This is a genomic window from Burkholderia sp. NFPP32 (assembly GCF_900119325.1).
GTDB lineage: Bacteria > Pseudomonadota > Gammaproteobacteria > Burkholderiales > Burkholderiaceae > Burkholderia > Burkholderia pyrrocinia_C.
The window spans coordinates 227,393-282,889 of the sequence record NZ_FPJP01000006.1 but is presented as its reverse complement, the minus strand read 5'-3'; the positions used below and the strand labels follow the sequence as shown (position 1 = coordinate 282,889).

Annotated in this window: 56 protein-coding genes and 1 pseudogene (1 of these 57 running past the window's edge); 28 read left to right on the top strand and 29 right to left on the bottom strand. The window is 66.1% G+C overall.

The window, feature by feature from the left end; translation table 11 throughout:
• Positions 1-47: 47 nt before the first annotated feature.
• The 3 genes and pseudogenes from BT264_RS15220 to BT264_RS15210 all read right to left on the bottom strand — a co-directional run.
• Positions 48-320, bottom strand: a complete 273-nt coding sequence (locus tag BT264_RS15220) for a hypothetical protein (protein WP_072437753.1) — start codon at positions 318-320, stop codon at positions 48-50.
• A 598-nt stretch (positions 321-918) separates the two neighbouring features.
• Positions 919-1,686 (bottom strand): YitT family protein, encoded by a 768-nt coding sequence (locus BT264_RS15215; protein ID WP_256260634.1) that lies wholly within the window; start codon positions 1,684-1,686, stop codon positions 919-921.
• Between the two features lie 22 nt (positions 1,687-1,708).
• Positions 1,709-1,900: pseudogene (locus BT264_RS15210) on the bottom strand (aminotransferase class IV); the annotation flags it as partial.
• 191 nt (positions 1,901-2,091) lie between these two features.
• On the opposite strand from BT264_RS15210, the gene BT264_RS15205 reads away from it, so the two are divergent.
• Positions 2,092-3,240: a porin gene (locus BT264_RS15205; protein WP_072437754.1), complete on the top strand. Its 1,149-nt coding sequence runs from the start codon at positions 2,092-2,094 to the stop codon at positions 3,238-3,240.
• A gap of 91 nt (positions 3,241-3,331) precedes the next feature.
• Here BT264_RS15205 and rfbB read toward each other — a convergent pair whose 3' ends face one another.
• Genes rfbB through BT264_RS15155 form a run of 10 tightly spaced genes read right to left on the bottom strand, consistent with a single transcriptional unit; the run spans position 3,332 to position 12,477 of the window.
• Complete coding sequence (rfbB, locus tag BT264_RS15200; RefSeq protein ID WP_072437755.1) at positions 3,332-4,336, bottom strand: dTDP-glucose 4,6-dehydratase; 1,005 nt, start codon at positions 4,334-4,336, stop codon at positions 3,332-3,334.
• Positions 4,333-5,217 (bottom strand): dTDP-4-dehydrorhamnose reductase, encoded by an 885-nt coding sequence (gene rfbD, locus BT264_RS15195; RefSeq protein ID WP_072437756.1) that lies wholly within the window; start codon positions 5,215-5,217, stop codon positions 4,333-4,335. The genes rfbB and rfbD overlap by 4 nt, the downstream gene beginning before the upstream one ends.
• The gene (gene rfbC, locus BT264_RS15190) at positions 5,214-5,786 is read right to left on the bottom strand and encodes a dTDP-4-dehydrorhamnose 3,5-epimerase (protein WP_072437757.1); all 573 of its coding nucleotides are present in this window, start codon (positions 5,784-5,786) and stop codon (positions 5,214-5,216) included. Before rfbC ends, rfbD begins: the two co-directional genes overlap by 4 nt.
• Positions 5,783-6,679 (bottom strand): glucose-1-phosphate thymidylyltransferase RfbA, encoded by an 897-nt coding sequence (rfbA, locus tag BT264_RS15185; RefSeq protein ID WP_072437758.1) that lies wholly within the window; start codon positions 6,677-6,679, stop codon positions 5,783-5,785. The genes rfbC and rfbA overlap by 4 nt, the downstream gene beginning before the upstream one ends.
• A 41-nt stretch (positions 6,680-6,720) precedes the next feature.
• Entirely contained in the window at positions 6,721-8,100 is a 1,380-nt protein-coding gene (locus BT264_RS15180; RefSeq protein ID WP_072437759.1) for an MFS transporter, read from the bottom strand.
• Positions 8,097-8,816, bottom strand: a complete 720-nt coding sequence (locus BT264_RS15175) for an ABC transporter ATP-binding protein (RefSeq protein WP_072437760.1) — start codon at positions 8,814-8,816, stop codon at positions 8,097-8,099. The genes BT264_RS15180 and BT264_RS15175 overlap by 4 nt, the downstream gene beginning before the upstream one ends.
• Positions 8,813-9,595: an ABC transporter ATP-binding protein gene (locus BT264_RS15170; protein WP_072437761.1), complete on the bottom strand. Its 783-nt coding sequence runs from the start codon at positions 9,593-9,595 to the stop codon at positions 8,813-8,815. Before BT264_RS15170 ends, BT264_RS15175 begins: the two co-directional genes overlap by 4 nt.
• Positions 9,592-10,479, bottom strand: a complete 888-nt coding sequence (locus BT264_RS15165; RefSeq protein ID WP_072437762.1) for a branched-chain amino acid ABC transporter permease — start codon at positions 10,477-10,479, stop codon at positions 9,592-9,594. Before BT264_RS15165 ends, BT264_RS15170 begins: the two co-directional genes overlap by 4 nt.
• Entirely contained in the window at positions 10,472-11,365 is an 894-nt protein-coding gene (locus BT264_RS15160) for a branched-chain amino acid ABC transporter permease (protein ID WP_072437763.1), read from the bottom strand. The genes BT264_RS15165 and BT264_RS15160 overlap by 8 nt, the downstream gene beginning before the upstream one ends.
• A 17-nt stretch (positions 11,366-11,382) precedes the next feature.
• The gene (locus BT264_RS15155) at positions 11,383-12,477 is read right to left on the bottom strand and encodes an ABC transporter substrate-binding protein (RefSeq protein ID WP_072437764.1); all 1,095 of its coding nucleotides are present in this window, start codon (positions 12,475-12,477) and stop codon (positions 11,383-11,385) included.
• A gap of 306 nt (positions 12,478-12,783) precedes the next feature.
• On the opposite strand from BT264_RS15155, the gene BT264_RS15150 reads away from it, so the two are divergent.
• The 10 genes from BT264_RS15150 (at position 12,784) to BT264_RS15105 (ending at position 21,223) form a co-directional block, all read left to right on the top strand.
• Entirely contained in the window at positions 12,784-13,131 is a 348-nt protein-coding gene (locus tag BT264_RS15150; RefSeq protein ID WP_034184553.1) for a RidA family protein, read from the top strand.
• Between the two features lie 12 nt (positions 13,132-13,143).
• Complete coding sequence (locus BT264_RS15145) at positions 13,144-14,388, top strand: D-amino acid dehydrogenase (protein WP_072437765.1); 1,245 nt, start codon at positions 13,144-13,146, stop codon at positions 14,386-14,388.
• Positions 14,385-15,176, top strand: a complete 792-nt coding sequence (locus BT264_RS15140; RefSeq protein WP_081938620.1) for a maleate cis-trans isomerase family protein — start codon at positions 14,385-14,387, stop codon at positions 15,174-15,176. The genes BT264_RS15145 and BT264_RS15140 overlap by 4 nt, the downstream gene beginning before the upstream one ends.
• 79 nt (positions 15,177-15,255) lie before the next feature.
• Positions 15,256-15,960, top strand: coding sequence for a GntR family transcriptional regulator (locus BT264_RS15135; RefSeq protein ID WP_072437766.1), 705 nt, complete (start codon positions 15,256-15,258; stop codon positions 15,958-15,960).
• 122 nt (positions 15,961-16,082) lie between these two features.
• Positions 16,083-16,967 (top strand): glycosyltransferase family 2 protein, encoded by an 885-nt coding sequence (locus BT264_RS15130; protein ID WP_072437767.1) that lies wholly within the window; start codon positions 16,083-16,085, stop codon positions 16,965-16,967.
• Positions 16,968-17,037: 70 nt separating this feature from the next.
• On the top strand, positions 17,038-17,973 hold the full coding sequence (locus tag BT264_RS15125) for a dihydrodipicolinate synthase family protein (RefSeq protein WP_072437768.1): 936 nt from the start codon (positions 17,038-17,040) through the stop codon (positions 17,971-17,973).
• A gap of 41 nt (positions 17,974-18,014) precedes the next feature.
• Entirely contained in the window at positions 18,015-19,193 is a 1,179-nt protein-coding gene (gene rhmD, locus BT264_RS15120; protein ID WP_006756437.1) for an L-rhamnonate dehydratase, read from the top strand.
• Between the two features lie 9 nt (positions 19,194-19,202).
• Complete coding sequence (locus BT264_RS15115; RefSeq protein WP_072437769.1) at positions 19,203-19,988, top strand: L-rhamnose 1-dehydrogenase Lra1; 786 nt, start codon at positions 19,203-19,205, stop codon at positions 19,986-19,988.
• Positions 19,989-19,999: 11 nt separating this feature from the next.
• Positions 20,000-20,314, top strand: a complete 315-nt coding sequence (gene rhaM, locus BT264_RS15110; protein WP_072437770.1) for an L-rhamnose mutarotase — start codon at positions 20,000-20,002, stop codon at positions 20,312-20,314.
• A gap of 15 nt (positions 20,315-20,329) precedes the next feature.
• Positions 20,330-21,223: an amidohydrolase family protein gene (locus BT264_RS15105; RefSeq protein WP_072437771.1), complete on the top strand. Its 894-nt coding sequence runs from the start codon at positions 20,330-20,332 to the stop codon at positions 21,221-21,223.
• 45 nt (positions 21,224-21,268) lie between these two features.
• Here BT264_RS15105 and BT264_RS15100 read toward each other — a convergent pair whose 3' ends face one another.
• The 4 genes from BT264_RS15100 to BT264_RS15085 form a co-directional block, all read right to left on the bottom strand.
• On the bottom strand, positions 21,269-21,976 hold the full coding sequence (locus BT264_RS15100; protein WP_072437772.1) for a DUF3142 domain-containing protein: 708 nt from the start codon (positions 21,974-21,976) through the stop codon (positions 21,269-21,271).
• 7 nt (positions 21,977-21,983) lie between these two features.
• Positions 21,984-24,155: a PA5441 family protein gene (locus BT264_RS15095; protein WP_072437773.1), complete on the bottom strand. Its 2,172-nt coding sequence runs from the start codon at positions 24,153-24,155 to the stop codon at positions 21,984-21,986.
• Between the two features lie 349 nt (positions 24,156-24,504).
• Positions 24,505-25,917, bottom strand: coding sequence for a 3-deoxy-D-arabino-heptulosonate 7-phosphate synthase (locus BT264_RS15090; RefSeq protein ID WP_072437774.1), 1,413 nt, complete (start codon positions 25,915-25,917; stop codon positions 24,505-24,507).
• 99 nt (positions 25,918-26,016) lie between these two features.
• Positions 26,017-26,778: a 2-keto-4-pentenoate hydratase gene (locus BT264_RS15085; RefSeq protein ID WP_072437775.1), complete on the bottom strand. Its 762-nt coding sequence runs from the start codon at positions 26,776-26,778 to the stop codon at positions 26,017-26,019.
• 426 nt (positions 26,779-27,204) lie between these two features.
• Between BT264_RS15085 and BT264_RS15080 the strand changes: the two genes are divergently transcribed.
• Together BT264_RS15080 and BT264_RS15075 are read left to right on the top strand one after the other, a co-directional pair.
• On the top strand, positions 27,205-27,681 hold the full coding sequence (locus tag BT264_RS15080; RefSeq protein WP_072437776.1) for a universal stress protein: 477 nt from the start codon (positions 27,205-27,207) through the stop codon (positions 27,679-27,681).
• A 15-nt stretch (positions 27,682-27,696) separates the two neighbouring features.
• The gene (locus BT264_RS15075; protein WP_034184541.1) at positions 27,697-27,888 is read left to right on the top strand and encodes a DUF2964 family protein; all 192 of its coding nucleotides are present in this window, start codon (positions 27,697-27,699) and stop codon (positions 27,886-27,888) included.
• 133 nt (positions 27,889-28,021) lie between these two features.
• Here the strand turns inward: BT264_RS15075 and BT264_RS15070 are convergent, their stop codons facing one another.
• On the bottom strand, positions 28,022-29,215 hold the full coding sequence (locus BT264_RS15070) for a tetratricopeptide repeat protein (protein WP_256260633.1): 1,194 nt from the start codon (positions 29,213-29,215) through the stop codon (positions 28,022-28,024).
• A 363-nt stretch (positions 29,216-29,578) separates the two neighbouring features.
• Here BT264_RS15070 and BT264_RS15065 point away from each other — a divergent pair, with 363 nt between their 5' ends.
• From BT264_RS15065 to BT264_RS15055, 3 genes are all read left to right on the top strand, one after another.
• Positions 29,579-31,300, top strand: coding sequence for a site-specific integrase (locus tag BT264_RS15065; protein WP_072437984.1), 1,722 nt, complete (start codon positions 29,579-29,581; stop codon positions 31,298-31,300).
• A 168-nt stretch (positions 31,301-31,468) separates the two neighbouring features.
• Positions 31,469-31,792, top strand: coding sequence for a TfoX/Sxy family protein (locus tag BT264_RS15060; protein WP_072437778.1), 324 nt, complete (start codon positions 31,469-31,471; stop codon positions 31,790-31,792).
• A 94-nt stretch (positions 31,793-31,886) separates the two neighbouring features.
• Positions 31,887-32,807: a hypothetical protein gene (locus BT264_RS15055; protein ID WP_072437779.1), complete on the top strand. Its 921-nt coding sequence runs from the start codon at positions 31,887-31,889 to the stop codon at positions 32,805-32,807.
• A 25-nt stretch (positions 32,808-32,832) separates the two neighbouring features.
• On the opposite strand, the gene BT264_RS15050 is transcribed toward BT264_RS15055, so the two are convergent.
• Positions 32,833-33,984 carry a branched-chain amino acid ABC transporter substrate-binding protein gene (locus BT264_RS15050; RefSeq protein ID WP_072437780.1) on the bottom strand — a complete coding sequence of 384 codons (1,152 nt, stop codon included), beginning with the start codon at positions 33,982-33,984 and terminating at the stop codon, positions 32,833-32,835.
• Positions 33,985-34,024: 40 nt separating this feature from the next.
• Entirely contained in the window at positions 34,025-35,254 is a 1,230-nt protein-coding gene (locus BT264_RS15045) for an NAD(P)/FAD-dependent oxidoreductase (RefSeq protein WP_072437781.1), read from the bottom strand.
• Positions 35,255-35,485: 231 nt separating this feature from the next.
• Here BT264_RS15045 and BT264_RS15040 point away from each other — a divergent pair, with 231 nt between their 5' ends.
• Positions 35,486-36,898 (top strand): aminotransferase-like domain-containing protein, encoded by a 1,413-nt coding sequence (locus tag BT264_RS15040; RefSeq protein WP_072437782.1) that lies wholly within the window; start codon positions 35,486-35,488, stop codon positions 36,896-36,898.
• Between the two features lie 10 nt (positions 36,899-36,908).
• On the opposite strand, the gene BT264_RS15035 is transcribed toward BT264_RS15040, so the two are convergent.
• Positions 36,909-39,083: a DUF4132 domain-containing protein gene (locus tag BT264_RS15035; RefSeq protein WP_072437783.1), complete on the bottom strand. Its 2,175-nt coding sequence runs from the start codon at positions 39,081-39,083 to the stop codon at positions 36,909-36,911.
• Positions 39,076-39,390 carry a helix-turn-helix domain-containing protein gene (locus BT264_RS15030; RefSeq protein WP_072437784.1) on the bottom strand — a complete coding sequence of 105 codons (315 nt, stop codon included), beginning with the start codon at positions 39,388-39,390 and terminating at the stop codon, positions 39,076-39,078. Before BT264_RS15030 ends, BT264_RS15035 begins: the two co-directional genes overlap by 8 nt.
• A gap of 447 nt (positions 39,391-39,837) precedes the next feature.
• On the opposite strand from BT264_RS15030, the gene BT264_RS15025 reads away from it, so the two are divergent.
• The 3 genes from BT264_RS15025 to BT264_RS39910 all read left to right on the top strand — a co-directional run bounded on the left by BT264_RS15025 (position 39,838) and on the right by BT264_RS39910 (position 43,275).
• A complete protein-coding gene (locus BT264_RS15025) occupies positions 39,838-41,223 on the top strand; it encodes an aminotransferase-like domain-containing protein (RefSeq protein WP_072467041.1) in 1,386 nt (461 codons plus the stop codon).
• An 882-nt stretch (positions 41,224-42,105) separates the two neighbouring features.
• Entirely contained in the window at positions 42,106-42,609 is a 504-nt protein-coding gene (locus BT264_RS15020) for a hypothetical protein (protein ID WP_072437785.1), read from the top strand.
• 261 nt (positions 42,610-42,870) lie between these two features.
• Entirely contained in the window at positions 42,871-43,275 is a 405-nt protein-coding gene (locus tag BT264_RS39910) for a hypothetical protein (protein WP_239483132.1), read from the top strand.
• 401 nt (positions 43,276-43,676) lie between these two features.
• Here BT264_RS39910 and BT264_RS15010 read toward each other — a convergent pair whose 3' ends face one another.
• Entirely contained in the window at positions 43,677-44,288 is a 612-nt protein-coding gene (locus BT264_RS15010) for a TetR/AcrR family transcriptional regulator (protein ID WP_072437787.1), read from the bottom strand.
• 95 nt (positions 44,289-44,383) lie between these two features.
• Here BT264_RS15010 and BT264_RS15005 point away from each other — a divergent pair, with 95 nt between their 5' ends.
• The 3 genes from BT264_RS15005 to BT264_RS14995 all read left to right on the top strand — a co-directional run bounded on the left by BT264_RS15005 (position 44,384) and on the right by BT264_RS14995 (position 47,135).
• Positions 44,384-45,304 (top strand): alpha/beta hydrolase, encoded by a 921-nt coding sequence (locus tag BT264_RS15005; protein WP_072437788.1) that lies wholly within the window; start codon positions 44,384-44,386, stop codon positions 45,302-45,304.
• Complete coding sequence (locus BT264_RS15000) at positions 45,291-46,160, top strand: SDR family NAD(P)-dependent oxidoreductase (RefSeq protein WP_072437789.1); 870 nt, start codon at positions 45,291-45,293, stop codon at positions 46,158-46,160. Before BT264_RS15005 ends, BT264_RS15000 begins: the two co-directional genes overlap by 14 nt.
• Before the next feature lie 117 nt (positions 46,161-46,277).
• Positions 46,278-47,135, top strand: coding sequence for an SDR family NAD(P)-dependent oxidoreductase (locus tag BT264_RS14995; protein ID WP_072437790.1), 858 nt, complete (start codon positions 46,278-46,280; stop codon positions 47,133-47,135).
• A gap of 399 nt (positions 47,136-47,534) precedes the next feature.
• On the opposite strand, the gene BT264_RS14990 is transcribed toward BT264_RS14995, so the two are convergent.
• Both BT264_RS14990 and BT264_RS38170 read right to left on the bottom strand, forming a co-directional pair.
• Complete coding sequence (locus BT264_RS14990) at positions 47,535-48,557, bottom strand: extracellular catalytic domain type 2 short-chain-length polyhydroxyalkanoate depolymerase (RefSeq protein WP_072437791.1); 1,023 nt, start codon at positions 48,555-48,557, stop codon at positions 47,535-47,537.
• 231 nt (positions 48,558-48,788) lie between these two features.
• Positions 48,789-48,998 (bottom strand): hypothetical protein, encoded by a 210-nt coding sequence (locus tag BT264_RS38170; protein WP_143155704.1) that lies wholly within the window; start codon positions 48,996-48,998, stop codon positions 48,789-48,791.
• A 323-nt stretch (positions 48,999-49,321) separates the two neighbouring features.
• On the opposite strand from BT264_RS38170, the gene BT264_RS38165 reads away from it, so the two are divergent.
• Entirely contained in the window at positions 49,322-49,720 is a 399-nt protein-coding gene (locus BT264_RS38165) for a hypothetical protein (protein ID WP_143155705.1), read from the top strand.
• Complete coding sequence (locus tag BT264_RS14985) at positions 49,717-49,944, top strand: hypothetical protein (protein ID WP_072437792.1); 228 nt, start codon at positions 49,717-49,719, stop codon at positions 49,942-49,944. Before BT264_RS38165 ends, BT264_RS14985 begins: the two co-directional genes overlap by 4 nt.
• A 277-nt stretch (positions 49,945-50,221) precedes the next feature.
• Here the strand turns inward: BT264_RS14985 and BT264_RS14980 are convergent, their stop codons facing one another.
• The gene (locus BT264_RS14980; protein WP_072437793.1) at positions 50,222-51,235 is read right to left on the bottom strand and encodes a LysR family transcriptional regulator; all 1,014 of its coding nucleotides are present in this window, start codon (positions 51,233-51,235) and stop codon (positions 50,222-50,224) included.
• A gap of 105 nt (positions 51,236-51,340) precedes the next feature.
• On the opposite strand from BT264_RS14980, the gene BT264_RS14975 reads away from it, so the two are divergent.
• From BT264_RS14975 to BT264_RS14965, 3 genes are read left to right on the top strand one after another with little or no spacing between them, the layout of a single operon-like run.
• Positions 51,341-52,075: an SDR family NAD(P)-dependent oxidoreductase gene (locus tag BT264_RS14975; protein ID WP_072437986.1), complete on the top strand. Its 735-nt coding sequence runs from the start codon at positions 51,341-51,343 to the stop codon at positions 52,073-52,075.
• A gap of 12 nt (positions 52,076-52,087) precedes the next feature.
• A complete protein-coding gene (locus BT264_RS14970) occupies positions 52,088-52,855 on the top strand; it encodes an SDR family NAD(P)-dependent oxidoreductase (protein WP_072437794.1) in 768 nt (255 codons plus the stop codon).
• 28 nt (positions 52,856-52,883) lie between these two features.
• Positions 52,884-53,483 carry an NADPH-dependent F420 reductase gene (locus BT264_RS14965; protein WP_072437795.1) on the top strand — a complete coding sequence of 200 codons (600 nt, stop codon included), beginning with the start codon at positions 52,884-52,886 and terminating at the stop codon, positions 53,481-53,483.
• A 248-nt stretch (positions 53,484-53,731) separates the two neighbouring features.
• Here the strand turns inward: BT264_RS14965 and moaD are convergent, their stop codons facing one another.
• The 3 genes in view from moaD to moaA are tightly spaced (at most 58 nt apart) and all read right to left on the bottom strand, a layout consistent with a single transcriptional unit that may run on beyond the window.
• A complete protein-coding gene (gene moaD / locus BT264_RS14960) occupies positions 53,732-53,989 on the bottom strand; it encodes a molybdopterin converting factor subunit 1 (protein ID WP_047904135.1) in 258 nt (85 codons plus the stop codon).
• A gap of 58 nt (positions 53,990-54,047) precedes the next feature.
• A complete protein-coding gene (locus BT264_RS14955; RefSeq protein WP_072437796.1) occupies positions 54,048-54,620 on the bottom strand; it encodes a molybdenum cofactor biosynthesis protein MoaE in 573 nt (190 codons plus the stop codon).
• Between the two features lie 46 nt (positions 54,621-54,666).
• Positions 54,667-55,497, bottom strand: partial view of a GTP 3',8-cyclase MoaA gene (gene moaA, locus BT264_RS14950; RefSeq protein WP_072437797.1) — the 3' portion only. The gene runs 294 nt beyond the window's last position; only the last 831 of its 1,125 coding nucleotides appear in the window; the start codon falls outside the window, past its right edge — the gene reads right to left on this strand; it ends in the stop codon at positions 54,667-54,669.

Below are 55,497 nucleotides of genomic sequence, written 5' to 3'. Positions count from 1 at the left end.
TCCAGCCCCCGGCGCCGAATGTCAGAAATTTCCGGATTATTTAAAGTTTATCGAATGGCAAAGCGGGTGGCCGGAGAACCATTCGCGCAATTATTGCCGTAGATAAACATGTTCCTGTTTTCCGAGTATGCTGAGTAAATCAACGGATAAACTTCCTTGGCACTGAATGAATAGGCGCCGTCGCCAATGGTTACCAGCAGGTTGCCGGTCGTGTCGGTTTCGATCTTGTCGATCTTGCCGGCCTTGCAAAGTGCCTGTGCGGAAGCGTACGAGGAGGCGAACATCAGGGCTGAGAAAAGCACGGTCGCAATCTTGTTCATGTTTTTTCCTAGGATAGTAATGAGTGGAGTAACGCGGTTTGGTGCCGCATGGCCATGCCCGGAACTAAATGCCTGTTTTTCCGGATCGCTGATTCTCGAATGTCGAGAAGTCCGCGATGGCCTGGTCAAGAAAAAACTCGTGAGAATTAGTTTTAAAAATAATATTTCGCACCTCCTTTGCCTCATCGATTTGGAATCAAAATGCTGCGGCGCGGAACACAGGCTATTGATTGGATTCGATGGATTCCAATCGAATTAATTTATCGGCTTCTTGATTCGATAATTTTTTGAATTAACTCTGTTTTCGTAAATTTTCGGTGAGGCTGTTTTTATTTATTGATTGGTGTTGGAATTTGAATAATCGGCGATGAATATTGATTCGATGGTTGATGGTGTCGTGAGCGGGCAGGCGAGGCGCACGGGATCGACGCCGGAAATGTCGACGGTCAAGTGGAGCGGTGCGGGCCGGACCGGACTTCATGTCTTGCCGTGCACCGGAGACTTGCGTTCGATATGTTCAACGGCTGTCCCGTGCTTCCGTCGGCATGAGGCTGCCAATACCGGCTGGACGAGATGTGCCGGTATGTCGACCGGGCGCTCAGGGCGCGGTACCGGTATAGCGGCCCGGGCGATGCCATGCGACGACCATCGCGCTCATGGCGACGGCGCTGATCGCCGACCAGCCGACGCGATCGGCCTGAATGACCAGCGTGGACGTCAGCAGGATCATCGCGTCGATACACACTTGCGTAATACCGGCGTTGATGCCTCGCACGCGCTGCAGCCACAACGTGACGACACCGGTGCCGCCGACGCCCGCGCCGTGCCGCGCGAGCGCAAGAATGCCCATGCCGCACAGCGTGCCGCCCACCAATGCCGCGAACAGCGGGTTCACGAAGGCAATTTTCAGGGTCCGGGGCATCGCCGCGAGGGCGAACGTGATGCCGCAGCTCGCGATCGTCGATTTGATTGCGAAACGTGGCCCCATCACGAAGTGCGCGAAGATGAAGAATGGCAGGTTGACCAGCGTGAAGATCGTCCCCACCGATAATGGACAGAGGTACGAGACGAGCAGCGCAATGCCGGCGATCCCGCCGGTGACCAGTCCGGCCGCCTTGAGCAGGACGAGCCCGATAACCACAAAGGCCATGCCGACCATCATCCCGTAGATGTCTTCGAGCACGGAGTGCGGCGTTGCGCTTGTGTCGTGTGTCGGGATGGCGCCGGATACGGCGCCTGATTCGTGCTTCATGATGTCTGCAGCCACATCGGGACGGCGGATCGAATCCTCCCAGGTCGATCGCGCCGCGGGTTCCTGGTACGTGCCGATGTCTCCTGGCGGCGCGCCGTCAGGCAGCTTACCCACGCAAAATTATTTGGGCAAATAGCTCGAATGCGTAAGGCAACTCGTCGACGGCGATACCTTCACGCGTCGCCAGTTCGATAATCGACGCGCGCGTGACGCCCGGCAGGATCGCGCCCGACAGCGGCGGCGCGCGCAGCGAGCCGTCGTCCGGAACGAAGAACACGTTCATGCCACCTGGTTCCTCGATCCACTTGTGTCGCGCGGCGTCGGGAAACTGCTATCCGTTTTCCGTACCTCCAAACAGCCCCCGTTCCGAAGAGCACCTTTCCACGGCAGGGGACTAACAGCAGAAAAACGGCTCATTACACTGCGCCCGTTGCATCGCCGAGAGATCTCGACGCGGCACGCATACGCAGCGCACAAGCGTTGCGACCGGCAAACGAAAGACTTTGGGGGGAAATCGTCATGAACAAGCGTTGGGGGATCATCGCGCCCGCCGCCATGCTTGCTGCCGCCGCGCATGCACAAAGCAGCGTGACACTGTATGGCAAGATCGAGGACGGCATCAACTACACGAGCAATGCACGCGGCCACGGAACCGTGCAACTGCAGAGCGGCTACGATTACGGTAGTCGCTGGGGTATCAAGGGCACCGAGGACCTCGGCGGAGGCTACCAGGCGATTTTCACCCTCGAGAGCGGCTTCGACGTCAACAACGGAAAAATGAGCCAGGGTGGCCGGGAGTTCGGCCGCCAGGCCTTCGTCGGTATCGCGTCGGATCGTTACGGCACCGTGACGTTCGGCCGTCAGTACGATCCGAGCGTCGACGTTTTCTCGCCGCTCACCGCTAACGGCAACTGGACCGGCTATCTGTTCTCGCATCCGTACGACAACGACAACACGGACTACTCGTTCCGCGTGAACAACTCGGTCAAGTACGTGTCGCCCGTGTGGCACGGGATTACCGCGGAGGCAATGTATGGACTCAGCAACCAGGCGGGCGGCTTCGCGAACAACCGTCTGTATGGCGCCGCGCTGCAATATCAGCAGGGCGGGCTAACGGTCGGCGCGTCATATTTGAAGATCAACAACGCCCGCAATGCCGATTCGACCGGCGCGATTACCGGCGACAACACGTTCGACGCGTCGTCACAGCAGAACATCGGTATCGGCGTGAATTACGCGTTCTCGAATGCCCTCGTCGGGTTCACGTATTCGCACGTCGACGTCTACGATCCGACGTCGAACGCGTATTTCACCGGTACGACGCAGCCGGCGGGCGGTGCGTGGAAATCGTGGAAATTCGACAACTTCGAGGTGAACGGGCTCTATCACTTCACGCCCGCGTTCTATATCGGTGCTGCATACACGTACACGCAGGCTCGTGTCGCTTCGACGGTCGGCGCGTTCAATCCGAAGTGGCATCAACTGAGCACGAAGTTCAATTACGACATGTCGAAGCGGACGTCGGTGTTCGTGGAAGGCGTCTACCAGCACGCGATGAACGCGCACACCGGAACCGACTTCGACTACGCATACGTTCCGGGCGCCGCCGATATCTCGTCGGGCCCGAACCAGTATGTCGTGCGGGTCGCGCTGCTGCATCACTTCTGAGACCGGCGCCGTTCGCGGATGCCGCACACCGTGCGACGGCCCCGATCCGCATGACGGACGCGATGGGCAATGTCGAGTGACGTCAGGATGCCTACAGATACCAGTCGAGCGTCTTCAGGATGCCCGTCTCGAAGGTTTCCGCCGGCTTCCATCGAAGTTCGCGCTCGAGCTTGCCTGCGTCGATCGCATAGCGGCGATCGTGACCGGGGCGATCGGCGACGAAGTGCTTGAGGCGCGCGTGCGGCGCGCCCTGCGGCCGGCGCACGTCCAGCAGCGAGCAGATCAGGTCGACGATGTCGGCGTTGCGCCACTCGTTGCATCCTCCGACGTTGTACGTCTCGCCGACCGTGCCGTGCCGGATCACGGCATCGATCGCCCGGCAGTGATCGTCGACGTATAACCAGTCGCGGACGTTTGCGCCGTCGCCGTAGAGCGGAATGGGTACGTCGTTGACGCAGCTGCGGATCACCGTCGGGATGAACTTCTCGGCGTGCTGGCGCGGGCCGTAGTTGTTCGAGCAGTTGGTCGTCGTGACCGGCAGCCCGTACGTGTGGAAGTACGCGCGCACGAGATGGTCGGAGCCGGCTTTGCTGGCGGAATACGGCGAATTCGGCGCGTACGGCGTGGTTTCGGAGAACGGTGGATCGTCCGGCGCGAGCGATCCGTACACCTCGTCGGTGCCGATGTGATGGAAGCGGCGCTGCGCGTGCGCGTCGGCGTCCCGCCCCGTCATCCAGACCGTGCGCGCCGCGTCGAGGAGGGTCCAGGTGCCGACGACGTTCGCGCGGACGAATTCGCCCGGGCCGGTGATCGAGCGGTCGACGTGGCTCTCGGCGGCAAAGTGGACGATCGTGTCGATCGCATGGTCGCGCAGCAGGCTCTCGACGAGCGGCCGGTCGCAGATGTCGCCGAGCACGAACCGGTGGCGGCCGCTGTCTTCCGAGCCCGCGAGATGGTCGAGGCTGCCGGCGTAGGTGAGCAGGTCGAGATTGATGATCCGGACCTGCGGATCCGTCGCGAGCAGGTAGTGGACAAAGTTGGCGCCGATAAACCCGGCGCCGCCCGTGACGAGGACATGTTTCGGTCGATGGCTCATGAGGTTCGTTTCCAGGTATCGAGCACGTCGGCGAGCGCCGGGATCCAGCAGGGCGCCTCGATGCCGAAATGCTCGCGAATGCGGGTGCAGTCGAGTGCGGAGTTCGCCGGCCGCGGCGCCGGCAGCGGATAGGCGGCCGTGCGGATCGGGCGCACGAGCGGGATGCGATCGATGAGGCCGGCGCGCCGTGCCTGCCCGAAGATCGTCTCGGCGAAGCCGTGCCAGGTCGTGACGGGCGTGCCGCACAGGTGGTAGGTGCCCCAGCGCGTCGTGGCACCCGCGCGGTGGCGATCCGCGATCGCAAGCAGCGCGTCGGCGACCGCGCCGGCGTGCGTCGGGCCGCCGTACTGGTCGGCGACGACCGCGAGTTCGTCGCGCTCGCGGCCGACCCGCAGCATCGTGCGCACGAAATTGCCGCCGTGCGCGCCGAACACCCACGCGATCCGGAGGATCAGGTGCGCATCCGGCAGCCGCTGGCGGACCGCTTCCTCGCCTGCCCATTTGGTGTGCCCGTAGACACCGAGCGGCGCGACGCCCGCCGCTTCGTCGTACGCGCCTTGCGCGCGGCCGTCGAACACGTAGTCGGTCGACAGGTGCAGCAACGGGATGCCGGCCGCGGCGCACGCATCGGCGAGCGTCGCGGGGCCCGCGCAATTGGCGTGCCATGCGGCGTCGGGTTCGGTTTCCGCGCGATCGACGGCCGTCCACGCGGCCGCATTGATCACGAGCGTCGCGCGGTGCGTGGCGAGCGCATCGCGGACCGCTCGCGGATCGGCGATGTCGAGCTGCGCGCGGGATAGCCCGATCGCCGCTCGCGCACCCGCGCGCAGCAGGAGTTCACGACCGACCTGGCCGAGCGCGCCGGTCACGACGATCGTCATCGCAGGGCTCCGTGAAGGTCGGGCGACGCCTGCGCACGGTCGCGCAGGCGCGGCTGTCGGCGATCCTTGTCGGACAGCTCGAACGGCACGTCGAGCGCGGGCCATTCGATGCCGATGTCGGGGTCGTCCCACAGCACGCCCGCGTCCGACGACGGGTCGTAGTACGCGGTGCACTTGTACGCGAAGTCGGCCTCGTCGGACAGCACGCAGAAGCCGTGCGCGAAGCCCGGCGGAATCCACAGCTGGCGATGCGACACGTCGTCGAGCACGGTGCCGAACCAGTGCCCGAGATGCGGCGAACCGGGCCGGATGTCGACCGCGACGTCGTACACGGCGCCGCGCGACACACGCACGAGCTTGCCCTGCGGATGCCGGAACTGGTAGTGCAGGCCGCGCAGCACGCCGCGCCGGGAGCGCGAGTGGTTGTCCTGCACGAAGCCCGCGTCGACGCCCGCGTCGCGCAGCCAGGACTCGCGATAGCTTTCGACGAAAAAGCCGCGCGCGTCGCCGAAGCTCGCCGGTTCGATCAGCAGCACACCCGGCAGCGTCGTCTCGATGACGGACGTCATGCGGCGACCTCCTTGTTCAGTACGTCGAGCAGGTAGCGGCCATACCCGCTTTTCGACAGCGCATGCGCGAGCGCTTCGAGCCGTTGCGAGTCGATCCAGCCGAGCCGGTACGCGATCTCCTCGGGGCACGCGATCTGCAGCCCCTGGCGTGCCTGCATCACCTGGATGAAATTCGCCGCATCGAGCAGCGACTCGTGCGTGCCGGTGTCGAGCCACGCGTAGCCGCGGCCGAGGATCTCGACGTTCAGCTTGCCGTTCTCCAGATAGGCGCGGTTCAGGTCCGTGATCTCCAGCTCGCCGCGCGCGGACGGGCGCACCTCCTTCGCGAGCGAGACGACGTCGTTGTCGTAGAAGTAGAGACCCGTCACCGCGTAGTGCGATTTCGGTTCGCGAGGCTTCTCTTCGAGATCGATCGCCCGCCCGTGCTCGTCGAACGATACGACGCCGTAGCGCTCCGGGTCGCGCACGTAATAGCCGAACACCGTTGCGCCCGTCGTGCGCGCGGCGACGCGCTGCAGCAGCGACGACAGCGCCGGACCGTGATAGATGTTGTCGCCGAGCACGAGCGTCGCCGCGTCGTGCCCGATGAACGACGCGCCGATCACGAACGCCTGCGCGAGCCCGTCCGGGCTCGGCTGCACCGCGTACGAGAAATTCATGCCCCATTGTTCGCCGTCGCCGAGCAGTTGCCGGAACGCATCGAGATCGCGCGGCGTCGAGATGATCAGGACGTCGCGGATGCCGGCCAGCATGATCGTGCTGAGCGGGTAGTAGATCATCGGCTTGTCGTACACCGGCATCAGCTGCTTCGATACCGAATGCGTGAGCGGATGGAGCCGGGTGCCGGATCCGCCCGCCAGAATCAGTCCCTTACGGCCAGTCGCTGTGTGCATGATGTCCTCGCTGTGATGAAGAAGGGCGGCCCGCGTGCGCGTCAGCCCGGGTCGATGCGCCGGAACACGATCGCGAAGCCGGCCAGGTAGACGGCCGCGATCACCGCGAAACCGGCGGCGGTCGCGCGGTCCGGGTCGGCGATCGCGTGCAGCACGACCGACGCGATCGCGACGCCGACCAGCGAGCCGACCTGCCGGCTCGCGTTCAGCGATGCGGCGGCGAGATTCGCGTCCGCGGGGCCGGCCGACTGCATGACGACGAGATTCATCGCGGGGATTGCCTGGCCCGCGCCGAAGTTCGCGATGCCGACCGCGATCGCGAGCGCCGTGTAGGGCATCGCCTCGATGCCGATCAGCGCGGTGCTGCCGAGCGTGGCGAGCGCGAGGCCCGCGAGCAGCGTGCCGCGCGGGCCGAGCCGCGCGCTCACGCGGGCGGACGCGAGATTGCCGATGCCGAACATCGCCATCAGCGGAAACAGCTCGAAGCCGGCGCGCAGCGCGCTCGCGCCGCGCGTCTGCTGCAGGTAAAGGCTCAGCAGGAAGATTTCCGCGAGGATGCCGAAATTGATCGCGAGCCCGAGCAGGCCGCCCGCGACGAAGCGCGGGTTGCGCAGCAGCGCGGGCGACAGGATCCGGTGGCGGGCGCGACGTTCGCGCCACACGAATGCGGTGCCGGCAGCGAGCGTCGCGGCCGCGCCGGCGACGATGGCGGGCGAGCGCCAGCCGGCGCCCGGCCCCTCGATCAGCGTATAGCTGAGCGCCGCGAGCGCGAGCACGCCGAGCAGATGGCCGAACGTGTTCAGCGGGCCGGGATGGCGCGGCGAATGCCCGACGTGACGGCGCGTGAGCCACAGTCCGGCGAGACCGACGGGCAGGTTGACCCAGAAGATTCCGCGCCAGCCGATCGCGTCGACGAGCACGCCGCCGACGCACGGCCCGATCGCCATCGCCGCCGATACCAGTGCGCCCCAGATGCCGATCATCCGCGTGCGCAGCGGCCCGGCCGGAAACGCCAGCGTGAGCAGGCTGAGCGAGCTCGGCATGAAGAGCGCGGCACCGACGCCCTGCAGCAGCCGCGCGGCGACCAGCATGCCGCTCGTCTGCGCGGCCGCGCACAGCACCGACGCGGCGACGAACAGCGCGAGCCCGGCGACATAGATCGTACGCGGCCCGTAACGGTTCGCGAGCGCGCCGCCGAACAGCAGCAGCGCGGCGAAGCTGAGCGTATAGGCATCGACCACCCAGACGAGTGCCGTCAGCGACATGTCGAGACTCGCCTGCATCGCCTTCAGCGCGACGTTCACGATGGTCACGTCGAGCATCGCCATCACGAAGCCGCAGGCGAGCGCGATCATCACGCGCGCGGGCTGGGTGGCGGTCGCGCCGCTCGCGCCGGCAGCGGGGGCGGCGTTCGTGCTCATGCCGCGCGCCCGCCGAGATAGAGACGCCGCATCTCGTCGCTGTCGAGCAGTTCGGCCGACGTGCCCGTCAGCGCAACGCGGCCCATCGTCAGCACCACGCCGCGATCGGCGATGCGCAGCGCCTCGAGCGCGTTCTGTTCGACCATCAGCACTGCGATGTGCTCGGTGTCGCGCATCCTGACGATCGCGTCGAACACCTCGTCGACCATCTTCGGCGACAGGCCGGCCGACGGCTCGTCGAGCAGCAGCAGCACCGGGCGCGGCATCAGCGCGCGTGCGAGCGATACGATCTGCCGCTCGCCGCCCGACAGTGCGCCCGCGGGCGACCGGTAGCGGCGCCGCAGCACCGGGTATTGCTCGCACAGCTCCTCGATCCGCGCTTCGCGCGGGAACGCGGACATCGCGTGGCCGCCGAGCATCAGGTTCTCGCGAACCGTCAGCGCGCCGAACACGTTGTCGGTCTGCGGAACGAAGCCGATGTCGTACTCGCGGATCTTGCGGTATACCGGCACGCGTGCGATGTCGCGGCCGTGCATCGTGACCGCGCCGGCGCGCGGCAGCACGAAGCCGGCGATGGCCTTGAGGAGCGTCGACTTGCCGCAGCCGTTCGGGCCGAGGATCGTGACGATGTCGACCGGCCCGACGGATAGCGATACCCCGTGCAGGATGTCGATGTCGGGTGTGTAGCCGGCGATCAGATCGCGGACGTCGATCATGACACCCCCAGCGGACGGCGCGCATGCGCGCGGCCCAGGTAGGCATCGAGCACGCGCCGGTTGCTCTCGAGTTCGGCGGGACGGCAGTCGGCGATCGCGGCGCCGCGATCGAGCACGATGCAGCGGTCGCACAGCTCGCGGATGAAGTGCATGTCGTGCTCGATCACGACGAGCGTGACGCCCTGTCCGCAGATGCGGCGCAGTTCGGCGACCAGCTCGCCGCGCAGGTTGGGGTGGACGCCCGCGGTCGGTTCGTCGAGCAGCAGCAGCTTCGGCTCGGTCATCATCGCGCACGCGATGCCGAGCAGTTTCTTCTGGCCGCCCGAAATTGCCGCGGCGCCGAGCTGCGCGACGTGCGCGAGCTTCAGCTCTTCGAGCAGCGCGGTAGCGCGTGCGCGGGTTTCGGCTTCCAGCGCGCGCGTCGCACGACTGCGCAGCAACGCGGCGACAGGCCCGTGACGGGCCGACGACGCGGCCATCGCCAGCTCCAGCACCGACATGCGCGCGGGCATCGACGGCAACTGGAACGTCCGGCGGATGCCGAGCCGCGCGATCCGGTGCGGCGCAAGCGTGTCGATGCGGCGCCCGGCGAAGCGGATCGCACCGGCCGCGACGGGAGCGAAGCCCGTGATCGCATTGAGCGCCGTGCTCTTGCCCGAGCCGTTCGGACCGAGCAGCCCGACGATCTCGCCGTCGCCGACGGACAGCGTGAGGCCGGACAGCACGGTGTTGTCGCCGTAGCGTATCGTGACGCCTTCAAGATCGAGCAGGGCGCTCATGGGTGAACCTCCAGTCGTTCCGGCACAAGGCCGCGCGGGCGCCACAGTACGCATGCGAGCAGCATCAGGCCGACGAGGCCGAGGCGCACCGCGCCCGCGAGATCGCTGTCGACGCCGAGCCAGTCCTTCAGGAACGGCGCGACCGCGTAGACCACTTGCACGATGAGTGCGCCGGCCAGCACGCCCGCGTGGCTGCCGAGCCCGCCGACCATGACGATGGTCCACAGCGCGAAGGTTTCGGATGCCACCATCGTGTCCGGGCCGACGTAGCTGATGTACCAGGTGAGGAGCGCGCCCGCGAACGCCGCGGGCAGCGCCCCCGCGACGCTCGCCCGGGTCTTCAGCGCGACCGGGTCGTAGCCGAAGCAGACGGCGAGCGCGGGCTCTTCGCGCATCACCTTCAGCGCGCGGCCGAAGCGGCCGGTGGTCAGCAGCCGGCATGCGGCGTATGCGACGGCGAGGCCGCCGGCCGCGACGGCGAGGAACGCCAGGTCGGCCCACGGCGCGCGTAGCCCGGGAAAGAGCGGCGCGATGCCGCCGATGCCTTGCGCGCCACCCGTCAGCCAGCCTTCGTTCAGCGCGAACGTGCGCAGGATCTCGGCGATCGCGAGCGTCGCGATGCCCCAGTAGTCGGCCGACAGATGGCGGCCGAGCCGCGCGATCGCGACGGCCAGCACGCTCGCCGCGCCGGCCGCGAGCGCGAGCGCGGCCGGCAGCGGCCAGCCGAGCTGCGACGCGATGCCGGCGGCGTAGGCGCCGAGCCCCGCGAACGCGACGAAGCCGAAATTGACGAGCCCCGCGTAACCGGCCTGCAGGTTCAGGCCGAGTGCCATCGTCGCGTACAGGCACGCGACGGTCAGCAGATGGACGATGAAACTAGACACGACGCACCTCCCTGTCGAAGATCCCGTATGGCCGGAACACGAGTACGGCGAGCAGGATCGCGAACGACACGGCGCCGACGTATTCGACCGGAAAGAACGCGAGCGGCCGGCCGACCAGCCCGCCGAAGTCGACGTCGAGCGCGGTCGTTTCGGCGAACGCGATCAGGAGCGCGCCGGCCGCCGCGCCGAGCGGATTGCCGAGGCCGCCGAGGATGGCGGCGGAAAACACCGGGATCAGCAGCCCGTAGCCGAGGTTGACGTGCACGCTTTCGGTCGCGCCGAGCATCGTTCCGCCGAGCGCCGCGAGCACGCCGCTTGCGAACGTGATCACGTTGGTCACGCGCTGCGCGTCGATGCCCGTTGCGAGCGCGAGCGCGCGATTCGACGCGAGCGCGCGCATCGCGCGGCCGAGGCGGGTGCGGTACAGCAGCAGCGCGAACACGGCGAGCGCGACGGCGCCGCACGCGATCGAGCCCGCCTGCGCGGACGACATCGCGACGCCGCCGACCATCAGCGGCGGACGCACCGCCTGCGCATACTGCAGCGGCCGCGAGCCGGCGGCACCGAGCATCAGCGCGACGGCGAGCAGCGACACGGCGAGCGAACCGATCATCGCGACCGCGCTGCCCGAGCGCAGCAGCCGCGTGAACACGAACAGGTTCAGCAGCGTCGCGGCAAGGCCGACCAGAACGCACGACACGGCGGTCGCGAGCGCGAACGGCAGGCCCGCGCGCTCGAACCCGAGGGTCGCGAACGCACCGATCATCGCGTACTGGACGTGCGCGATGTTCGGGAAGCGAATCAGCGAATACAGCGTCGACAGGCCGACCGACACGAGCAGCAGGTCGGACGTGCGCATCAGGACATCGATCAGGAATTGCAGCATCGCGTTGCTCCCGGCGGCTAGCGCGCGACGACGGATTGCCGGTACACGACCTTCTCGTACGGCTGCACCGTGCGCTGGCCGTCGGCGTCGAAGGCGATCGTGCCGGTCACGCCCGTATACGGCCGGCTGGCCGCGAGCGCCGCGCGCACCTTCGCCGGATCGGCCGATTGGGCGCGATTGATCGCGGCGGCGGACAGCATCGTCGCGTCGTACGCGTAGCTGCCGAACGCCGAGCGCGGCGCCTCGTGGTAGGCGGCTCGATAGTCGGCCGCGTACGCGTCGGCACTTGTGCCGAGCGCCGCGACCTCCAGGCCGATTTGCCCCTGCGCGATCTGGGCGGGCGTGTCGCTCGTGCACATCGTCAGGTAGATCCCGTACCACGGCCGCTGGTTGAGGCGCATCTCGAACGCCTGCCGGTTCAGCGTCGCGGCTTCCTGTCCGTACGCGCTGTACACGTAGCCGTCGGGCTGCGCGCGCGATGCCTGCTCCAGCTCGCGCCGGTAGGTCGACTGGCCCTCGGTGTAGAGCACCGTCGACACGATCGTGCCGCCGAGCGCCTCGAAGCGCTTCCTGAACTCGGCCGCGATGCCCTGGCCGTAGCCGTTGTTCGGCGCGATCAGCGCGACGCGCCGCAGTTTGCGGTCGTACACATCCTGCGCGGCGAAGCGCGCGGACAGGTCGTCGAGCCCGATTGCGCTGAACGAGCCCGCGCCGATCTTGCGGACCTGCTGGCTCGACGAACCGATGTTGATGTGCACGTCGCCCTGACGCACGAGGAACTGCCCGACCGGAATCGTCACCGACGAAGAGAATTCGCCGAGCACGAGCGGCACGCGCTCGACTGTCGCCAGCTTGCGCGCGGCGTCGAGCGCCGTGTTCGCCGTGCCGCCCGAATCCTCGATCTGCACCTGCAGCTTCTGCCCGAGCACGCCGCCTTGCGCGTTGATCTTCGCGACCGCGAGCTCGATCCCGCGCCGCTGGTCCTCGCCGATCGACGCGCTTGCGCCAGTCAGCGGCAACACGGCGCCGACGCTGACGTCGGCGCGCGCAGGAAATGTCGCCCACGCGCCGAGCGCGACGCAGATCCCGAGACTCCAGCAACCCAGCTTCATTTTTGTTCTCCTGAATGCGTGTTGAATTGCGTTTGAAATACAGAAGTGTCGACAGAATCACAGAACAAAAATCGTTGGCAAACACTTTTTGAACGGATGTGGCGAAGTCCGTCAAATGCACCGATGTGCGTAAGAAAATGCCTTGTTTTAAAGCGTTAAATGCACAAAATAAGCGACGGTAAACACCAGCGTCGGGCATCTGCGCCAGACTGGCGCGGCGTCGAATATTTTTGAAAAAAGTGTATACATTTGTGAATATGGATGCTTAGAATTCAACCCACTCGACACGGAAACGGAGGCGGTGCGATGGAGATCAAGCGATATGGCGCAGGCGAACGGATGAGCCAGCTCGTGGTTGCGGGCGGCTTCGCGTTCATTGCCGGACAGGTTGCCGACGACACCGCACTCGACGTCGCCGGCCAGACCCGCCAGATCCTCGACAAGATCGACCGGCTGCTCGACGGCGCGGGGCTCGACAAGCGCCGGATCGTGTCCGCGAACATCTGGCTTGCCGATCACCGGAGCTTTGCCGACATGAACCGGATCTGGGACGCATGGGTGCCGCAGGGCGACGCGCCGGCGCGCGCATGCGTCGAGTCGGCGCTCGCGTTTCCCGAGTACACGGTTGAAATCGCGGCGATCGCCGCGTTCTAGCGGAGGCGAGCGATGAGGACGGTCGTGCTCGGAGGCGGCATCGTCGGCGTGACGACCGCATACTTTCTCGCGAAGGCGGGCGACGAGGTGGTGGTGGTCGACCGGCGCGACGGCGTCGCGCTCGAGACGAGCTTCGCGAACGCGGGGCTGATCGCGCCCGGGCATTCCTATACGTGGGCGTCGCCGCGCGCGCCGAAGATCCTGCTCAAGTCGCTGTTCTCGGACGGGCAGGCGCTGCGCCTCAAGTGGTCGCCGGACTGGCGGATGTGGGCGTGGTGCCGCCAGTTCCTGCAGAACTGCACGGCGGAGCGGTCGCGCCGGAACACGTCGATCAAGGTGCGGCTGTGCCGCTACGCGCAGCAGCAGCTTCAGTCCGCGACCCGCGACGAGGGGCTCGCGTACGACCGGATCAGCGGCGGGCTGCTGTACCTGTACCGGGATCCCGCGTCGTTCGAGCGCGGCGTCGCGAACATGCGGATCCTGTCCGACAACGGCCTGCCGCTCGAGACGCTCGACCCGCGCGCGGTGATCGAGCGCGAGCCCGCGCTCGCCGGCGCGGCGGGCGAGATCGCGGGCGCGATTTACTGCCCGTCCGACGAGAGCGGCGACGCGCATCTGTTTACCCGCGCGCTCGCCGAGCGCTGCCGCGCGCTCGGTGTCGAGTTCCGCTTCGGCGCGACGATCGACGGCATGCGCGCGAACGCGGACGCGGTGGACTACGTGCAGACGTCGCAGGGCCGCGTGAGCGGCGACCGCTACGTGCTCGCGCTCGGCGCATACTCGCCGTTCGTCGCGCGCCGGCTCGGCTACCGGTTGCCGATCTATCCGGTGAAAGGCTATTCGGTCACGCTGCCGATCGACGCGCGCCACGAGCCGCCGACGCTCGGCGGCGTCGAGGAAAACCAGCTCGTCGCGTGGGCAAGGTTCGGCGAGCGGCTGCGCCTGACCGCGACGGCCGAATTCGGCGGTTACGACACGACCCACACGCCGGCTGACTTCGCGCACATGCTGGCGACCGCGAAGGCGCTGTTTCCGAACGGCGCCGACTATACGAAACCGTCGTACTGGGCCGGATTGCGGCCGATGACGCCGGAAGGCACGCCGATCATCGGCGCGACCCGGCATCGCAACCTGTTTCTCAACACCGGGCACGGCCACATGGGCTGGACGATGTCGTGCGGTACCGCGAAGATCGTTGCCGACCTGATCCACGGCCGGCAGCCCGACATCGACATTACCGGGATGACACTCCAGTGAGCGAACTTCTTTCGACCCCTGTGCAGCACGGCGCCGGTTCGTACGCGCGCTTCGGCTTCTCGCTCGATGCGGGCATCGCGCGCCGCGCGGCGATCGGGCTCGTCGTGCTCGCGACCGACCATACGATCGAATACGAATGGCGGCGCGTGCTCGCGCTCGACGGCGTCGCGTTCTACGAGAGCCGGATCGCGAACTCCGCCGACATCACCGCGGAGACGCTCGCGCGGATGGACGGCGGGATCGCGGCGGCCGTCGAGCTGATTCGCCCCGGCGAGCGGCTCGACGTGGTTGCGTTCGGCTGCACGTCCGCGTCGATGGTGCTCGGCGAGGAGCGCGTGTTCGAGCGGATCCGCGAGGCGCGGCCGGGCGTCGCGTGCACGACGCCGATCACCGCGGCGCGGGTCGCGCTCGGCGCGCTGGGTGCGCGCGGCGTCGCGCTCCTCACGCCGTACGAGCGTTCGATCAACGAAGCGATGGCGGCCTACCTGCGCGCGCGCGGCGTCGACGTCGTGCGTGCGGGCTCGTTCGAGCACCGCGACGACAACGAGGTGGCGCGAATCGACCGCGCATCCATCGAGCGCGCGGTGCTCGCGCTGGCCGCCGATCCGGCGGTGGACGCAGTGTTCGTGTCGTGCACGAGCCTTCGGCTCGTCGACGCGCTCGCGGAGATCGAGGCGCGCGCCGGCAAGCCGGTGTTGTCGAGCAATCACGCGCTCGCGTGGCATGCGCTGCGGCTCGCCGGCGTCGACGATCCGGTGCCGGGCTTCGGACGCCTGCTGATGCAATGACGGTAGCAGCACGAGAGGCGTCCGCAGGCCGGTCCATGGCCGATAATGACGGTCGCCGACAGACGAAGGAGGAGGCAAGATGGCAGCGAATTCCGTGCTTGGCGGCCGCGAGGCGCTGGCGCCCAGGCGCGCGGGCCTCACGGTCAACGAGATTTACGAGCAGCTGAAGCAGATGGCCGTGGTGTATACGATCCGGCCGGGCGAGCGGGTCAACGAGCTCGAACTGGCGGAACGGTTCGACGTCAGCCGCACGCCGATCCGGGAGGCGCTGAACCGGCTCGTCGCAGAGAACCTGCTGGTCTTCGTGCCGAATCGCGGATTCTTCATCCGCCAACTGGAAGGGAAAGACGTGTTCGATCTCTTTGAGCTGAGGCGTTCGATCGAGTCGACCGCGGTGATGCTCGCGTGCGAGCGGGCGTCCGACAACGACATCAAGACACTGCGCCGCTTCTGGCGCCAGGTGATGAAGAGCGCGCCGCGGATGCCGTCGTCGGAGCTCGTCCTGAAGGACGAACTGTTTCATCTGGAGCTTGCCGCGCTGTCGGGCAATGCGGAGATCGGGCGCGTACTGCAGGGAATCAACGCGCGGATTCACTACGTGCGATGGGTCGACGTCGACCAGCGGCGCGACGCGGCCTTCACCGAGCATCTGGAGATCCTCGACGCGCTCGCCGCGCGGGACACCGAACGATGCGTCGCGTTGACCGACACGCACATCCGCTGGCGGATGGAGGAAATCACGCGCGTCGTGGCGGCGAGCGTCGTGAAGCTGTACGCAAAATAACGGGCGGTCCGCGGCGCACGCGCGCCCGGCGAGACCGCGCCGACGAGACGCAAGGCAAAGGAGGACGGGCCGCCCGCCTGCCGGTGCGGCGCATCGCCACGCTTTCGTTACGAGGTGCCGTCATGAAACATGGCACGCTGGTCACGCTGTACAAGCCGTCCGCGGCGCAGATCGACCATCTGCTGGGCCTGCCCGCGCACTGTCCGGCCGTCGTCGCGGTCGACAACTCGCCCGTCGTCGATCGCGAACTGCACGCGCGGCTCGCCGCGCACGGCGTCGACGTGGTCGCGAACCACAATCGCGGCGGGATCGCCGGCGCGTTCAACGCCGGTGTGGAATTTCTCATTCGCCGCGGCTGCGACGTATTCTTCATCTTCGATCAGGATTCGACCGTGCCCGCCGATTACTTCGAGCGGATGCTCACGGGGTGCGCGACGGTCGGCGATACGCGCTTCCTGGTCGGGCCGCGCATCTTCAACCGGAACTTCCGGCGCAACCTGCCGCTCTTCACCGTGCGCCGCTGGTCTGCACGGATCACGCCGATCGGCGACGGCGCGCGCGGCTTGCTGCCGTGCTCGGTGATCATCTCGTCCGGCACCGCGATCTCGCTCGACGCGTATCGCGCGCTCGGCCGGTTTCGCGAGGATTTCTTCATCGATCATGTCGACGCCGAGTACTGCATGCGCGCGCAGGCGAACGGCGTGCCGGTGTGCGTGAATGCGGACGTGTCGCTGCCGCACGAACTCGGCAGTCCGTCGGCCCGGCAGCACTGGCCGCGCGTCGAGATCTTCGATCAGAGCGCGCTGCGTCATTACTACGCCGCCCGCAACTGCATCCTGGTCGCACGCGACTACTGGCGCCGCTATCCGGCCATGCTGCTGATCAACCTGATCACGCTGAAGCACGTCGCGTTCATCCTGCTGCATGCGCGCGACAAGCGAACCAAGCTGCACGCGATTCTGTGCGGCGTGACGGACGGGCTGCGCGGCCGGTACGGCCGGGTCTGACCGACTCGCGACGACGTGCGGAATCGCGTTTCATCATTTTTGCAATCCTAAATGAAGTGAGGCCGACAAGATGATTCATGACACGCAGGCAGCTCGCCGCTATACGGGCGCGTTTTCCGTCGCGCCGACCATTTTCACCGAATCGGGCGAACTGGACCTGGAAGGGCAGATGCGTTGCGTCGACTTCATCATCGACGCGGGCGCGGACGGGCTGTGCATCCTCGCGAACTACTCGGAGCAGTTCTCGCTGTCCGACGACGAGCGCGAGCGGCTCACCGGGATGATCCTCGAGCATGTCGCAGGGCGGGTGCCCGTGATCGTGACGACGACCCATTTCAATCCGGTGATCTGCGCGGCACGCAGCCGGGCCGCACAGGCGGCCGGCGCGGCGATGGTGATGATCATGCCGCCGTATCACGGCGCGACGATTCGCTGCGGCGAGGCGGCGATCGGCGCGTTCTTCTCGGAGGTCTCCGATGCGATCGACATCCCGATCATGTATCAGGACGCGCCGATGAGCGGCACGCAGGTATCGGCGGCGTTCCTCGCGCGGCTCGCGCGCACGATTCCGAACCTGCGTTATTTCAAGATCGAGGTGCCGCAGTCGGCGGCGAAGCTGCGCGAGCTGATCGCGCTCGGCGGCGACGCGATCGAGGGGCCGTGGGACGGCGAGGAGGCGATCACGCTGCTCGCCGATCTCGACGCGGGCGCAACGGGCAGCATCCTCGGCGGCGGCTACCCGGACGGGCTGCAGCCGATTCTGGCCGCTTATCGCGCGGGCCGGCGCGACGAGGCGGTGGCCGGCTACGAGAAGTGGCTGCCGCTGATCAACTATGAAAACCGGCAGGCCGGGCTGCTCGCCTGCAAGGCGCTGATGAAGGAGGGCGGCGTGATCGCGTCGGACGCGCCACGGCGCCCGCTGATGCCGCTGCACCCGGAGACGCGCTCGGGCCTCGTCGAGATCGCGCGGCGGCTCGACGCGCTCGTGCTGCGCTGGGCGCGCTGACACGCGCGCATTTTTCTTCTTTCCGATCGAGGAACGTCCCGATGAGCATGCCCACGATACGACACATCCGCGCGCTGACGGTACGCGGCGGCGGCGCCGACTACCACGACCAGGGCGCTGACCACTGGATCGACGATCACATCGCGACGCCGATGGCGCGTTACCCCGAATACCGGCAGAGCCGGCAGTCGTTCGGCATCAACGTGCTCGGCACGCTCGTGATCGAGATCGAGGCGAGCGACGGCACGGTCGGTTTCGCGGTGACGACGGGCGGCGAGATCGGCGCGTTCGTCGTCGAGCGCCATCTGGCGCGCTTCATCGAAGGGCAGCGCGTGACCGACATCGAGAAGATGTGGGATCAGATGTTCTACGCGACGCTCTATTACGGGCGCAAGGGCGTGGTGCTGAACGCGATCTCCGGCGTCGATCTCGCGTTGTGGGACCTGCTCGGCAAGGTGCGCGGCGAGCCGGTGCACCAGTTGCTCGGCGGCAAGGTGCGCGACGAACTGCAGTTCTATGCGACGGGGGCGCGGCCGGATCTCGCGAAGGAAATGGGGTTCATCGGCGGCAAGCTGCCGCTGCATCATGGCCCGGCGGAGGGCGACGAGGGCTTGCGTCGCAACCTCGATGCGCTGGCGACGATGCGCGATCGCGTCGGCGCGGATTTCTGGCTGATGCTCGACTGCTGGATGAGCCTCGACGTGCGCTACGCCACCCGGCTCGCGCACGAGGCGCGCGCTTACGGGCTCAAGTGGATCGAGGAGTGCCTGCCGCCCGACGACTACTGGGGCTACGCGCAGTTGCGCCGCGCGGCGCCGCCCGATCTGCTCGTGACGACGGGCGAGCACGAGGCGACCCGCTGGGGCTTCCGGATGCTGCTCGAGATGGGCTGCTGCGACATCATCCAGCCTGATGTCGGCTGGTGCGGCGGCCTGACCGAACTCGTCCGCATTTCGGCGCTCGCCGACGCGCACGGCGTGCTGGTGGTGCCGCACGGTTCGTCGGTCTACAGCTATCACTTCGTGACGACGCGGCACAACAGCCCGTTCGCGGAATTCCTGATGATGGCGCCGCAGGCGGATCGCGTCGTGCCGATGTTCGATCCGCTGCTGCTCGACGAACCGGTGCCGACGGGCGGGCGGATGAAGGTGCCGGATACGCCCGGCTTCGGCGTGCGGCTCAATCCGGCCGTGCGCACCGAACGGCCCTACACGCACTGAGCCGCCGCGATGAAACTGCTCGAGAACAAGGTCGTGATCGTCACCGGCGGCTCGCGCGGCATCGGCCGGGCGATCGCGCTCGCGTGCGCGCGGCATGGCGCTGACGTGGTCGTCAATTACTGGGCCAACCCGTTGCTGCCGGCGCAGTCGGATCACGCGCTCGACGCGCTGGTCGACGAGATCGGCGCGACCGGCCGGCGCGCGCTCGCCGTGCCGGGCGACATCGCGCGGCCGGACACCGCGGACGAACTGGTCGAGCGGGCCGTCGACGCGTTCGGCCGGATCGACGTGCTGGCGAGCAATGCGGGGATCTGTCCGTTCCACGCGTTCCTCGATTTGCCCGCCGACCTGCTGCGACGCACGATGGAGGTCAACCTGCACGGCGCGTTCCACGTGACCCAGGCGGTCGCGCGCCGAATGGCCGCGCAGGGCGACGGCGGCGCGATCGTCGCGACGAGTTCGATCAGCGCGCTCGTCGGCGGCGGCATGCAGACGCACTACACGCCGACGAAGGCCGGCGTGCACGCGCTGATGCAGTCGTGCGCGGTCGCACTCGGCCCGCACCGGATCCGCTGCAATTCCGTGCTGCCGGGCACGATCCGCACCGAGATCAACGAAGCGGATCTCGCGGCGCCCGGCAAGGCCGAGTACTTCGAGCAGCGCATTCCGCTCGGCCGCCTCGGCGAACCCGACGACGTCGCGGACTGCGTGGTGTTCCTTGCGTCGGACCTGGCGCGCTACGTCAACGGCGCGGCACTTCTCGTCGACGGCGGCCTCTACGTGAACCTGCAATGACGGGGGCGGACATGGAAACGATCGCTTTCCGGATGCGGCTGCATCCCGGGCAGAAGGACGAGTACCGGCGGCGCCACGATGCGATCTGGCCGGAGCTGGCCGACGCGCTGCGCGCGGCCGGCATGGCCGATTACTGGATCTTTCTCGACGACGAGACGGATTGCCTGTTCGCCGTCTTGAAACGCCCGGCCGGGCACCGGATGGCCGAACTCGCGCAGGCCGACGTGATGCGCCGGTGGTGGGCGTACATGGCCGACCTGATGGCGACGGACGGGGACGGGCGGCCGCTCGAAAAACATCTGGAACCGATGTTCCATCTGGCGTGATCGCGGGGAGGCGCAATGCAGGTCGTCGATCCACATGTGCATTTCTGGGATGCCGATGCGTTGAGCTACGGCTGGCTCGACCGCGCGCAACCGGCGTTTTCCGGGCCGGTGGCGGCGCTGCCGCGCGCATACGGTCCGGCCGACCTGCGCGCGGACGCGGGCGGGATCGACATCCTGAAAGTCGTGCACGTCGAAGCGATCCATGACGCGTGGACCACGCCGAGCGAGGTCGAATGGCTGCAGGCGCTGGCCGACACGCCGGCGAGCGGCGGCATGCCCGAGGGCATTGTTGCGGGCGTCGACCTGTCGCGTGCCGACGCGCCTGCGAGGCTCGAGGCGGCCGCCGCCTGCGCGAACGTGCGCGGCATCCGCCAGGTACTGAACCGCCACGCGAACCCCTGGTACAACTACGTCGATCGCGACTATCTCGACGATCCGGGCTGGCGCGACCATTTCGGGTGGCTCGCACGGCTCGGGCTGTCGTTCGACCTGCAGCTCTATCCGTCCCAGGTCGGGGCCGCGCTGACGCTGGTCGACGCGCATCCGGACACGGTCTTCATCGTCAATCACGCGAGCATGTTCGTCGACCGCGACAGCGTGCACGGCTACCGCGCGTGGCGCACCGGGCTGCACGGGCTCGCCCGGCGCGAGAACGTCATGCTCAAGCTGAGCGGGCTTGCGATGTTCGATCACCGGTGGACGACCGAGAGCTTCCGGCCATATGTGCTCGAGGGGATCGACGCATTCGGCGCCGCGCGATGCATGTTCGCGTCGAATTTCCCGATCGACCGGCTGCATGCCGGGTATCCGGCGCTCTGGCGAGCGTATTCGGAGATCATTGCGGGAGCGAGCGATGCGGAGAGGCACGCGCTGTTTGTCGGCAATGCAGAGCGGATTTATCGCATCTGATACTCCGGCACGCGGGCGGGACCAACGTCGCCGCGTTTCCGCCCGCTAGCTGTTGCGCAGGAACACGACGTAGCCGCGGAACCACGGATTCGTCGCGAGGTACGGCGGCGCGTCCCACTCGCCGCCCTGGATCACGCCGATCCGGAACGGCAGTTGCAGCCGCGCGACGCGCGGCAGGTAGGCCGCATAGTCGGGGATCGTGCTGCGCCCCTGGTAGGTCTGCACGACCACCTCGTCGACGATGCCCCTGAGCTGGTTGACCTGGTCGGCATCGATGCGGCTGCTCCAGTCGAGCAGCCCCGTGATGCTCAACCGGCAATCGGCGGGCAAGGTCTCGCGCAGCGTGCGCAGGAATTCGAGGTAGTCCTGCAGATGGCGCGTACGCGCATCGAAGTCGATCTGGATGCCCGCGATCGTGCGGCCCGATGCGCGCCAGCGCGTGAGCTGCGCCAGCATGATCTGCGTGACGCGCGGCGTCCAGCGCAGCGTATGCGCACGGTAGACGAGCCAGACGCGCGCGTTCGGCGCGGGCGGCAGTGCGACGCCCTGCGCGATGACGCGCACCTGCGATTCGTCGCGCGGCGACGCTTCGATCTGCCCTTGCAGCACGTAGACGGCGCGCGCGCCGCTTACGACCGCCTGCGGTTTCACGCCGGCCCACAGCCAGAACGCGTCGTACTGTGCGGGATCGACGGTGCCGGCCGGCACGATGCGTCCGGCCAGCAGCAGCGCGACGCACGCAAAGCGCTTCACGCCGCGCTCACCAGTAGTAGCGGAGCTTCTGCGCCCACGGACTGCCCGGATAGGTGGCCTTCAGCGTATCGAACCAGCGCTTGCGCGTGTTCTTCGGCACGTCCTTGCCGCCGCAGTCGTTGCTGCCCGACGGCGCATAGCACTTGATCGCGCGGTAGAACGCGTAAGCGCGGTCGTTCGGGTTCGCCTGCGCGTCGGCCATCACCGTCGCGTAGCTCGACATCCGCGCGTACGGCTTGCCCGCGAACTGCGACGGCGATGCACCGAGCGTCGGCGGTACGCGCGTGGAGGATGTCGACGACGCGTTGCGCATCCACGGCGGCACCGGATCGCTTTCGAGGCCGGACGCGGGCGGATGAAGGCGCACGAAATCGGCGAGGCAGTTCAGCCCTTTCGAATCGCCGGGGTTTTGCTGAAGCGTCGCGGCGATGTCGCGTGCGGACGGGCACGTGTAGCCGTCTTCGTTCCTGGCGCCGGGCGCGATGAACGGCTTCAACGGATCGGCGGGCGTGCCGGACACCAGCGCGGCGTCGGCGATGAAGTCGGCATAGTGCGAGCGCGTGAGCTCCTTGTACAGCAGCGTGTACAGCGCGGTGTCGCGCAGCGCGCCGCCGGTCGCCTGGTTCTGCGCCTGCGCGCGCAGCAGGTCGGCACCGGCCGTGCTCTGCAGCAGGATCGCCCGGAGCGCGGCGTTCTGCACGGGCGAATCGTCGGCGAACACGTCGTTGACGAGCCCGGCCTGTTCCAGGTTGATCGCGAGCGCGAGTTCCAGCGCTTCGCGCTGGAAGCGGAATTTCGCGAGCGGGATCAGGTCGCGCCACAGCTGGCGGGCCTTGTCGGTCTGGCCGCTGTCCTCCAGCGCGAACGCGCGCAGCGCCTGCTGGCTCAGGCCGAAGTAGTCGAGCGGCACGGCCGGCGTTTGCGGCAGCAGTTCGAGCGCGGCATCCGGCTTGTGCCCGATCTGGACATACCAGGTCGCGAGCAGGTAGTCGTAGAGCGCGGGCGCGTTCGCGAAGCGCGGCTTCTGCGCCTGCAGGTCGTCCAGCGTCAGCGGTTTGTTGCGGCTCGAATCGCTGCTGTCCGACGTGCGCATGCGCAGCAGGTCGACGGTCGCGAGCACGGTCGGCGACTGGATCTGGGCCGCGTCGAGGTCCGACCCGAACAGCAGCTTGCTGTCGAGTTCGTTCGCCAGTTGCATCAGCGGCACGTTCGACGTCGCGGGCGACCAGCGCGCGAGCGCATGGCCGTAGAGGTCGGCCTGCTGCGCGACATTCCCGCCGAGCCACGCGACACGCCGCAACAGCCCCGTCGCGGACACCGCATAGCGCCCCTGCGGATACACCTTCAGGTAGGTGCGAAACACCGTATTCGCGGCGTCGAGCGACACCTTCGTCACGCGAGCGCGCGACGGCGTGGGGCTGTCGTTGTCGAATACATTGGCCTGCGCGGCGTTCAACTGCGCGCGCCCGGCCATATAGAGGCCGGTTTCCTTCAGCCACGGGTTGGCGCTGTGCGATGCGTTCGCGAAGGCCTTGGTCGCGGCGAGGAAGTCGGTGCGATAGAACGCGTTCGTGCCGTCGAGGTACGCGGCGAACTGCTGGCCAAGCGGCGATTTGACCGGCGGCTTCGTCCATGCGGCGCTCGCGCCGCCCGCGGCACAGGTTTTCTGCGCGATGTCGGCGCGCGCTGAGCGCAGGCGCGCGGCTTCGTCGGCGGGGACGCCGGCGGCACCGCTCAGTGCGTCGTTGAACGCGTCCGCGCCGGCGTTCATGCTGCGGCAGATGCTGCCTTCGCCGTCGGCGTACCGGTTCGACGGCGCATCCGCATCCGACCCGCTGCCGGTCTGGTCGGGCTCCTTCTGGCCGATATAGATCCATCCGGAAAAGTCCATCGGGAACGGCACGATGATCTGGTTGATCCGGTCCTTCGCCGGGATCGTCTTCGGGTCCGGGAACACCTGCGCGACCTTGGCGCTGTCGACCATCATCAGCATCGCGTTGATGCGCGTGTCGTTGGCGGGGCTCAGCATCGGCACGTTGCCGCACGAGTAGCCGTTCTGCCGGAGCGTGGCCGGCACGTTGCAACTGTCGTCCGAACTGGCATGAGCGCCGGGGATCCAGAGCAGGCCGGCCGCCAGCGCGGCGAGCAGGTTTCGGTGCAGCGTCGGGTTTCTTCGCATTTTTCTTGTGCTGGGTGGGGCCGCGATGGCCGGGTCTCTCAGGGGGCGTCGTGCCCCGGCGCGTATCGTACCTCACGGGCGGGACGGATAGCGCCGGCGGGTAGTGCGGTCGCGGTGATCAGGCGACGGGCGCGAGTCTGTCGGCCGGACGCGGCGATTGCCGGCCCGGCGAAATGGAAGTCCACTCGGTGTAGACGTAACGCCACCTTGAATCCGGATCGCCTGAATCAAGATTCAGCCGGCAGTTGCGGCCGACGATCGATGGGCCGACGGCGGCCGGCTGGCGGGGTGGACGCTGCCGTTCGGCGTGCTCGCCAACTGAGCGGGCGGCGCGTTGCCGTCGCGCGCATCACGCGTACACGCTGCTCGCGACGCCGTCGTCGGCGACATCGTCGATCGCGGCCCGCAAGTCGTCGATCGCCACCATCAGTTCGCGGACCTGCCGCAGCGACGGGTATTGATGCAACACGGCATGCCATTGCGGCAGCGTCAGCAGCGCGTGCCAGATGACGCCGAGGCCGCGCGGATCGGCGTCCGGCTGCCGTGCGAGCGCGCTCGCGTATTCGAGGCTCGCCTGCGCCGACAGCAACTGCATCCGGCTCGCGGCGCCCAGCAAGCGCGGCGTCGCGTCCGCGGACGCATCGCAGCAATAGAGCACTTCCCGTTGCAGCGCCGCGTCGTCGGTCGTCAACGCGCGCAGCGACGCGCCGTGCACGCGCACCGTGCCCTGGTGCGTCTCGAACGAATAGGTCGTGTCGGGGTCGGCCTGCGCGAGCAGGTTCAGGCCGCGCAGCAGCCGCGGCAAATCGGTCGTCGCCGCATCCGCGGACGCCTTCGCTTCGACGAGGAAGCGGACGTTCCACACGGGCGCCGCTTCATCGCCGCGCGGGCGTTCGAGCAGGATCGCATCCCATTCGGTTTTGGCGCGGTCGTGCCGGCCCGGGATCGACGACGGCACGCGCATCGATGTGACCACACGGTAGGTGCGCCGTTCGTCCACGGCTTCGAGCCTGCCGGCCAACGCGTCGAGCGCCTGCGCGGCCAGCGCTTCGACGGCCGCGCCGCGCCGCTGCGACGCGGCGCCTTGCGCGACCGCGATCGTGCTGCCTTCGAGCGGACCCTGGCGTACCCACAGTGCACGATATCGCCGGACGTGCTCGTCCGACGCCAGCGCATCGAGACGCAGCAGGCGTTGGAGTGCAGCACCATCCTTCAGCTTGACGATGTCCTGCTCGAATGCGGCGTCGGTCGCCATGTCGGGCAACGCGAGCAGTTGCTGCAGCGTCGCATGGAGATCGGCCCACGACGCGGACGTTGCGGCCGCATGCAGCCGCGCGAGCCCGTCGCGTTGCCACGCCTGGGCGCTGCGCTCGAGTTTGGCCGGGTGCGCGATCGCGTTGACGGCCGAGTGCAGCGCGCGCCGATCCTGCTCGGCATGCGCGTGCAACGACGCGTATTCGCGCACGCTCGGCGCGTCGTGCCGCAGCACCGCGGCCTGGAAGGCGGGATCGCCGGATTGCCTGTCCATCGCGTCGCGGATCATCCGTGCGAGCGCATCGATGAAGCACTGCTGCAATTCCGCGCCGGGAGCGTGTCCGTCGCTTCGCATCCGGCGCGCGTCCTCGATCACGAGTGCAAGGGTGGCGGCCGGGTTCGCGGCTTCGGCCGGCAACGACGCGCTGTCGAGCGGCGGCAGCCGGTAACGGCGAGCGACGGTGCGCAGGACTTCGTCGAGCAGGGCGGGAAGCGGCGTCAGCGACATGTCAGGTATCGGGGTGGACGCGGTTCGCGTGATCGGTGTTGAGGCCAGGCGCGATGAGGCTGCCGTCACGCAAGGTCGGGCGGCAGCGCGCGTGACACATTACGCCGTCAACGTCACCGACAAACTGCCGAGCTCGCCGAAGCGGACCGTCAGCGCGTCGCCGAGCGGCACATCGATCGCGCCCGCGTACGAACCGGTCGTCACGATCTGGCCGGCGCGCACCGCATCGCCGCGCGACGCGAGGAAATTGACGAGCCACACGAGCGGCTTCAGCGGATCGCCGTCCGGATGGCGGCCGTCGATCGTGCGGTTCAGCGCACCGTCGAACGACAGCGCCAGCGTCGCGAGCGGCACGTTCAGCCCGTCGCGCACGACCGGGCCGACGCACAGGCCCTGGTTGAACTGCCCGTCGGCCAGCAGCTCGAACTTCGACGCGCGCGCCGGCTCCGCGTAGCGGCAGCCGAGCACTTCGAGCACGATGCGCACCTCGCCGATCGCGCCGCGCACGTCGTTCTCGTCGTATGGCTCGCCGCGCGCGGGCAGGTCGCGATCGAGCACGAACGCGATTTCCGGTTCGATCCGCACGATCGGCCCGCCGACGACGCGGTACGGCGCATCGGCTTCGCGGATCGTCGACGCGAAGATCGGCGCGAGGATCACGCGGTCGGGCGGCGGCAGCGCGCACTTCCATCCGGCGACGGGTTCGCCGAGCAGGTCGGCGACGCGCTGCTGGATCGCCAGCGCGGTGTCGACGTCCTCGGGGCGCAGCGCATCGGGCAGCAGCGGGCCGGGCGAGCCGGCATGGCGGGCGGCGACGAGATGCTGAGCGGCGCCGTCCACGCGTTCGGTAGTCGTTGTCATGTCGGTTGAGCGAGTTGAAAGTGAGCCGGCAAAAAAGGGCCGGACGAAAGTCGTACATTCGATGATAGCGCTTTCGGCGCGATGGCCGCTCGATCCGGTCGCGCATTGGCGGCCCGCGGCCGCCGCACGCCACCCTCGGGATCTCCGCTGGACGATCGGCTCGCCCCGGCGCCAGCAAGCCCGGCACGTTGTGCGACGCAACAGGGAAAGCGCCTTCCCGAGTGAATCGAACGACGCGAAACGCGGGTTTTCCGTCCTGCGCGGCGGCCGAACGCCGCGCGCGTGGCGGGCGCCTGCGTCGCCGGTTCGCGGGTCGAATACCGGTCCGGCTTGATCGTCATCAACAACCGAACCCGCCAGCCGCCGATGATGGCGACATGGCCGCGCGCGATACGGTGCGCGGCAGTTCACCCCAGCGAGGTTTGCATGTACGAGAAGATCATGGTGGCCGTCGACGGCAGCGCTACGTCGAAACAGGCGCTTGCCGAGGCAGTGAGGATGGCACTGGCGGGCGACGCGCACGTCAGCGTCGTGTATGTGGTCGACAAGTCGGTGCTGTTCACTTACGCGGGCCGTTTCGACCCGCATGCGCTCATCGAGGAAATCCGCGCCGACGGGTTCAAGGTGCTGCGCGAAGCCGAACAGATCGTCGCGGCCGCCGGCGCGAAGGGCGAGGCCGAACTCGTCGAGACCGAGAGCATCGGCGAGGACGTTGCGGAACGCCTGCAGCGCTACGTGAAGGAACGCGGGATCGATCTCGCGGTGGTCGGCACGCACGGGCGGCGCGGCATCCGGCGCGTGCTGCTCGGCAGCGTCGCCGAGCGCTTCGTGCGCGGCTCGAAATGCCCGGTGCTGCTGATTCGCGGCGACGACGCCGACGTATCGGCCGCCGCCGCGGCCTAATGAGGCGGGTGCGAGATGATACGCCGCCAGTACCGGATCGTCGTCGCGGCGATCGCCGTGTTCGTGTCGCTCGCCGGGATGATGGCCGTCGTGACGGGGCTGCTGTTCGATGAAGCGATGGCGCTGCGCGGCGGCGCGATCGCGTTGATCGTCGGCGTGGCCGGCTTCGTCGTGATGCTCAATCCGGGCGTGAAAGGCGAGGAGTGACGCGGGGCATGCTCTGCCCGCGCCTCCCGCTCGACCGGGCCCGACAGGTCCGGCGGCCGTCTTTCGAAAAGCCGGCGGTAGCCGCGGCCGCACCAGCCCCGGCTCCGTCGCTTCGCGCCGCTGCCCGGCGCCGTTACTCCGCGTGCGCGCCTGCCGTTCCCGGCGCCATCGCGCCGTCCTGCCCGATCTGTATCTCCAGCCGCTTCGCCGTTTCCTCCAGCTCCGCGTTCTTCGGCTGAATCTTCCGCGCCTGCGCGAACGCAGCGCGCGCCTCATCCTGGCGTCCCAGCTTCCACAGCACTTCGCCCCTGTGCGTCAGGCCGGTCGCATAGGCTTCGCGCGTGTCGCTGTCGTCGTTGCCGTTCTTCGCGAAGATCGCGATCGACCGGTCGAACCACGCGAGCGCTTCGTCGTTGCGGCCGAGGCGATACAGCGCCCAGCCCTTGCTGTCGAGCGCATACGCATCGTCCGGTGACTTCGCGAGATGCGCGTCGATCATCGCGAGCCCGCGATCGACTTCCACACCCGCGTCGACGAGCCGATAGCCGATGTCGTTCAGGCGGTCGTCGGGGATCTCGCCGAGATCGAGCACGGCGGCGACGCGGCCCGCGTCGTGCCCGGCGATCGCGAGCGACAGCAGCTTGGTGACGATCTGTTGCCGCAATTCGGTGCTGATCCGGCTGCCGTTGGCTACCAGGCTGCCGAGGTATTGCGTGTACAGGTCCGGCGCGCCGGGATCGCTCGCGCCGTTCGCGATGGCCGCGCCCGGGCCCGCGCACCAGTCGGCGTCGGCGGACCCGGCCAGCGTCCCGGCGTACAGACTGACGTTCCGCGGCGTGCGCGATTGCGCGTAGTAGGTGTAGCCGTTCGCATCCGAGTAGCCGCACGCCAGATATTCGTTTTCCACGTCCAGTACATACGGGAATTTGCCGAGCGGCTCATTGCCGAATGGCTCGACCAGCCGGAACGATTCGCCCATGTCGCCTTCGCCGACGATCGCGTTGAACACCCACTGCTTCTGCGGATGAACCTTCGGCAGCCGGATTCTGACGGTGCGCCCGGCAGCGTCGGTCGTGCCGAAGATCACGCTGTCGTGCTGGTCCGGCTTGACGGGCAGGCCCGCGATGACCTGGCCGGGCAGGAACAGCCGGTACCGCGCATTCGGCAGCGGCTGGTGCGTGACGGGGTCGCGCAGCACGAACCGGTGAACATGAGCGCCTTTCCCGAACGACGCCGTCGGCGCGATGTAGGTGCGCGCGTGGGCGGCGGGCAGCGCGGTGCAGCTCAAGGCCGCGGCAACGAGCGCGGCAAGAAGGCGTGATGTCATGAAATTGTGGTTCTTATATGTAACGGTTTTATTGACCGACGGCCGGAAATGCATTGAACGTCCGGCGCAACCTTCGATAAACAACGGGCTGTGGCCCGCGAATCCCGATGCGGATTGCCGGATCGTCCAGCGCAATTCAATGCGGATCCCGACCGCAGCAACGTGATGCGTGGAAGATGCGGACGGGTGACGCGCGAATGCAGTGCGCAGCATAACAGGCGCGCGCGGCGCAGTTGCGCCCACCTATTTTTGTCGTTGCGGCCGGATGAACGACATCGTGATTTGTATCAAATCATGATCGTCGTGCCGGGAACGCCGCACACGACGCTTCCGGCCGCGCGCGCTTCTGTCAAACTGGCGCCCATGAAACCGCGCCTCACCTCACCGCTTTCCTCCGATTCCGCGTCTGCGCCCGCAGGTTTTCCCGATGCCGACGAACTGGCCGCGCTGCGCGCGTGGTACGCGGGCATGACCGTGCGCCAAGCCGTCGAACGCTACCTGCCCGATCGTCTCGGCGCAGGGCGCTCTGCGCGCGGCGTGATCGGCGGCATTCGCCGCCGCCTCGTGCGCGTCGCACGGCTGGCCGGTCGGCCCGATCTCGCGGAACGGCTCGGTCATCCCGACGGTGAGCGTTTGCGGGAGGCGAAGGCCGCGACCGAAGCGATCGGCCTGCTGCGTCATGCGCGCGCGCCGGTCCCGCAGATCAGCGACGACGTCGGCCTGTGGCTGCCCGCGCGCGCGGTCGCCGCGCTGCGTGCGCACGGGATCGCGACGCTCGCGGATCTGACCGTGCGGATTCCGCGCCGGCGCCAGTGGTGGAGCGCGATTCCTGGCCTCGGCATGGCCGGTGCTCGACGCATCGAGGCGTTTTTCGCCGCGCATCCGGACCTGACCGAACGGGCGCGCGCGCTGATCGCCGCGACACCGCGCAGCAGCATCGTGCCGTGGGAGCAGTTGAAGCTGCCGCACGAGGTCGACGGTTCGGCCGGCACGTTCCGCGCACCGCGCGCGACCAGCACGCTCGACGCGGACAACGATTACGCGGCCGTGCACGCATGGCTGTCCCTGCACGAATCGGCTGCGACGCGGCGCGCATACCGGAAGGAGGCCGAGCGGCTGATCCTGTGGGCGATCGTCGAGCGCGGCCGCGCGCTGTCGTCGCTGACGACGGAGGATGCGGTCGCGTATCGCGCGTTCGTGCGGCGCCCGACGCCGCACGAGCGCTGGGTCGGGCCCGTGCGGCCGCGCGGCGCGCCCGACTGGCGGCCGTTCTCGGGCGGGCTGTCCGCGCGTTCGGCGGCGTACACGCTGTCGGTGCTCGGCGCGTTGTTCCGCTGGCTGATCGAGCAGCGCTACCTGCTCGCGAATCCGTTCGCGGGCGTCAAGGTGCGCGACACGCGCGGCCCGAACGCACTCGACACGTCGCATGCGTTCACCGAAGGCGAGTGGCTGCTGGTCCGTACGATCGCCGACGGGCTCGAGTTCCGCAAGGACGCGTCGTCCGGCTGGACGCTCGCCGCCGCGCAGCGGCTGCGCTTCATCCTCGATTTCGGTTATGCGACCGGACTGCGCGCGAGCGAGCTGGTCGGCGCGACGCTCGGCGACATCGAGACGGATGCGCACGGCGACGCGTGGCTGAAGGTGATCGGCAAGGGGCGCAAGGCCGCGCGCGTCGCACTGCCGCCGCTGGCGCGCACGGCGCTCGATCGTCATCTGGTCGCGCGCCGGTTGCCGGTCACGCCGGTGCGCTGGCGGCCCGATACGCCGCTGATCCCGAGCCTCGCGGAAGACGGCGCGGCCGCGATCACGAGCGTGCGGCTGTGGAAGGTGATGCAGCGCTTTTTCGCGCAGACGGCCGATGTCGTCGATGCCGATAACCCGGCGCTTGCGCAGAAGCTGCGGCAGGCGAGCCCGCACTGGATGCGTCATACGCATGCGACGCACGCGCTTGCGCGCGGCGCGGAGTTGACGACCGTGCGAGACAACTTGCGGCATGCGTCGATTTCGACGACGTCGATCTATCTGCATGGCGACGATGTGAAGCGGGCGCGGCAGATGTCGAATGCGTTTGCTGCAGACAAGTAAGGAGGCGAGTCGGAAGTTGCTGGCCGGCAACACGCACGCGACGACAGCGGTCGATGGTTGGGCGCGTTTCCCGTCTGCGAATGAATGACGCACCGCAGCGTATCCGCCGACAAGACGGAACGGGCCGGTGCACACGACGGTCATAAACTCTTTCACCAGGAGCAGCGGATGGCATCGAGCCAGGGCACGGTCGATTTCATCGTCGAGCAGATGGCGGCGGCCGGCACGGTATCGGCCCGCAAGATGTTCGGCGAATACGGCATCTATTGCGACGGCAGGATGGTCGCGCTCGTCTGCGACGACCGGCTGTTCGTCAAGCCGACGCCCGAAGGCCGCGCGTTTCTCGGCACCTGCGACGAAGGCCCGCCGTATCCGTCCGCGAAGCCGCACCTCGTCATCGCCGGCGATCGCTGGGACGACCGCGAATGGCTGTCGGCGCTGATCCGGATCACCGCCGCGCAGTTGCCGGTGCCGGTGAAGCGAAGCCGATAGCGGCCATGCGCGACGCGCCACGTCGCGTAACGTCGCGCAGGCGTATTCTGTGACACATGCGCGCGCCCAGCGCGCGCCCGGAGGGAGCACAAGAATGGAGACATCCGGACATCTGCGCGGCACGCAGCTTGCGCGTCGCGCCTGGCACGCGCTCGTCGCGGCCCTTTGTGTCGGCTGGAGCGCGCTGGCGTTCGGCGCGGAAGGCGTAGGCGGCGCGGCGGCGCTGCTCGACCGTTACCACAGCCTCGGCGCGCAACTGAAGGACAACGCGTTTCACCGGCCGCTGACCCTCGAATCGTCGGAGGCGTCGTCGTCACTGAAGGGCGACATCTATGCGGTGGTCGACTATCCGTTCGCGGTCGTGAACGGCCAGCTCAACGATCCCGCGCAGGGCCCCGCGAACTGGTGCGCGGTGCTGATCCTGCATCTGAACACGAAGTATTGTCATGCGTCGAGCGGCGGCAACGGCCCGGTGCTCGACGTGAACGTCGGCCGCAAGATCCAGCAGAAGCTGCCGGATACCTATCGCCTGCAGTTCCGCTATCGCGTGGCGGCCGCGACGCCCGACTACTTCCAGGTCGACCTGACCGCCGACAGCGGCCCGATGGGCACGAAGGATTACCGGATCGCGCTGGAGGCCGTGCCGGTCGGCGCTTCGCGCACGTTCCTGCACCTCACGTATTCGTACGGCTTCGGCACGGTCGGCAGGATGGCGATGAAAACCTACCTCGCGACGGTCGGCAGCGACAAGGTCGGGTTTACGGCCGCCAGCGGCGCATCGGCCGCGCAGCCGCAGTACATCGGCGGGGTGCGCGGGCTGCTGGAGCGCAACACGATGCGCTACTACCTCGCGATCGACACGTATCTCGCGACGCTCGACAAGCCGCTCGACCAGCGCCTCGCGCGCTGGTTCGACGCGACCGAGCAGTATCCGCAGCAACTGCACGAAGTGGAAAAGAGCGCGTATCTGCAGATGAAAGCGCAGGAGATACAGCGGCAGCAGGCGGCGCGGTAGGCGGCGCCGTCCGCTGTCCTGCCGCTCAGTTCGACGCGCCGCCGACCGTGCGGATGCTGCGCCACTGCCCCTGTTCGACGCGGAACAGCGTGTAGGGCGGCTTGATCAGGTCGCCGCGCTCGTCGAACGAGATCTTCCCGGTCACGCCGGTGACCGACACGCCCGGCAGGCTCGCGACGATCCTGGCGCGATCGACCGAATCGGCCTTGCGGATCGCCGCGATCATCGCGAGCGCCGCGTCGTACGCGAACGGCGCATACAGCTCGACGTCCTGGTTGAAGCGCGCCTTGTAGCGCTGCGCGAACGCGACGGCGGACGGCAGCTTGTCGAGCGCGGGGCCCGGTTCGAGATCCTGCGTGCCTTCGCCCGAACTGCCGGCGATCTTCAGGAATGCGTTGCTTTTCAGCGCGCCGGCGCCGAACAGTTGCGCGCGGATGCCGAGCGAGCGCATCTGCTTGACGAGCATCGCGCCCTGTTCGTCGAGCCCGCCGAAGAACAGCAGGTCGACGTTGTTGCTCTTCATCGTCGTCAGGATGCCGCGGAAATCGACAGCCTTGTCGTTCGTGTATTCGCGGCCGACGACGCTGCCGTGTGCGTCCTTCACGCCTTTTTCGAACGCGTCGGCAAGCCCCTGGCCGAACGCGGTGCGATCGTCGATGATGCCGATCCGCTTCGCCTTCAACTGCTCGACCGCGAAGCGGCCGGCCACCACGCCGCCGATGCCGTCGTGCCCCATCGTGCGGAACACGTTCTTGAAACCCTGCATCGTCAGTTGCGGATTGGTCGAGCCGGGCGTGATCATCGCGACGTTCGCCTGCCGGTAGACGGCCGATGCGGGGATGCTGCAGCCCGAGTTGTAGTGGCCGATCACGCCGGCCACGCCGTCGTCGACGAGTTTCTGCGCGACCTGGATCGCGATGCGCGGATCGGCCTGGTCGTCCTGCACGTCGAGCACGAAGCGCACCGGCTTGCCGCCGATGGTCGGATGCTTCGCGTTTTCCTCGTCGAGCGCGAGCTGCGCACCGTATTGCAGGTCCTTGCCGACGCGCGCGACGGGCCCCGTCAGCGGGCCGGCGAAGCCGATCTTGATGGTTTCCGGGTCCGCGGCCTGCGCGGACGCGGCGACCGTGCCGATCGAGCAGACGGCTAGCCAAACCAGCCAGTTACGACGATTCATGATGGATGCCTCCTTGCAGTGGTGGAAATCGCGGCGCGCGTCAGAATCGCGCGGCCCGGTATGGCGAGAGGTCCAGCGGCGGTGCGCGCTGGGCGACGAGGTCGGCGACGATCCGCCCGGTGATGCCGGCGAGCGTCACGCCGAGATGCTGATGGCCGAATGCGTGGATCACGCGTGTGCTGTCGCGTGCGCGGCCGATGACCGGCACGCCGTCGGGCAGCGTCGGCCGGAAGCCGAGCCAACTGCGCGTCGGTGCGCCGAGCGACGGTAGCGCCTCGCGTGCGGAGCGCGTGAGCAGCGCGACGAGCGAGCGGTTCATCGGGGCGTCGAAGCCGCCGAGCTCGACGGTGCCGGCCGCGCGCAGCCCTTCGTCGAGCGGTGTCATGTAGAAGCCGCGCTCGGCCCAGCCGACCGGCCGCGTGACGATCTGCTCATGCGCGGCGAACTGCACGTGATAACCGCGCTCGGTATCGAGCGGTACCGCGTCGCCGCACGCAGCCGCGAATTCACGCGAGCGGGCGCCGGCGGCAATGACGACGTGATCGAAGGTGCGCACCGTGCCGCCCGCCTGCACGTTCACGCCGTCGCCGACGGGCTCGATCCGCTCGACGCGCTCGCGTTCGAGCGTCGCGCCGCCGGTTGCGAGATGCGCGAACAGTTCGCCGAGAAACCCGTGCGGATCGGAGAAGTGCCAGCTTCCGGTGAACAGCACGCCGCGCGCGAAGATCGGCGCGAGCGCGGGCTCGAGCCGGCGGATCGCGTTCGCGTCGAGCAGCTCGAACGGCACGCCGAGCCGGCTCCGCAGCGCGAGCGACGGCTCGGCGGCATCGAACGACGCCTGCCGCGCGTACAGGTACAGGCACTCGCGCGGCCGCACGAACGCCGCGAGCCGCGCGGTGGAGAGCAGCGGCGCATAACCGTCGGCGGCGCGCGACAGCAATGCGGCGAGCGCGCTCGCGCTGCGTGCGTGGCGCGCGGGCGTCGATGCGAGCAGGAACCGCGCGAGCCACGGCGCGCCGCGCAGCAGGTACGGCCAGCGGATGCGCAGCGGGCTGTCGGCGGCGAACAGGAAGTGCGGGATGTTGCGGAACACGGACGGGCCGTTCACCGGCACGCAGCCGTACGGCGCGAACGTCGCGGCGTTGCCGAACGACGTGCCGTGGCCGACGCCGGCCGGATCGAACAGCGTCACGCGATGCCCGTCGCGCTGCAGCCATGCCGCGGCGCCGAGCCCGATGAAGCCTGCACCCACAATGGCGACGTTCGCCATGACGCATTCCCTCCGGCACACATGGTTCACACAAAGTTGAGATAAAGAATCACACAGTAATTTTTTGTGTGCAATCAAAATGAGATTGTGTGGCGCTAGTGTTTACCCGATTTCAACCGGCTGATTCAACAGACTTTTCCGGCGACGTTTGACGGGGAGGGGATGTCATATACAATCGCTGGGCAGGCCAAAATGGCAGACAAACGCTTTTTGTGTGGTCACAGGCGATAAATGGCATCAGACAAACTTTCCGGCGAGCGCGACGGCGGTGCGCCGGTGCAGGCGAAGCGGCCGACTTATGTCGAGGTATCGAGCTCGATCGAGGAGGAAATCCGCAACGGCACGTATCCGCCGGGCAGCCGCCTGCCGCCGCAGCGCCAGCTCGCGACCGAGCTCGGCATCAACGTGTCGACCGTGTCCCGCGCGTACAAGGAACTGCAACTGCGCGGCCTCGTGATCGGCAGCAAGCGGCGCGGCTCGCTCGTCACCGGCGGCGCGATGCCGAGCATCGCGCCGGCCCGTGCGGCGCTCGCGGCGGGCAACGGCGTGATCGACCTGACCGTGAACCGTCCGGCGACCGGCGAGTTTCTCGCGAGCCTCGCGCAGACGTTCGGCACGCTGCCGAACGACCCGCGTTTCGCGGCGCTGCAGGAATACCAGCCGCCGCAGGGGCCCGACTGGGCACGCGCGGCCGGCGCGCAGTGGCTTGCCGCGCCCGGCTTCGCGCCATCGCGCGACCAGGTGGTCGTCACGAGCGGCGCGCAGCACGGGCTGTATGCGGTGCTGAACAGCCTGATCGGCACCGACGGCGTGATCGTTGCCGATCGCCTCACGTATTACGGGCTCAAGGCGCTCGCGCCGGTATTCCAGTTCGAGATCGTCAGCGCGCCGGCCGACGACGACGGCCTGCTGCCCGACGAGATCGAACGGATCTGCCAGCGCATGCCGGTCAAGGCGATCTTCGTCGTGCCGAACCTGCAGAACCCGACCGTGACGACGATGAGCCTCGCGCGCCGGATGGCGCTCGTCGACATCGCGCGGCGCCATCACGTGACGATCATCGAGGACGATGTGTACGGCCCGCTCGTGCGCGACCGGCTGCCGGCGATCGCGGGGCTGTGCCCCGAGCTGACGTTCCATATCGGCGCGACGTCGAAGATTCTTGCGCCCGGTCTGCGCCTCGGCTACCTGAGCTGCCCGCGCGACAGCGTCGCGCTGTGTGCGGAAGCGGTGCGCACGACCGCGTGGATGCCCGCGCCCACGTCGATGCTGATCGCGACGGTATGGATCGAGGACGGCACCGCCGAGCGGATCATGGCCTCGCAACTCGCCGAGATCCGCGCGCGCGTCGATCTCGCGCGGGAACTGCTGCCGGCCGGGCAGTTGAAGTCCGACCCCGCGTGCATGTTCGTGTGGCTGAGACTGCCGCCGCCGTGGCGCGCCGACGACTTCGCCGCGAACGCGAAGGCGCGCGGCGTGATCGTGATGCCGTCGTCGACGTTCGCGGTCGACCGCGCGGAAATCGAGCACGGCGTGCGCATCAACCTCGCGTGCCCGGCCACGCGCGACGAGCTCGTCAACGGGCTGCGGATTCTGTCCGGTACGCTGAAGGACCGGCCGCGCGCGCTGTTCGGTTCGATCTGACGGCGGGCGTTCAGTCGAGCAAGCCCGCGACGACGTCGACGATCCGTTGCAGCAATGCTTCGTCGTAAGGCAGCCACGGCACCGCACGCAGCGGCGACGGCGGCGGCTCGGTCGGGAGGGCGACCGGCTCGCCGTCGCGCGTCACGCGCCCGGTCGCGCAATGCACCGACCACGCGCCGACACGTACATGGCGCTCGTCGATCGTCATCCTTCCTTGCGCAATCGCGTCGGCGAACACGAGCGACAGCACGTGCTTGCGATGGCGCGCCATCACGCCCAGCGGCAAATCCGACAGCCGGTTCAGGCGCTCCTGGCGTTCGGCTTCGATTTCGAGCTGGCGAACCGGATCGACCGCAAGCGCGGCGGTGGTCGCGCGCGTCGCGTCGTCGTCGAGCGCGAATGCGGACACGCTGACGAGCAGGTCGACCGCGCGCGCCACTTCCGAGAACACGACGCGATCGATTTCGCCGATCGGCAGCGGCATCCAGCGCCGTTCGTGCCGGCGTTCGAAGTGCAGCCGGCGCGACGTGCCGTGGCATTCCGAGCCCGGATAGAGCCGCGCATCGACGACGAAGGTCGCGCGCACGTCGCCGAATTCGCGGACGAGTCCGTCGTCGTATGCGCGGATCGACCAGCCCTCGCGGCGCGCGACGCCGAGCAGCGGCCGGCTCGACAGCACGTGACCTTCGAACATCGCGGAATCGCTGGCTGCGGCGTCACCGTCGGGCGACACGTAGTACTCGCGGAATGCCTGCCTGACCGGCTGCCGCAGCGCGCGGCCGACGATCGCGCGCTGCCACGCGAGCCGCTCGTCCGCATCGGCCAGCAGCGGGTGCCATAACCGGATGTCGCTGTCGTTGGCGAGGTCGCACGCGCGCCCGGCCGCGTCGCGCAGCACGACCTTGCCCTTCGCGATTTCAGGCATGAACGACTGCGTCGATCCATCGCTGCCGCGCGCTTGCCAGATCATGCGCGCCGAGAACGCGGCGCCGGCCGGCGCATCGACGAGCCGCTTCCGCCATTCGGCGTGACCGAGCGTGATCGGCTGCCAGAAGCCCGCTTCCATGCACCCGGCGAGCATTGCGAGCTGTTTCTTGTCGGGCTTCGCGTCGAGCGTCATGCGCAGCGCGGTATGCGGCCGCTCGCCGAGCGCGCGTTCGGCCGGCTTCAGGTTGCGCGCGAGCTTCTTCTGCACGCCGGCATGACGCACGGCGGCCAGCGCGTCGCGCAGCGCACGCACGCTCTCGGGTGTGGGAATCGTCTCGACCGCGTGGCCGAGCGCGATCGCGAGCGACTGCGACGGCGCCGTCTTCGCGGCGGTCGGCGCGACGCACACGCCTGTCAGCAGCGGCCCGATCAGCGGGCGCAGCCACGCTTCGTCGCGATAGGCGGCCACGCGCGCCGCGCGGGCGACGACCTGCGCGTCGTCGGTCGTGAACGCGCGATCGGCCTCGTACGGAACGGTGCCGGCATGAATCGCCGCGACCTGTCGTGCGGCCTCGGTCAGCGCGTCGCGCGCGAATTCGACGTACGCGGCGTCTTCCGCGAGCGTGACGGCCGGATCGCTGAAGTCGATCCACAGCCGCTTCGGCGCGAAATAGCCGTCGTGCATCGCGGCCAGCGCGAGCAGCGCGGCCGGCCCGAGTTCGGGCAGCACGTCGAGCTCGCGCACGCGAAACGGCGAATCCGCCAGTGCTTGCGCATACGCGTCGCGTCGCGCCGAGAAGTCGCGGCGGCCGGCGAACCAGTCGAGCGCATACGCGCCATACGCGGATGCCGCACGCAGGCCGCCTTCCTCCGGCTCGCCCGCGATGCGTGCAAGCTCGGCCTGCAGCGCGGGCGACGGCAGCGCGTCGAGGCAGGGCAGTTCCTCCAGCGCGCGCTGCCACGCGCCCGGCGGGATATCGCGGAACAGTTCGAGCGCGGCGTCGGCGTCGACGAGTGGCACGAGGCCGAGCGCGTCGATCTGCCCACGCAGCCAGCGCGTGAACTCGGCGCGCGGGTCGCCGTATGCGAGGTCGCGCTGCATGATCGCGCGCTCGGTGCGACGCAGCGCCGGCCAGGCCGCGCCGAGTGTGTGCGCGTCGAGCGTCGACAGGTCGATCGGCGTCCCGGTGAAGCGCGGATGGTCGGCGGTGCCGGTCAGCCGCGCGACGAGCAGGGCGGCGAGCGCGCGGTCAGTCATGCGCGGTCTCCTTGCCGGCGGCGCGCGATGCGCGGACATCGGCGCAACGGCTCGCGCACGCCGACTCGAGTTCGGGCAGTTCGTCGCTCGCATCGGGGAGGTTGACGGCGATCCGTACGCCGGGCCCCTGCGGGATCCGGAACACCTTGCCCCGCCGGGCGGCGTCTGCGCCGCGCTCGGCCTTGACCATGAACGACTCGCTGACGCCGAGCCGGCCGGGCGCGTCGTTCTGGCGCCATTTCTGCACTTTCCGGGCCGCGCGGATCACGCCGCCGACGCCGGATGCCTGTTCGATCGTGTGCTGCATGGTCGGACTCCACCCGTGAAAACCGTGCGATCGCACAGTATTGCACCCCAATTGCGGTAGTCGGACGAAAGGCCGTGCGGCCGTCGCTTCGGGCTGGCGCCGGCGGCGCCGCGCAAGGCTTCAGGCCGCCCGGGAATTTCATAAGACGTACAGTTATCCCGCCATGCGCGATTCGCGCCGAACTGTACTCTTGTTCGCGCGATCGATGTGTGTACTCGTCGCCGACTGTTCTGCTTTTAAGATTCCATCATCAAGTGCACAGTGCCGCAGATCCTGTCGTACCGGACCTCTGCCGGCGCATCTTCAAGAGAGAGCCAGTGTGATGGAAAAGGCAAAACCGGAGGGAAAGATCAGGAATCACGGCGGCCCGGTCGGCGGGCGGAACACGCGCGTGTCGGACGCGCAAGGCAAGGCGGCGCGGTGGCGCATGCCGGCGGGAGGCGCGCGATGAAACTCTATGAAAAACTCGCGGACGATATCGAGCGCCTGATCCGCCAGGGCGTGTACCGGCACGGCGACCGGATTCCGTCGGTGCGGCAGGCGAGCCAGCAGCACCGGATCAGCATCACGACCGTGCTGCATGCGTATCTGCTGCTCGAAAGCCGTGGGCTGCTGGAAAGCCGCCCGCAGTCGGGTTACTTCGTGAACCTGCGCCGCGACGACAGTCATGCGCCGGTGCGCGAGCTGCGGCCGTCGAAGCCGATCGCGATCTCGTCGTCGGTGGACGTGAGCCGGCTCGTGCTGTCGACGCTGCGCTCGATCGGCACCGACGATGCGGTGCCGCTCGGCTCGCCGTATCCGGACCCGAGCCTGTTCCCGTTCGAGAAGCTGAACCGCTATGCGTATGCGGCCGGCCGCGACAAGTCGTTGTGGGGCGTGACGGACGGGCTGCCGCCCGGCCATCCGCGGCTTGGTTTTTGCCCGAACGAGATCATCGTGACGGTCGGCGCGACGGAGGCGATCAACCTGTGTCTGCAAGCGGTGGCGAAGCCGGGCGACACGATCGCGGTGGAGTCGCCGACGTTCTACGCGATGCTGCACGCGATCGAGCGGATGGGGATGAAGGCGATCGAGGTCGCGACGCATCCCGAGTACGGGATCGACATCGCCGCGCTGGCGGCGATTGCGAAGTCGCAGCCGATCGCCGCATGCATGGTGATGCCGAACTTCCAGAACCCGCTCGGCTTTCAGATGCCCGACGAGCGCAAGCGCGAGCTGGTTGAGTTCGCAACGAAGTCCGGCATGCCGATCATCGAGAACGGTGTGTATAACGAACTGTATTTCGGCGATACGCACCCGAGTTCGCTGAAGTCGTACGACCGCAGCGGGATCGTGCTGCATTGCTCGTCGTTCTCGAAGAGCCTGACGGCCGCGTACCGGATCGGCTGGGCGTTGCCGGGCCGCTATCGCGATCAGGTCGAGAAGCTGAAATTCCTGAACACGCTCGCGACGCCATCGTTGCCGCAACTGGCGATCGCCGAGTTTCTCGAGCGCGACGGCTACGAGCATCACCTGAGGCGGATTCGCAAGGCGTACGCGCAGCAGGCGAACCTGATGCGCGCGATGGTGTCGCGGTTCTTTCCGGAGGGCACGCGCATTTCGAGCCCGGCCGGCGGGTATGTGCTGTGGGTCGAACTGCCGGCGCAGGTCGACGCGATGCGGCTGTATCAGCTCGCGCTGGAGCAGGGGATCACGATCGGGCCGGGCTACATGTTCTCGATCGCGGACAGCTATCGGAACTTCATCCGGCTGAACTACAGCAGCCCGTGGTCGCCGGAGATCGAGCAGGCGGTGATCGCGGTCGGGAAGCTGGCCGCGGCGTGCATGCGGTGAAGCGGCGTGTGTGGTGTCCTGCGCTTCGACGACGAAGCCGGCCTGGTGCCGGCTTTTTCTTGGTTCTTCGTGGATTCCCGTGGATGTCGCTTGACGACCCGAAGCCGTCTTCCGACGCGTCTTGGCGACAATGGCCAGCACCGGATCCTCTCCGGACGTTGAGTTGGGCGTCACCTCTGCGGCTGCAGCGTCGGCATGGCGTGTATCACGTGCAACTCAAACGCGAACTTATTCGCAGCTTCGACGAGTCGGAAAACGTACGCTTTGTCATTCTTCTATTAATAATAGGTGAGGGTCGAGCTGCAGTGCCACAAAATTTTAAATATAGTTCAGCTGCGCATAAGTTGCGCACCAAGATGCAGCGAAAAACCCCCGCCAAACAAAAAAGAAATTTCTAGTTCATTGCCTTTCATTCTCTATACTTTCTATAAATTGATTGGCATGCAAAAGATAATTAAATTAAGAAGTGAATATTATTAATACGAAGAGGGAAGATTGCCGCCATGGCTTGAGGTATCTGCTGACTATTGAGGAACGAAATCCAGGCGCGGGTTGAGCATCCTTTTCGCGTGGTCAATGATCGGTTAGGTCGCGGCAAGGCGCGCCACAAAGGTCTGACGATGAACACTGCGCGGTTGTTGACCTGTCATGGGGGAGGTCCGTCCTGAGTGCGTAAGGCGATTCAGGAAAGCGACCAAACTCGGCTAATTTTCGGCAAGAGCACTCTCGGCGCGCACTCTTATATATCGCTGCATTTAATTGCAGGGTTGCGTCGATAATCTCGTCGACAAAAAATGTGATTAATTAGAGCTTCCTTGATATGGTGAAAGGAGAAAATTAATAGCAGGCCAGTTATTTATCAATAGCTTCTTGGAGAAAAGCATGAAGAATCTAGCTTTGATTACATTGGCAGCGGCGCTGGTCGCTCCCGCAGCGTGGGCCGAAACCAATGCCGCCGATGGGCCCAGCGGAGCACATTTTGCAACTGCCGAGCCGGTATGCACAGTAGATCAAGCCACCCTGGATGTCAGTTGTACTGGGACCACCATCGGGGGGATCGGCCACACGAATGCGACAGCGAACCTGTCAGCGACTTACTCGGGCACCGTGCAGTGCACAAACCATGGCGGTCAGGTCGTTGACGTGAAGACGCAGGCCACGGATGCTGCTTCGTCGGGAAAACTGACAGCGTCCAAGAACGGGCAAATTGTAGTGCCGCCGCTCGGCGTGGTGGCGCCGACCACCCAACAGTTGCTAGCCGATGCCAGCTGCCCCAACGGGAACTGGACCAAACAGCTGATAGCGGGCCCAACCCTTGCGAATTTCGTGTATACGATCACCTTCGCGGGCTTCAGTGGGCCTTATTTCAGCCTCGTGGGTCCTTGATTGACTTGGCACAGGCTTCGGCACATTCCACTGAACGGGAAAACCCGACATTAGCGAGAGCGCCCTAAGCGATAGGGATGGGCGTGCCGGCATCCGCCGGCACGTCTGCAATCGGTGGCGGCTGGTACCGTCATTTCATACGGTGCCACGCCCACTTTTTCCTGAATCATCGGATGCTTGGTCATGCAACAAGATGTTCACCTTGGTTGCCGCGTGTGGCATGGCTCACATGCACCGCGCCATTCTTTGCACGCTCGGTGGATGCTGCTGTTCAGTCTGCTGCTCACCGGATGCAGCGGAGGGGATTCCGCCCCGCCACCAATGGCAGCCCCGCAGCAAGCGTCGTCGGGACCGGGCCCGTTGGCCGCGCAAAGCACGTCGCCAGGAGGGGAAAAATCGGTACCGTCGGTCGTGACGGACGAACCTGCCGTACCTTCGGCAGACTCTGCCAGGATGGTGCAACTCAGCGCGCTACCGCATCTGTCATCGCTGTCCGACCGTGAGAAGGCGGGGTTGCTCATGCTGCTGCCCTCCAAGTCGTCTTCGCAACGGCTGGCTTTGATCAACATGTATCCCAGTCTGGTCAAGCTGCCGGAGCAGCAAAAGGAGCTGTTGCTGGATAAGCTGGAAAAAATCGTCCCGGTCACGGTAAGTGAGCGTCAATGACCGTTTCTTTCCGAGGAAGCTTTGGTGCTTTCGCAAACGACCGAAATCGGATGTGAAGCGGCCGTCTGAGTGTCTGAGCCAATCGATGGCGGGATGGCTGTTCATGGCCGGACTCGGCCGGCCGCAGTCCCGGCGGACTGCGACTGGCTCAACCCGACCCATTGCAGCCCTTCGACACCGCCTGAATCAACGGCAGCTTGCGAGGTACAACTGCCATTTCCGCCATCGTCCACACCGGCGGAAGTTGGGTCCTTACCTGCGGTTCACGCGTTCGTGATAATTCCCCAACTTCCGAGCCGAAGCCCTTGGCGTGCGGGCACCTTGGAAGGCCGCCTGACGGCAGACCAATTGAGAACTGCTTGACGCTTTTGCAATCGCCAGAGTTCCCTGGGCCCAAAGCATCAATCGCCCCGCCTCTTGATACCGCCGGTCAACAATGAGATCGCGGTGCCCAGTAGATCGTCGATGTGATCGACATCCAGTCGAAGGCTATCGGGGCGCCACATCAGGCTGATAACGCCATTCATCATTGCCCACAGCGCCGTCGAGGCGTGTTCCGGCTCGACGTCTGCATGCACCCACCCTTCGTCGATACCTCGGCTGATCAATGCGGCCAATTTGGCGTTTTGCTGTCTGATCAGGGCAGCAATGCGCGCGAGCGCCTCCGGCTCATTCGGTGGCTCGACAAGGATACGGAACTGGTGCGGGCGCTCCTTGGCAAACCGCGCGTAAGCAGCTGCCACACAACGTAATTTCGTCTCCACATCGCCATCGGATGCATAGGCCGCGTCCATGTACTCGCGGTTTTCTTCCAACGCGCGCTCCGCCACGGCAATGAGCAACGCGGAACGGCCACCTACACGGTTATAGAGCGTCTGCACTGCGACATCCGCCCGGGTCGCAACCGCTTCAGGCGTGACCGCGTCTAGTCCGCCCTCCGTCAGCAACGTCTCGGCGGCTTGCACGATCGCCAGGCGGGTCGCGGCTGCCCGGCGCTGAGTTCTGGATTCCATACGGGGTTTTCCCTCATTAATTGGAGCGAACTACAAACATAGAATGCATTCCAACATTGGATTTCAATCTACGATTTTACACCTTGGAGGGACACATGGCCGGGCGGAGAAGTGTCGAGTTCGTGGCTGGCGGCCGCGGTGAACATTGCCGTGGTTGGCTGTACGAGCCTCCGGGGACGGGCCCGTTTCCTGTCATCGTGATGGCACACGGGCTGGGCGGAATCAAGGAAATGCGGCTCGACGCCTATGCGCAACGTTTTTGCGCGGAGGGCTACGCGTGCCTCGTGTTCGACTATCGACATTTCGGTGCGAGCGACGGCTCCCCTCGCCAATTGCTCGATATCGATCGTCAACTGGAGGACTGGTCGGGTGCGATCGCTTTTGCACGCGGGCACAGCAATCTCCGGCCGGATCAGGTGGTCCTGTGGGGAACATCCTTCGGCGGCGGTCATGTGATTCTCTCCGCAGCACGCGACCGGACCATTGCCGCTGCCATCGCGCAATGCCCGTTCACGGACGGGGTCGCGTCGTTGTTCGCGTTGAACTGGCGTAGCGCGCTCAAGGTTACCGCGCTCGCTCTATGCGATGTACTGCTATCCCTCGTCGGCAGGGCACCGGTGATGGTGCCGACGGCGGGTCCGCCCGGTTCTGCCGCGTTGATGACTGCACCGGATGCCCTGGATGGCTATCTCGCGCTTGTCCCTGACGGCACTGCATTTCGCAATCAGGTCACAGCACGCTTCGGCCTGAACATCGTTCGGCACCGCCCCGGTCGCAAAGCAGGCGACATTTCCTGTCCGATTCTGTTTTGCGTTTGCGAAGCCGATTCCGTCGCTCCGGCGGGGCCGACGAAACGGTATGCCAGGCGCGCTCCCAAAGGGGAAGTGCGCGCGTATCAGGCAGGCCACTTCGACATCTATGTGGGCAAGGACTTCGAACAGGTGGTCGCCGACCAGCTGGCATTCCTCCACCGTCACGTTCCAACGAAGCAAGGAGGCGCGCATGTCGACTTATAAGCTGGCGAACAAGGTGGTGGCCATTACCGGTTCCACCGGAGGCCTGGGATCGGCCTTGGCCGAAGCGCTGCACGCACGGGGCGCGCGTCTCGCACTTTTCGATCTAGAGGCAGACAGGCTCACGGCGCAAACTCGCAGCTTCGGCCACCCTTCCGACGTTCTTGGCTGGACCGCCGACGTCCGCGATTTCGAAAGCCTGGAAGCCGCAATGGCCAATGCGGCGGATCACTTCGGTCAAATCGATGTGGTCATCGCAAACGCGGGCATTGACACCATGGCCCCGATGGCCACCATCGATCCGGCCGCTTTTGATCGTGTCATCGACATCAACCTCAACGGCGTGTGGCGTACCTTCCGGGCCGGCTTGCCATTCGTCCAGCAACAGCGCGGGTACATGCTGGCGATTTCGTCAATGGCCGCGTTTGTGCATTCACCGCTACAGGCGTCCTATACGGCCAGCAAGGCGGGCGTCTGGGCGATGTGCGACAGCATCCGTCTGGAGCTTCGTCATCTGGGAATCGGGGTCGGCAGCGCGCATCCGACGTTCTTTCCGACGCCCCTGATGGACGATGTCGTTGCCGATCCTGCCGGCCGGGCATTGTGGGGAGGCAACGATCAAGGCTTCTGGAAGATGATCCCGCGCGAGCAGGTCGTGCGGGACATCGTGGCAGGCATTGAGCGCCGCGCGGACATGATCGTCGTACCGAAGATGAACACGATAGTGGCCAAGGCACCCGGCTTCTTCAGGCGCTTCGTCGAACGCGCTGGCTTTCGCGGCGAGGACATCGAACGTGCCATCAGTCTGGCGTCGGCAACAGGCTGGAACGACTCGGCTGCGCACGCTCCGGCGAAATGAATGGCATCCGGTGGCCGCAGGAACCGATCGGCTTCGCGTGATCAGCGGGGCGGCCCGGCATCCATCGCCCCTCGTTTGCGCAGCAATGGAAATTCAATAGCAGAGGAGCAGTACAAAGTGGCTTACGATCTTCAGGGAAAAGTCGTGCTTATCACGGGTGCTGCAGGCGGCATTGGTGCCGCGACCGCGCGTGAGTTGCATGCATGTGGAGCACGGCTCGTTCTAACCGATGTGACGCAGGCTTCAGTGGACCGCCTCGCCGCGGAGTTTGACGCCGAGCGCACGCTCGCCTTGGGGCTCGACGTCACCGATGCTGCCGCCACCAGGGCGGTCGTGCAACGCGCCGTCGATAGATTCGGTCGCCTCGACATTGCGTTCGCCAACGCCGGCATCTCATGGCACGATGTGCCCGCCACCGTGTACAGCTGCGATGAGCAGGAGTTCGAGCGAATCGTCGAGGTCGACCTGTTCGGTGTCTGGCGCACGATCAAGGCCGCATTGCCGGAGATCGTGCGCAATCGGGGCCAGGTCCTGGTCACCGCTTCGGTCTATGCGTTCGTGAACGGCATGGTCAACGCGCCTTACGCAGCGTCCAAAGCCGCAGTCGAGATGCTCGCGCGTTCACTGCGCGCCGAACTTGGCGGCACCGGGTCCACGGCAAGCGTGCTCTATCCGGGATGGGTGGCTACAGCAATTGCCAAGGTCGGCTTTGGCGGAAATGCGCTGGCGACGAAATTGATTGAAAAAGGGTTTCCTGCACCGTTGCGGCGACCGATACAACCCGAAGACGTCGCTAGGGCTGTCATAAAAGGGCTGCGAGACCGCCAACCGCGCATCGTCGTCCCGTTCCGGTGGGCACCGTTTTCGTGGACGCGAGGAATCTTCAACATTGCGACCGACTGGCATCTCGGGCGACAACATGAAATGCATAAGTTGATGCGCGAGCTTGAGCGCGCTCGAGACCGGCAAAGCTAGCGCGAGTTCTGAGCGGTATGTTGGCAGCGCCGGCGAGCGGCTTTCCGTCTGAAAGGACGGCTGCTGCGCGCTAGCGTAAGACTCCCGGCAACTGAGAGGATCGGGTTGCCTCCAAATGGCCGTTTGCTAGCGCGGAGCGGACGTCCACGCGTCCATGTGACTGTGCTGGAGAATGACGCCTCCTGGCCGAACCCGGTCGGTGCCCGCCCCGACAAACCGCGACTGGCTCAACCCGACCTACAAGCGACGGTCAATCCGCTCCGATGCGGTCGTACAGATGGCTGTCGTCGCGGCGCGGAAGGATTCGTGAGAATCGTATAAATCTCGCCGTGTCCGGATTCTTCTGTATGGCATTGAACTCCCCGTGTGAGCACATTCGTGCACACACGGGCTCGCGCGTTACGGCTTGGAGAGCAGTCGGCCGACCATGGCGTTAACCGCAGTAAGCTGGGAACCCGATTTCACCGCGTAGTCGGGACCCGTATAACCGAACCAGTCCCAGCAACCTTGCGGATTGAACGGGATCGTGGACGCATTCACCTGCGGATACAGAACGAGGATGTTGTTCGTGTCGGCCCAGTAGTTGTAGTTGGTCTTCTCATAGAAATCGTCGCCAACCACAGCTGCCGACTGCTTGCATCCATGGAATGCGACGTGAACCTTGCACGCCGCTCCCTGATCGCACGACTTAGGCACGTAGACGAATCCCGTGTCCGCCATGCCGGTCGCAGATGCTGCGAATTCGCGCTGACTGAACGGCACGATTCTCCCGGTCAGGCTCTTCGCTGGCGGCTTTAATGGACCGTAGATGTACTGCAGCAACGCGCCGGCCTGGTCGTACCTCTGCTTGTCGACCTCGCAGTGGCTGATGTATGGAGGCGCATTGTCAGCACACACGTTGCCGAACGACGGTGTAATGAATGCGTGACCAGCCGGCACGTTATTCACGTACTTCAGGTTCGACGCAGGGACGCCGGCCTCCTTGAAGAACGACACTGTCGAGTCGACTGCCTGTTGGTAGACAACTGTGTCTTTCGTTCCGCTGAACACGTAGATCCGCGCCTTCTGAAGGTTCGATAGTGGGTCGATCTGATTCAGCGAAGCAAAGCCTGCGGCGGCGGTTACCATCAACGTCGAGTTCGGCGGAACGAACGGTACCTGCCCCATGCAGATCGAGGCGTTAAACAAGCTCCCTGCCGCGCAGTAGTACGGACCGCCGGCGACCACGCCAGCCCCGACTACGGAACCGGAGTACGCGACCTGGTACTGGACCGCCATGAAGGCGCCCGACGACAGGCCGGACACCGACGTCTGCGACGGGTCACCGTGGTACGACGGCAGCGCATCAGCGGCCAGCGCGGCATGGGTCAGGGCAGCAGCGAGCGCGAGAGCGGTAATGGCGACGCGAGGATGCAATTTCATCGTGATACCTCCTGTGGCATAGCGAATGAAACGGACGTCGAGCGAAAGGACGACTTGCCGAGAAACCTTGCCGTTCGTCGCGGCTGTGCAATGCGCTCGGCCCGGTACGTTGCGTACGCGGTCACGCATCCCGCACGAAGGGCTGCAACCTCGATCGGACCGGCAACAGCCGCCGCGGCGACCACGATATAAGCGACATATCGATGGCCGATTTCCGCGGCTCCGTCATCGTCATGCCGCCACTGTGCCGATCTGGCGCGTTTGAGGGCTTGAGTGGGGTGCGAATTCGTATGATGAAGCATCATCGATGTAAAAAACCGTCAACCCCGTATTCTTTTTTGTGTGTGAGATTTGCAACGTCGTCGTATTGCTGTCATCCGGGGCATCCAGGCGTCTTCGATTGCGGCGCAACGCAATCGACGGTTTTGTACCGTTTTGCATGCAAACTCGACCGGCTCTTGTTGGCTGCGGATTCAACCCGGTCGGTGCCCGCTCCGACAAACCGCGACTGGCTCAACCCGACCCTGAACAGACAGTCGAACTCGCGATATCGCGATGACCGTCTTCATACCGCAATCAGTCGTTAAATTTTCGCTATACATCGCAGTAACAAAATTCGACAGAATGAGTGAATTTTAAGTTTGTGCAATAACGCACGGACAATTCACGAATTTTGCTAGGGTATTCCTTAGTGCGAACTTGCTAAAAATGTCTATTGTTGCAAAGGTAATCCGAGTCGAAATTACTTTCCCGGACGGAAATCTATGCTGCGGGAATGGTACATCGGTTTGACTATCGCAGACGGATGCCGACGCCCCACTCTGGAGGAAATTTTGAAAGAACAACATACGTTCAGCTTTCCTGCATCCAGTCTGTATGCCGGGCCCGAGTTCGAAGAGTATTGCATTAGCGAACAAAAGTACCTACCGGCAACGAGGGACCGCACACCATGCCTTTCATGTCCACTTTCCAACCTTTGTCAGGCGGGATTCGATGAACAGGTCCGGCGTTTGCAAAAAGGAGAGAACCCAAGCCTTACCGAAGGTTGTGCGTTTGACCCCAAAGCCTTGACGCCACAGGCACTACTCGAAAACCTTACGCACGAGCAGAAAGCGTTTGTTATTTCGAAGATCCCGACGTTTAAACAATCGGAGCCATTATGAGCCAGAATATCGTTGCGTTGCAATTGGAAGCAAAGAAGCAATTGGCGCAGAAAGCTGACCTCCAATCAAAGCAACAGCTCGAAGCAAAGAAACAATTAGCGCAAAAAGCCGACTTGGTATCGAGACAGCAGTTGGAATCGAAGAAGCAGTTGGGGCAGAAAGCTGACCTTCTATCGAGGCAACAGCTCGAAGCAAAAAAACAACTGGCTCAGCGTCCTGAGTGATTGCTATCGACCAACTTGAGAAGGCGTACCCGTTACAGTCAAGCTGTGCGGTGCGCCTTTCGACATTCAAGCGTCCCCATCTGGCAGGTTCCAGAGCGAACCAGCCGTCTGAATGACAGCTCTGCGGAATTGACGGGTTGAATCCGGAGCCGACCGCCGCCCGATGCAGCCGGCCGAATCCGCCATCCGTTTCCGCCGGTTGATTCTCAAGGATCCGACCGGCTCGATTTTGAGCATTGCTGCCATCGAAGCTTCCAGAAAGCGGACTGCCGGCCATCTACTTTGCGGACGTCCGCCGAGGAGCGACGGGCCGTACTGGTTGCTCCTCAGGCTTGGCGGGCTTTCTGGCTTTTTTAGTTTTGTGCAAGACCGGGCTCCGGGTAGCATCCTTCGGGCAGCTCTGGCGATCGCCTAGACGCTCAACGAGTCGTGCCTCGCATTCGGAAATCGAGTACCCGCGCCTCAGCGAGATCATGAAGGTGAGAGGACGCATGTGCCATGCGCGCCGTTGGAGTTCGACAAGTGTTCCCTTCGCGAGGTCTTCATCGACCATATGGCGCGGCATGTGGCCCCAGCACAAGCCTCCGCTGAGCAGATCGTGCTTCGCGCCGAGGTCATTCACCCACCACTGGCGTTCACTGGCGACCCCCTGTTGTGTCTTTTCCGCATCGGGCTGATTGTCCGTTACAACAAGCTGGATGTGCCGGCCAAATTCCTCCCGCGGGATTGGCCCCGCGATCGAGGCCAGCGGATGCGATGGTGCACAGACGGTCACCATTTGCGAGTCGCATAGATGCAGCCTTTCGATGGTGCCGGGGCTCAGCTCCGGCACGTCCGTGATCGTCACCGCCAATGCGCACGTGCCTTCGAGAACCAAACGCTCGCCGCCCTGCATGGTTGTCATGCGCAGATTGATTGCAACCGTTGGAAAGTCCGCCTGCAAGGCGCGCAGGCATTCGATCAGGTGCGCACGCGGGAAATAGGTGTCCACGGCAATCGAGACCTGTGGGACCCCGGCTTCGGCAATCGCAACCGCACGCATCTTCATTTCCTCGGTGCGTGAGATCACCCCACGCGCGTCAGGCAGAAGGCTGCGGCCCGCGGCCGTCAGCGTCGCTTTGCGAGTGTTGCGCTCGAACAGCACCACATCGAAGGCGCTCTCGAGTGAGCTGATCGCATGACTGATCGCGGACTGTGCACGCCTTAGCTGCCGTGCCGCTCCGGAAAAGCTCCCCTGGTCACACACGGCGACGAATGCCCGAAGTTGATTGATGGTGACGTTGTCCAACATATTTATCTAGAAAGTAGATGGTATTTATAGATATTCAGTCAATTGGCTTTATGAATCAAGGGCCTCAGAATCGGTTTGTCGCTTTTGTTTCGAAGGATGCAGGGCATGAACAGACTGAATGGAAAGACCGCGGTGATCACCGGTGGCGCTACCGGCATCGGCCGCGCCGCGGCAAAGCGCTTCATAGAGGAGGGCGCCTTCGTCTTCATCTTCGGCCGCCGGCAGGAAGCACTCGACGCCGCCGTGGCCGACCTCGGGCCCAATGCCCGCGCAGTGAATGGCTCGGTCTCCGACCTGGCCGACCTCGACCGGCTCTACGCGGCGGTGAAGGCCGAGCGCGGAACCCTTGACGTCGTCTTCGCCAATGCCGGGGCGGGAAGCCAGCTGCCGCTCGGCCAGATTACCGCCGGGCACATCGACGAAATCTTCGACACCAACGTGAAGGGTTCGATCTTCACGGTCCAGAAGGCGCTGCCTCTGATGGGCCAGGGCGGTTCGATCATCCTGACCGGATCGAGCGCCGGCACCACGGGCGCCCCGGCATTCAGCGCCTACAGCGCGAGCAAGGCGGCCGTGCGCAACCTCGCACGGACCTGGGCAGAGGACCTGAAGGGCACCGGTATCCGGGTGAACGTGCTGTCCCCTGGGCCGACCGCGACCGAACTCGCGAAGGAAGCGCTAGGCGAGGAAGGCATGAAGGTCTTCGCTTCGCTCAATCCGCTCCAGCGTATGGCCGATCCGGCGGAGATCGGGGCGGTGGCCGCCTTTCTTGCGTCGTCGGACAGCAGCTTCATGACCGCCAGCGAGATCGCCGTTGACGGTGGCCTCGCACAACTCTGAGGAAATAAACGAATGACACAATCTCTGAAGGGCAAAACAGCGCTCGTTACCGGGGCATCGCGGGGCATTGGCCGCGCCATCGCCGAACGTCTTGCAAAGGACGGCGCGATGGTCGCGCTGACCTACAATGCCAGCAAATCCGGCGCAGACGAGGCGGTCGCGGCCATCGAGAAAGCGGGAGGCACCGCGTTCGCGATCCATGCGGATCTCGTCGACCCGGCGACCGTCCCGGCCTTGTTCGAGAGACTTGACGACGAGTTCACCAGGCGGAACGGAAGCAAGGCCCTCGACATTCTGGTCAACAACGCGGGCAATTCCGGCTGGGTTGGCTTCAAGGACGCGACGCCGGAGAGTTGGGACACCCTGATGGCGGTCTACGCCCGCGCGCCCTTCTTCATCATTCAGGCCGCTCTCGATCGTCTCGCCGATGGTGGACGCATCATCAACATTTCTTCCGCTGCCGCAACGAAGCCCGTGACGGCTGCGCCCGTCTACTCGATGGCGAAAGCGGCCATCAACACCCTGACCCATACGCTCGCAATCGAGCTGGGGCCGCGTGGCATCACCGCGAACGCCGTGGCGCCGGGCTACACGCGAACGGATGCGAACGCAGCCTTGCGGGAGAACCCCGAACTCGTCAAGGCGCTCGAGGCCCAAATCGCGCTGGGGCGCTGCGGCGAGCCTTCGGAAATCGCCGCCGTCGTGGCGTTCCTGGCTTCCGATGATGGCCATTGGGTGACTGGCCAGACGATCGAAGCGAGCGGCGGCTACAAGCTCTGATCGCACCGAAAAACCGAAGGAGAAACTCATGAGCTACGCAATCATCGGCTTCGGCAAGATCGGCCAGGCGCTGGCCAGGGCGTTCGCCCGTAACGGTATCGAAGTAGCCGTTGCAACCACGCGCGACCCGAAAAGCTTTGCAGCCGAGGCAGCCGCGATCGGACCCACGATTGTTCCCAAAACCCTGACTGAAGCCGTCAAGGCGGACATCATCTTTCTGGCAGTTCGTTTCGAGTCGCACCCGGAGGTCGCAAAAGCACTGCCCGACTGGACGGGGAAGACCATCGTCGACGCGATGAACACGCAGGCCCCGCTTGAGGAACTGAGCGGTCTCCCGTCCTCTGCTTTCGTCGCGAAGGTGTTCACCGGAGCCAGGCTGGTGAAAGGCTTCAACCATCTGGTCGCGGCCGTCCTTGGTCAGGATCCGGCCGTCCACGGTGGCAGGAGAGTCGTGTTCCTCGCGAGCGACGATGACGGCGCCGCAGCGAAGATTGGCGAGCTTGCGGAAAATCTCGGTTTCGCGCCAATCGAACTTGGCGGGCTTTCGGAAGGTGGACTGCTTGTGCATGCGCGCGGGAAAAGCTGGGGTCGGCTGATCTTCAAGGACTTGATCAAGTTCGACCGATGACAACGGCTTCCGGCGATTTCGCCGAGTCGAATGGCCGATTACCGGTGCGGACTCAACCCGTCGATGCAACGGCCCCGTGATCATGGCCACCAGTCGCATGAACACCGTGATCCCGGTGAACACGCCGGGCGCGCCGAAATCCTTCAGCCGCGCCGCGACGCCGACCGCCCGGCGGTAATTCTCGAAACCCGCGGGCGTGTGCTGCACGGGGCCGTCGACGTCGTGACGAATTGCGGCCCATCATCATGTCACCCGCCCGTCACCGGCGGAAAAAACGCCACTTCGCTATCTTCCCGCACGACGAAGCCGCCCGTCACCATCTCGAGATTGACGGCCGCCCGCACGGGCCGGTCCATCCGCAGCGCTTCGGCGCTGCGCGCGTCGCGCGCGGCCAGCGTGCTGCGCAGCGCATCGACGGTAAGTTCGCGCGCATCGATCTCGACGATTTCCTCGTCGGTATCGAGTTGCTCGCGAATGCTTGCAAAGTATTTGATTGTCAGTTTCATCGCGATGTCTTGAATGGAATCGGAATCGGCGGAATCGGAAAACGCGAAGCGGGCGCGGTCAGCCCCAGCGCCGCATTGCCTGGTCGTCGTGCGCCTTCGCCTCGACCCAGCCGGATTCGCCGTCGTGCCGGATCTCCTTCTTCCAGAACGGTGCGTGGGTCTTCAGGAAGTCCATCAGGAATTCGCATGCATCGAACGCGGACCCGCGATGCGCGGCAGCCACCACGACCAGCACGACCGCCTGGCCGAGCGGAATGCGCCCGACGCGGTGCACGATCCTGACCGCTTCGAGCCGCCAGCGCGCGCTGGCTTCCTCGACGATGCTCCACAGGGCCTGTTCGGTCATCGTCGGATAGTGCTCGACCTCGAGCGCGATGACGTCGTCGACGTCGCCTTCGTTACGCACGACACCGAGGAAATTCACGACCGCGCCGACATTCGGATTGCGAACGATCGGTGCTAGCTCGGCACCCGCGTCGATCGCAGCGTACTGCACGCGCACTTCGAAGCCGGCGGCAATCGCCGGCGGCGGCTCGGTGTTCGGCTCGGTGGCGTCGGCGGAATGGGAATGGCTGGCGGCGCGTAACGGATCGTCCGGCAGTCCGGCGCGGGATTCGGTGAAGCTCGTCATCACGGTTCTCCTGTAGGCGGTGCGCCCCGTATCGCGCGGCGGCCCGTCAGCCGCCGACGAGCGACATGCGCACGGTCGGATAGGTCTTGCCCGGCGCACGAGCCGGCCGTGCGGCCCGGCGCTCGGAATAGCGGTCGTCGCGCCGCGTCCAGCGATCGCGCACGGCGGCGGCGAGCGTGTCGACCGGCGCCGCGTCGTCGAGCCACGGCCGCAGGTCGGTGCCCTGGGTCGCGAACAGGCACGTATAAAGCTTGCCGTCGGCCGACACGCGTGCGCGCGAGCAGGTGCCGCAGAACGGATGCGACACGCTCGCGATGAAGCCGACCTCGCCGGCGCCGTCGATGTGCGCGCAACGGATCGCGGTCGCGTCGTGCCCCGGTTCGCCGACCAGCACGAGCGGATAGTGCTCGTCGATCAGCTCGCGCATCCGCGCGGCCGGCACGACCTTGTCGCCGGACCAGAAGCTCGCGCCGCCGACGTCCATGTATTCGATGAAGCGCACGGCCACGCCGCTATGCCGGAAGTGACGCACGAGCGGCAGGATCTGGTCGTCGTTCGCGCCGCGTTCGATCACCGCGTTGACCTTGACCGGCGCGAGCCCGGCCGCATGCGCGGCTTCGATGCCGGCCAGCACGCGCGACACGGGCACGTCGGCGTCGCTCATCCGGCGGAACACCGCATCGTCGAGCGCATCGAGGCTCACGGTCACGCGCGACAGCCCCGCGTCGCGCAGCGAGCGCGCCTTCGCGGCGAGCAGCGAACCGTTGGTCGTCAGCGCGATTTCGACGGGCTTGCCGTCGACGGTCGTCAGTGCCGCGAGCCGTTCGATCAGCGCCTCGAGATTGCGGCGCAACAGCGGCTCGCCGCCGGTGATGCG

Bases quoted from the DNA above. Each gene is read 5' to 3' on its own strand.
- BT264_RS15220 (WP_072437753.1), bottom strand. From the start codon at position 320: ATGAACAAGATTGCGACCGTGCTTTTCTCAGCCCTGATGTTCGCCTCC.
- BT264_RS15205 (WP_072437754.1), top strand. From the start codon at position 2,092: ATGAACAAGCGTTGGGGGATCATCGCGCCCGCCGCCATGCTTGCTGCC.
- rfbB (WP_072437755.1), bottom strand. From the start codon at position 4,336: ATGAGCCATCGACCGAAACATGTCCTCGTCACGGGCGGCGCCGGGTTT.
- rfbD (WP_072437756.1), bottom strand. From the start codon at position 5,217: ATGACGATCGTCGTGACCGGCGCGCTCGGCCAGGTCGGTCGTGAACTC.
- rfbC (WP_072437757.1), bottom strand. From the start codon at position 5,786: ATGACGTCCGTCATCGAGACGACGCTGCCGGGTGTGCTGCTGATCGAA.
- rfbA (WP_072437758.1), bottom strand. From the start codon at position 6,679: ATGCACACAGCGACTGGCCGTAAGGGACTGATTCTGGCGGGCGGATCC.
- BT264_RS15180 (WP_072437759.1), bottom strand. From the start codon at position 8,100: ATGAGCACGAACGCCGCCCCCGCTGCCGGCGCGAGCGGCGCGACCGCC.
- BT264_RS15175 (WP_072437760.1), bottom strand. From the start codon at position 8,816: ATGATCGACGTCCGCGATCTGATCGCCGGCTACACACCCGACATCGAC.
- BT264_RS15170 (WP_072437761.1), bottom strand. From the start codon at position 9,595: ATGAGCGCCCTGCTCGATCTTGAAGGCGTCACGATACGCTACGGCGAC.
- BT264_RS15160 (WP_072437763.1), bottom strand. From the start codon at position 11,365: ATGCTGCAATTCCTGATCGATGTCCTGATGCGCACGTCCGACCTGCTG.
- BT264_RS15155 (WP_072437764.1), bottom strand. From the start codon at position 12,477: ATGAAGCTGGGTTGCTGGAGTCTCGGGATCTGCGTCGCGCTCGGCGCG.
- BT264_RS15150 (WP_034184553.1), top strand. From the start codon at position 12,784: ATGGAGATCAAGCGATATGGCGCAGGCGAACGGATGAGCCAGCTCGTG.
- BT264_RS15145 (WP_072437765.1), top strand. From the start codon at position 13,144: ATGAGGACGGTCGTGCTCGGAGGCGGCATCGTCGGCGTGACGACCGCA.
- BT264_RS15135 (WP_072437766.1), top strand. From the start codon at position 15,256: ATGGCAGCGAATTCCGTGCTTGGCGGCCGCGAGGCGCTGGCGCCCAGG.
- BT264_RS15130 (WP_072437767.1), top strand. From the start codon at position 16,083: ATGAAACATGGCACGCTGGTCACGCTGTACAAGCCGTCCGCGGCGCAG.
- BT264_RS15125 (WP_072437768.1), top strand. From the start codon at position 17,038: ATGATTCATGACACGCAGGCAGCTCGCCGCTATACGGGCGCGTTTTCC.
- rhmD (WP_006756437.1), top strand. From the start codon at position 18,015: ATGAGCATGCCCACGATACGACACATCCGCGCGCTGACGGTACGCGGC.
- BT264_RS15115 (WP_072437769.1), top strand. From the start codon at position 19,203: ATGAAACTGCTCGAGAACAAGGTCGTGATCGTCACCGGCGGCTCGCGC.
- rhaM (WP_072437770.1), top strand. From the start codon at position 20,000: ATGGAAACGATCGCTTTCCGGATGCGGCTGCATCCCGGGCAGAAGGAC.
- BT264_RS15105 (WP_072437771.1), top strand. From the start codon at position 20,330: ATGCAGGTCGTCGATCCACATGTGCATTTCTGGGATGCCGATGCGTTG.
- BT264_RS15095 (WP_072437773.1), bottom strand. From the start codon at position 24,155: ATGCGAAGAAACCCGACGCTGCACCGAAACCTGCTCGCCGCGCTGGCG.
- BT264_RS15090 (WP_072437774.1), bottom strand. From the start codon at position 25,917: ATGTCGCTGACGCCGCTTCCCGCCCTGCTCGACGAAGTCCTGCGCACC.
- BT264_RS15085 (WP_072437775.1), bottom strand. From the start codon at position 26,778: ATGACAACGACTACCGAACGCGTGGACGGCGCCGCTCAGCATCTCGTC.
- BT264_RS15080 (WP_072437776.1), top strand. From the start codon at position 27,205: ATGTACGAGAAGATCATGGTGGCCGTCGACGGCAGCGCTACGTCGAAA.
- BT264_RS15075 (WP_034184541.1), top strand. From the start codon at position 27,697: ATGATACGCCGCCAGTACCGGATCGTCGTCGCGGCGATCGCCGTGTTC.
- BT264_RS15070 (WP_256260633.1), bottom strand. From the start codon at position 29,215: ATGACATCACGCCTTCTTGCCGCGCTCGTTGCCGCGGCCTTGAGCTGC.
- BT264_RS15065 (WP_072437984.1), top strand. From the start codon at position 29,579: ATGAAACCGCGCCTCACCTCACCGCTTTCCTCCGATTCCGCGTCTGCG.
- BT264_RS15060 (WP_072437778.1), top strand. From the start codon at position 31,469: ATGGCATCGAGCCAGGGCACGGTCGATTTCATCGTCGAGCAGATGGCG.
- BT264_RS15055 (WP_072437779.1), top strand. From the start codon at position 31,887: ATGGAGACATCCGGACATCTGCGCGGCACGCAGCTTGCGCGTCGCGCC.
- BT264_RS15050 (WP_072437780.1), bottom strand. From the start codon at position 33,984: ATGAATCGTCGTAACTGGCTGGTTTGGCTAGCCGTCTGCTCGATCGGC.
- BT264_RS15045 (WP_072437781.1), bottom strand. From the start codon at position 35,254: ATGGCGAACGTCGCCATTGTGGGTGCAGGCTTCATCGGGCTCGGCGCC.
- BT264_RS15040 (WP_072437782.1), top strand. From the start codon at position 35,486: ATGGCATCAGACAAACTTTCCGGCGAGCGCGACGGCGGTGCGCCGGTG.
- BT264_RS15035 (WP_072437783.1), bottom strand. From the start codon at position 39,083: ATGACTGACCGCGCGCTCGCCGCCCTGCTCGTCGCGCGGCTGACCGGC.
- BT264_RS15030 (WP_072437784.1), bottom strand. From the start codon at position 39,390: ATGCAGCACACGATCGAACAGGCATCCGGCGTCGGCGGCGTGATCCGC.
- BT264_RS15025 (WP_072467041.1), top strand. From the start codon at position 39,838: ATGAAACTCTATGAAAAACTCGCGGACGATATCGAGCGCCTGATCCGC.
- BT264_RS15020 (WP_072437785.1), top strand. From the start codon at position 42,106: ATGAAGAATCTAGCTTTGATTACATTGGCAGCGGCGCTGGTCGCTCCC.
- BT264_RS39910 (WP_239483132.1), top strand. From the start codon at position 42,871: ATGCTGCTGTTCAGTCTGCTGCTCACCGGATGCAGCGGAGGGGATTCC.
- BT264_RS15010 (WP_072437787.1), bottom strand. From the start codon at position 44,288: ATGGAATCCAGAACTCAGCGCCGGGCAGCCGCGACCCGCCTGGCGATC.
- BT264_RS15005 (WP_072437788.1), top strand. From the start codon at position 44,384: ATGGCCGGGCGGAGAAGTGTCGAGTTCGTGGCTGGCGGCCGCGGTGAA.
- BT264_RS15000 (WP_072437789.1), top strand. From the start codon at position 45,291: ATGTCGACTTATAAGCTGGCGAACAAGGTGGTGGCCATTACCGGTTCC.
- BT264_RS14990 (WP_072437791.1), bottom strand. From the start codon at position 48,557: ATGAAATTGCATCCTCGCGTCGCCATTACCGCTCTCGCGCTCGCTGCT.
- BT264_RS38170 (WP_143155704.1), bottom strand. From the start codon at position 48,998: ATGCAAAACGGTACAAAACCGTCGATTGCGTTGCGCCGCAATCGAAGA.
- BT264_RS38165 (WP_143155705.1), top strand. From the start codon at position 49,322: ATGCTGCGGGAATGGTACATCGGTTTGACTATCGCAGACGGATGCCGA.
- BT264_RS14985 (WP_072437792.1), top strand. From the start codon at position 49,717: ATGAGCCAGAATATCGTTGCGTTGCAATTGGAAGCAAAGAAGCAATTG.
- BT264_RS14980 (WP_072437793.1), bottom strand. From the start codon at position 51,235: ATGTTGGACAACGTCACCATCAATCAACTTCGGGCATTCGTCGCCGTG.
- BT264_RS14975 (WP_072437986.1), top strand. From the start codon at position 51,341: ATGAACAGACTGAATGGAAAGACCGCGGTGATCACCGGTGGCGCTACC.
- BT264_RS14970 (WP_072437794.1), top strand. From the start codon at position 52,088: ATGACACAATCTCTGAAGGGCAAAACAGCGCTCGTTACCGGGGCATCG.
- BT264_RS14965 (WP_072437795.1), top strand. From the start codon at position 52,884: ATGAGCTACGCAATCATCGGCTTCGGCAAGATCGGCCAGGCGCTGGCC.
- moaD (WP_047904135.1), bottom strand. From the start codon at position 53,989: ATGAAACTGACAATCAAATACTTTGCAAGCATTCGCGAGCAACTCGAT.
- BT264_RS14955 (WP_072437796.1), bottom strand. From the start codon at position 54,620: ATGACGAGCTTCACCGAATCCCGCGCCGGACTGCCGGACGATCCGTTA.